Origin of the sequence: Rhizobium anhuiense bv. trifolii (assembly GCF_024346605.1) — a bacterium.
Classification (GTDB): domain Bacteria; phylum Pseudomonadota; class Alphaproteobacteria; order Rhizobiales; family Rhizobiaceae; genus Rhizobium; species Rhizobium anhuiense.
This window is the reverse complement of the sequence record NZ_CP098801.1, coordinates 283,228-339,390: the sequence shown is the minus strand read 5'-3', so window position 1 is coordinate 339,390 and position 56,163 is coordinate 283,228. Positions and strand designations below refer to the sequence as shown.

Sequence of the window (56,163 nt, the reverse complement as noted above, 5' to 3'; positions counted from 1 at the left end):
CGGCCTCGACACCTGGAAGACATTCACCGGCCTCACTGCGCATCTGAAGCAGGGCGGTGCGCTCTGGGACCTCAAGGGCCATGGCGGCAAACTCGGCGAGACCAATGTCACGGTCGGGTTGGGCGATGAATGGGCGTCCCACCATCCGTTCGGAGCCGATGGCAAGGTTACTCTGTTCCGGCCCGAGAAGGTTGAGATCAAGGACAGCTCGGGTCGGGTGCTTGAGGAACTGGAAGCCCCCCGCGCCTCATTCGCCGGCCACACGCTCGAGACGCCGTGGACGGACCCGCAGCTAGCCTACTTTGTCGGGATTGCCATGTGGACTTATCTCAATATGCCGTTCCTTCTGGCCGCTCCTGGCGTCGTTAGCGAACAGCTCTCCGACTGGAGCGAGAACGAGGAGACTTGGCAGCGTCTCAAGGTGACGTTCCCGAAGGGAATCGCAACCCACAGCACCGTCCAGACGCTTTACGTGGATGCGGACGGTCTGCTGAAACGGCACGACTACGACGTGGAAATCGCCGGCAACACGCCGGGTGCCCATTACATCGACGGCTACACGACGGTATCGGGGATCAAATTCCCAACCGAACGGCGCATTTTTCCGCGTCAGGCCGACGGGACATCGCTTCCGGAACCTCTCGTCGTGTCGATCGACCTTTCCGACATAACGCTGCGCTGAACGCCAGTCGGCGATAGCAATGCTGCCCGCCCCTAAGGAAAACGTGATGTATGTTCCTGAAGTCAGTCTGGCCGTCGCCATGGCAGCGATCATGGCCGCAGAGACCAAGGCGACCGAGATCGGCGTCCGGGTGGCCATCGTCGTGCTTGATCGCGGCGGAGAGCAGATCGCCATGGCGCGTATGGACGGCGCCTGGCCGGGGGCGTTCGATCTGGCCTTTGGCAAGGCTGAGACGGCTCGATCGTTTCATGCGTCCTCTGCCGCATTCGTCCCGATGATCCAGCCGGGCGCGGGTCTCTTTACCGTCGGGAATGCCTGCGCCGGCAAATATGTCATCCTTCCCGGCGGCCTTCCGATCGAACTGGAAGGGCACGTCGCAGGAGCGGTCGGTGTGAGTGGCGGCTCCGGGGAACAGGACGCGCTCATTGCTCGAAGCAACTGTCCTCGAGCAAGGAAAAACGTGACCACCAGACACTGGCCGCAATCACAACGGTTGTTTGTCCGCAATGACGAAGGCGACCGGGTTGGGGTTAGCGCATCGAAAAGGATCTCCGTTATGACGACTGAATTGCTGATGCCGAGAACTGCCTCCTTTGTTGACATCGACGGCCTTAAGATCCGATTGGTCCGGTCGCCTTCGGACACAGGTCTGCCGGTACTGATCACAGCGCCATGGCCCGAGAGTATCTATGCCTTCAATCTCGTCTGGCCTCGGATCTGCGCCTTGGGTCCCGTCACGGCGGTCGATCTTCCAGGCTTCGGCATGTCCGAGAGCAGGCCGGATCTGATGTCGCCCGAGACGATGGGTCAGTTCCTCATCCGGACGATGGATGAGCTTGGCATCGAACGCGCGCATGTCGTTGCGCCGGATGTCGGTACGCTGGCGGCGCTCTTCGCTGCGAGCAACAATCCGGAGCGCTTTGAAAGCATCGTCGGCGGCAGCGGTGGCATCAGTCTGGAGCTTCTGGGCGAACCGTTGCGGCAAATTGTAGAATCATCAAGGGACGACTTTGCCGGCTCGGATGGCGGCGAACAGGTCTATCAGCTGGCCAAGACCATGGCGCGGGGCCCCATCCCGGAGGTCATTCTGGAGGATTACCGGGCGTCTTCCAAAGGGCAGCGCTGGAACGAGGTCGCGGATTTTGTGCGCGCCTATCGTCGCGACCTTCCCCGATTGGCGGAGTTGTTGCCGACGATAGCGACACCGACATTGGTGGTTTCAGGAAAGGACGACCCGTACGTTCCGCCATCGAACGGGCAGTTTCTAAATCATCGCATGCCGCATTGCCGCGCCGAAGTGATCGAGGCCGGTCACTTCGTCTGGGAAGATGCAGCTGAGACCTATGGGAAGCTCATCTCTGAGTGGATCACCGGAAGCTATCGGGACATCTGAACCATCCCACAAACAGAGTAACTGTTCACAAGCCGCAGCAGCCTGTCAGGGTCGTCGGCAAGGGCATTGAACGCGATGAAAGCGGCGGACTGCCATAACCGTTTTCGCACTGGGCGGGTTTCAGCTCTTGAGCCATTACGATCCGTCGCCCGTTTAACGCAAACGCCGGCGGCCCGCTTAGGCTGGCCGCCGAGCTTCACATGAATCTCTTCATGATGGACTAAGCCAGTCCTCCGCTCAAGTTCGGAAGGCTATGCGTCGCCCGAATGAGATCAGCCGCCCGCTCTCCGATGACAACGCAAGGTGCCATCGTATTTCCAGTTGTGATCCGCGGCATGATCGAGGAGTCTGCGATGCGCAGGCCATCGATGCCGTAGACCTTGAGCTCGCTGTCGACCACCGACATGCTGTCGCGTCCCATTTTGGCTGTGCAGGATTGATGCCAATAGGTCACGGCCGAACGCCGGATAAAGTCGATCATCCCCGATCGGTCGCGCCCGCCCGGAGCCGCCTCGCCTGTCACCAGTGGCGAGAAGGCATCACTGTTTCCGAGTTCGCGACACAATTCCACCGCAGCCAAGGCAGCCGCCATGTCTTCCGGCGCGCTGAGAGAATTCGGTTCGATCAGGATAGGGTCATTTATATTGGGGCCGGAGAGCCGCAGTCGACCACGGCTTTTTGGCTGGGCGAGACCGCTAAACATCGTCCAGCCATGTTGCGGTGTTTCGAGGCCCGTCTCGATCGGGGACGGCACAGCGAACTCCAACTGGCACTGAAGAATGTCCGGCTGCGCAAGCCGCGAGTCGGTTTTCCAGTAGAGTTTTGCTTCGCAGCCGCTACCACCGACGGCTTCTGGTTTTCGATATGCCCACGTGCACCCGAATGCGAGATGATCCTGATGATTGCGCCCAACGCCAGGTAAGTGTTGAACCACGGGAATGCCGTGGGCTTGCAGCTCACCTTCCGGACCTATGCCGGACTGCATCAACAATTTCGGAGTGTTGATCGCGCCTAGCGACAGTACCGTTTCGCAACGCGCCGTGAATTGATGCCGCTGAGCATCGATGAGAACCTCGACCCCCGTCACGCGCTTGCCATCGAAAATGAGGCGCGTGACCAGTACGTCGGTCAGCACAGTCAGGTTTGGGCGCGACATGAGCGGGCGGACATAGGATCCAAAGACAGACTCCCGCTTGCCATCCCGGATCCGCAGCTCAGCGATAGATGCGCCGCCCGGGCCCTCCATCATTTCACCGTTCGGGCTATCGTAGACGGGAATGCCGATAGTGGATGCCGCACTCAACAAGGCCCCCGCGATCGGTTGGGGCGCCTGCGGCTGCGCTACGTAGGCCGGTCCTCCCACGCCGCGACGCGCTGGGTCCGGAGCGCCCTGCCAATCTTCGATCCGGCGATAGTAGCCGAGGATGGACTGATAGCCCCACGCGTCATCGCCGGCTTCAGCGGCAAAGTAGTCCCAATCTCCCTTGTGTCCTCTGGCCCACACCATGACATTGATGCTCGAACCGCCACCGAGCCCTTTGCCCATGCTGAGAGGAAGACGTCGACCGTCCAGGCCAGGTGCCGGTTGTCCGACAAAACCCCAGTCCCGGACCGAGCCGAGATTGAGCGGCCACTGCGCAGGGTTTGTAACGGTCTCGGCCGCATCGTCCCCGCCTGCCTCCAGCAGCAGGACACTTGCGTTTTCATTCTCTGCCAGTCGTGCGGCAACAACGGAGCCGCTGGACCCGGCGCCGCAGACGATGAAGTCGAAAACAACATCGACCTCGCTCTGAGGAATGGGCGGATTTTCGGGTGCCTTCTTGTCATGACTATTCGGCTTCACGTGGTTACCTCCGTGAATGGATTGAGGAAAATTGCAAAAGTGTTGGGGAATCGGGCAATGGATCCTTGTCCGAGATCGTGCGGCCTTTTATGTGCTCGCTTTGCCCGACCCCGCTCGGTTCGACAGCCCTTGCTCGTCGTCATCGGGACAGTGCGGGCTGTCCCGATGAAACTGCGTCTGTCATTACTTCTTCGCTGAGACAGCCGTGGCTGCCTGAGCAATGGTATCCGCGACCACCGTCGGCTGCGTCATGAACAGGGCGTGGCTCGCTGACACCTTGGTGATCTTCGCCTTGATGCGTTCCGCCATGTGGATCAGCATGGCCTGATCGAATGCCTTATCCTCGGTAGCAATCACAGCCCAGCTGGGCTTGGTGTGCCAGGCAGCATGTTCGAGCTTCGTGCCGAACGCTGACATGTTGATCGGGACTTGCGCATCCCTCATGAACGCAACATCCGCATCGCTGACGTCATGAGCGAAACCAGCCTTGAACTTTTGCGGACTGACATATCCAAAGCCATCCTTCGTGGTCTCGATGACGAATTCCGATGCGGGAGCAAATCCTTGGTATTGTTGAGCCGTTGTCTCGCCTGCATCAGGAGAGAGAGCCGAGACGTAAACGAGGCCTGCAACCTTTGCATCAATTCCAGCTTCCGTGATGACCGTGCCGCCCCAGGAATGACCAACGAGAATGACCGGACCATCCTGCCGTTCCAGCACACGTTTGGTAGCCGCGACATCGTCTTCGAGAGATGTCAGGGGGTTCTGAACAATGCTGACGCGATATCCACGCTTCGTGAGAATGTCGTAAACACCCTTCCAGCCAGAGCCGTCGGCGAAGGCGCCGTGGACGAGCACAACGTTTTTCACGGACTGGTCTTGAGGAATGGTGTCGCCGGCGTTCGCCGGCAATGCGGCTGCGGACAGTGAGGCTGCAGCAGCAATTGCGGCTACGGTGGTCGTGGTCATGCGTGTCATGGCTGTCTCCTCGTTAATTGCGATAACTGTTATCGCGATATACATAAGCTGCCAGACTTTAGATGGCGCGTCAAGATAATTCTTATCGCGATATTTAATTTTGCTGTTGCATAGGTTATATAGAGATCCACAGGAGCTCAGAATGACCGAACGCCATAACGACCCACCCCCCCTGCACGACCAACTGTGCTACGCGATTTACACTGCCGGAATTGCAATCCAGCGCGCCTACAAACCTCTTCTCGACGAGTTGGGCCTGACGTACCCGCAGTACCTCGTGCTCAATGTGTTGTGGAGCGAAGATGGGCAGACGGTGGGTGCCATTGCCAACGCCCTTGCCCTGGAATCCAGCACGCTGACGCCGCTTCTAAAGCGCCTTGAGATATCCGGCCTGTTGCGCAGGACGAGAAACCTGAGCAACGAGCGCCAGGTGTTGATTGCTTTGACCGACGAAGGCCGGGCATTGCAGCACAAGGCTGGCTGTCTCAGCGATACCTTGCTTGCTGCCTCGACCCAGACACCGCAGGACTTGGCCGCTCTGAACCGCGACGTGCGTTATCTGCGCAACGCGATCTACTCCCAGATCGGCGGGTGGGATGCGCCGACCTGATTTGCCGTGCATGTCGGCGCCTAGGCTGTTGGCACTGTCCCTCCATCGATTGTATATTCGGTACCAGTGATCGACGCAGCGCGGTCGGAGGCGAGGAAGGCAATGAGGTTTGCGACCTCTTCCGGCTTTGCCGGCCGCCCCAGCGGAATGCCGCCCAGCCCGTCCATGATCATCTTTTTGCCTCCCTCAAGGTCAGTTCCCGCCTGCTTCGCCAGGCGCTCGGCAAGATGGACCGAAGCTTCCGTTTCGATCCAGCCTGGCGACACCCGAACGACGCGAACACCTTTTGGCGACACTTCCTTCGACATTGCCTTGCTGTAGGTGGAAAGTGCTGCCTTGGCTGCAGCGTAGGCAGTCGTCGATTCCGGAAGCGGCAGAACCCTCTGGATGGATGTCACATGCACCACCACACCGTTTCCCCGAGCGACCATGTCCGGAACCAGTTGCCGATCCAGGCGAACGGCCGGAAAGAGGTTGAGCGACAGCTCCTTATGCCAGTCGTCTTCCGACAATGCAGAAAATCCGCCTCCGGCTGCAGAAGAGCCACCCAGCATATGGACGATGACGTCGACGCCGCCATGGCGCCGCCGCGTGGCCTCTGCGACGATTGCACATCCCTCTTCGGTGGTCAGGTCGGCCTCGACGAACAATTCTTCCGGCAGGTTTTTCGGGCGGGCCCGCGCTGTCGTCAGCACCTGCGCGCCGAGTTCCCGAAACAGTCTGACGGTCGCGGCGCCTGTACCCTTGGTTCCAGCCGTAATGAGGGCACGTTTGCCCCTCAGGTTGAGAAAGTCGGTCATGAACGGATCTCCAGCCTGACGATCCTGTCGTCCTTGATGGTGAAGTCGTGGGTGAGCATCACCGGGCTACCGGGAAAGTGGCCGCTCACCCTCGCCCGGACGAGTGCCTTGTCGCCTTCAACCATGAATTCCACGGGTTCTGCACGGTATTGGGTGGCCTTCTTCGCAGCCACCCACCATCCACGGATTGCAACAATGCCATGATGACGCGCATTTTCGTCCTCGACCACCGCTTCAATTGCAAAGGTGTTCAACAGCGTATCCACGTCGCTGCGGCTGTCTGCGTCAAAGTAATTGTTCACAATATCGGGCATATCCATCCTGTTTCTCCTCATGATCTGACCCGATAGTTAGCGCTCGACCATTGCACGAATAAGTGGGATAAACCGGCATGCGATATTGAACAGATCGGGACAATGGAACAGGCCAGCCTGAAGGAACTCGAAGCGGCCGCCGCGATCGCGCGGCGCGGGACATTCCGCGCAGCCGCCATCGATCTCGGCATGTCCACGACCGCGCTGAGCCACACGATAGGCAGGCTTGAGGCGGGACTGGGTGTGCGATTGTTCAACCGCACTACGCGCAGCGTGTCGCTGACAGATGCCGGCAGGATCTTTGTGCAGCAGGTCGCGCCATCGCTCCAGGACCTCCATGCCGCTCTGGATCTGGTACGCTCGCAACGCGAGACACCTTCCGGAACGATAAGGATCAACGCCGCCCCGTTTGCCGCGCGCGCCATCATCTCACCGCTCGTGCTTGAGTTCCTGCGCCGCTATCCCGACATGAATATCGATATCGTCACCGAAGGAAAAATGGTCGATATCGTCAAGGACGGTTTCGATCTGGGTGTCAGGGTTGCAGGCCTCGTTCCCAGCGACATGATCTGCGTTTCGCTCGGCCGCCCTCAACGACACGCCGTGGTTGGTTCTCCTGAGTATTTCGAGCAGCATCGCAAGCCCGTGGTTCCTCCTGATCTTCTCAATCACAGATGCATTCGTGTTCGGTTGCCGGACGGCTCCTTGTTTAGATGGCGTTTTGAGAAGGACGGCGAGCAAGTGCAGATTGATGTGCGGGGACCGCTTGCGCTTGATGAAGCCAGCCTGACAAGGACTGCGGTGCTTGAAGGTGCCGGCGTCGGCTATATTTTTGAACAAGACATTCTTCCGGAAATCGAGGCGGGGCGCGTCATCCGTATTCTGGAAGATTGGACGCCCCCGTATCCAGGGCTTTGCCTGTATTATCCCGGGCGCCGAAACCTCTCGGCCGGAGTCAGAGCGTTCTTGGAATTAGCTCGTGAACTCTCGCGACCGGCAGCCGGGTGAACCCGTCGTCGACGGCGACGCGGTGAAATGCGATGGGCGGAACATGCGGCTGCTAGGAGAAGGCTGTCCGTTCGGGTATTGATACTGGCCGAGCGCGGCCTGAAAGCGGTGTTCAGCGGCGCGGGGACAACACACCTACGCACTTCAAGCTGTCCGTGTACTTGCTCGGCGTCTCGCTCTCGTCGCTGACCGACGAGCAGTCCAGCGCCGGGACCGAGGGGAGCCCGCAACTCGATCTCAAACTTAACAGGACCAAGGCGCCGAAAACGAAAAAGCCTGCCGCGGGGGAGGTGCGGCGAGCGCCTGGCAGGATTATTTCGGTCGGCAGGGCGTTCCCTCGAACAGGCGATCAAGCGGCTCGCCAAGAAGCAGGCCGCTTGAACGCGCAGTCCGTCAGACACCATAGCGCCGATCGAGTTCTTTCAGCGCGAACTGTACCTCATCGATCGAAATCGGCTCTGGCGTTCCCGGCACCTGCCGCAGGGCCGGCTTCGAGTCGATAGCGTAAAAGTCGGAGGCCCAGGCCGCGAGGATCGCCCGCTTATCATCGACGGAAAGAGCCGGCTCTCTCACCACATCGATTGGCCGCTGAAGCTGCATACCCTGAAGCAAGACCGCGGGTCCCATCGCCATCGCGTTGCTGGCCGCCTGCTGCAACATGTCGTACGTCATCGGACCGCCTCACTGTACGTGTGGATCCCGGTCACGCCGCAAGCGTGAGGCCGCGAACATATTGGTGTCCGGGGCCAGCAGATCGTGTTTCTCGGCGAAGGCCAAAAACAGGCCACGCGCGGTTTCTGCTTCAATCTCGCCACACAGTGCCGCACTGCAGGCTTTGAGGGCAATCGCATGCGCGCTGTCCCTGAGTGACGTCGGCCACTCGGAAAGATGCCGGTAGGCATCCATGACGTTGCGAACCTCCGCTGGGTAGCCAAGGCCAACGAGAATGGAAACAGGCCGTCTAAACATATCGGGTTTCATCGCTCTCTCCTTCCCAACCCGGAATGTTGATGGGGCGCCGACGTGGCGGCGCCCTCGTTCTGCGGTCAATGCGGGTCAAGCTGCCTTCTGCGCCTCGATCTGCGCCGGGGCGGCCGAAGGCACCAGAGCAGGCTCGGTCTGGATGGAGATCTTTCGCGGCTTCAACGCCTCCGGGATCTCGCGAACCAGATCGATCGACAGGAGACCATTGTTCAGATCCGCTCCGTTGACCCTGACATGGTCGGCGAGTTCGAACCGGTGCTCGAACGGCCGGGCGGCAATACCGCGATGCAGGTAGCCCTCGGCAGCCGCCTCCTGCTTCTTGCCGGTCACGGTCAGAAGGTTGGACTGGAAGGTGATGTCGAGATCGTCCCGGGCGAAGCCTGCCACCCCGATCGAAATCCGGTAGGTGTCGTCGCCGGTCTTGACAATGTCATAGGGCGGCCAGTCGCTGATCGACCGGGCGCGCTGGGCGTTTTCCAGAAGATTGAAAACTCGGTCGAAGCCGACGCTCGAACGGTAGAGCGGTGCATAGTCGTAAGATGTTGCCATAGCCATATCCTCCTTGAGCAACATGGATATGGAAGCGCCGAAAGCGGCGCTCCCAGCGAGGCCAGCCCTGATTCAGCAGCTGGCGGCAATCGATTTGGTTTTTGAGAATTTCGGATTCAAGAGTGGCGGCAGAAAAAAATTGCTCGTTTTCGGCTTCTGCCACCAGCTCGATCCAACTCATAAACGACTGCATTATCCTGAACTTCGCGCAAGGTGTTTTAGGATGCGTGACGCATTCGCCGTCGTCGGTCCAGCCCCGGAATTCGATCTCGACAATCAGCATCGGCTGGGCGAAGACGTGGCCGCGACGAAGCCGCAAGCAGCAGCAGCCGATGCCGCCGCGCGGCGAGCAAGACTTGGCACCAGTCGCACGCCTCTTGTCCGGCGAACCCGGATCGGCCGCTCAGTCGTATCCCCCAAGAAGCGCCTTTTCGATCGATCGGGTGTCCATCAAATGCCAAGATCAGCGCCCAGCAACGCCTCCTCGCGAATTGCGTGCGGAATGACTGTCTGCGAACGCCCATTTCATCCCTTTGTTCCTGTGACGCCGTCGGAGCCCGTGAATACAAGCCGAAGAGCTACGAAAAATCTTGAGGGGACCAACTTGACGGGCTCGATTGCCTGGAAGGACGGAAAGCCCCTGCCGCAGCTGCACCCAACCATCAGTTGGCGGTGGAGGTCGGGCGTGGTTCGATGAAGACCCATGTCAGGATCCTACCATCCCGCCTTGAACGCGTCGACGCGATCGGCGCCAACGTCCTGCAACTCGGTCCGGCCGGTTTTGACACGAGGCTGGCTGCGCTGCCTCGTTTAGTCGCTGATAACGCGGCGGGGGATGGACAGTCGAATCGAGAGTCCATCAGGCATCCACTCGCGCGAGATATCGACCCCGACGCTCTTTCCGATTATCTGCTCAAGCCGGCTTCCAAAACCGATCGAACGTGGCTCTGACGTAGGCTGTAGAGGACCACTGCTCTCCAGCCAGACGATCTCGAGGGTCTCGCCCTTCACCGCCGCTGCTATCTCCAGCTTTCCCTCTTCGACGGACAGCGCTCCATATTTCGCGGCGTTAGTCGCGAATTCATGGAACAGCAGCGCGAAGTTTGTAATTTTGGTGCCGCTGATGTCGATGTCATCTCCGATCAGCTGCCAACGATTGGCACCGTCCCGCTCATAGGGCGCGAGAATATTCGACAGAAGCTGAAAGAGGGTGGTCTCCGGAGCGCCGGTCGCCTCTTCACCGTTCAAACTCGGCAATGTCATCTCATGCGCCCGAGAGAGGGCCATCAACCTGTCCTTCATCCCCGCAGCGAGATCGGCAGTCGTCTTTGCCGTCCTTGCAGCAAGGGTGATGATGCTGCCGGTAATGGCAAACAGGTTTTTTACCCGGTGATGCATCTCGCGCATTAGAAGTTCCTGACGCTCGGCGGCGCGCTTACGCTCCGATATATCGCGGGCAATTTTCGATGCGCCGATGATCTTTCCGTTGCCATCCCGAATAGGCGAGATGGTAAGAGAAATATCGATCAGGGTACCGTCTTTACGTCGTCGTATCGTCTCGAAGTGGTCGACGCGCTCGCCGGCTTGGATGCGGGCGAGAATGGCGGGTTCCTCGTCGAGGCGATCGGGTGGAATGACGATCGTGATCGGGCTGCCGACAGCCTCGTCTGCCATATAACCGAAAAGACGCTCAGCGCCCTTGTTCCAAGTCGTGATGACTCCGCTGAGGCTCTTGCTAACGATCGCGTCGTCGGAGGATTCGACGATCGCTGCGAGGAAAGCTGCAGCATTATGTCCGTGCTGCGCAGCTTCTATGTCGGCCTCCAGCTGTCGCAAACGGAGCTGGGCCTGGGCCTCGTGTTGCTGGTGATCGGAAATCGACATTTACGCCCCGTCAATAAAACGCATTTTGAAGAAATCGAGACGGTCGCGACCGCCAATGCACCGCGACCATATTCGCTAAACACCACTAACAACAGTTAGAATAATATAAGGGTCGCAAATCCGTATGACGCCGTCCGAACGCGAGATCGCAGGCAAAATGCCTTCGCGTTGAAAAGTGCCGACCCGTTGATACCCAGCATCGAGAACACAGCCTGGAGCGTTGGCAAAGTGTCTGGCCATTACTGCGCGCCATGGAGGACGCGAAGAATACGAACCGCTGTTTCGGCAATTGCATACGCCGCGACGTACGGCGTGCCAATGACAATGATCGATCGCCACACTTGCTGGCATCAGTACTTCGCGACCGGCGCGCGGCCCTATGGACAAGAGACAAGCGCCTGAGGGCAGCGGCCGAAAAGGCGGGCGCTTGGCTATACATTTTTGTCAACAGGCCCAACTGAATGCCCAAATAGACTGCTCCTGGGGACCGGAGCAGTTTCGATCCCACGCCTGAACCATAACGAACCGGTGCCCCGTTGTATCTTTCATGTGGGATGAAGCAACTCGCTGAGTGCCCCTGCGCATGAAGAATAAAGAGCGGAGTCCGGGCTTGTGTGGGCGGCCGCCATCAAGGTGATCATCGACATCGGCAACCCGGTTGCCTCCGACCTCTCGGGGCTTGTTACCCCCAGCGGCAGTTCTGGCGGGCAGGAGACCGCCAATCGCAAGCGTTCTACCCCGAGACTATCGAACAGAGATCGAAGCCCTTATCAAGGCGTGGCGGCCTGAGATCTGGCCGAAAGCCAAAGCTAGGCAGACGTCGCAGGCAGCTAAGATTACCTCGCCGCCCTCGCGGCCTGCTGCAGCAGTTTGAAGGCCGCGTATCGCCGCCCATGCCACTCGGCATCGTCCTTGCTTGGAAGGTGCACCTCGCCAAGAGTCGACATGCTTTGCATTGCCTCGTAGACCGAAGGAAAGTGGCCGCCGGCGACCGCCGCCAGAATCGCCGTCCCCAACAGAACTGGTTCCGGGGACGTCGAGGAGGTGATGACCGTCCCGGCGGCGTCTGCAAGGACTTGTCGGACTGTAGGATCTTGTCCAGCGCCACCACTTACGACGACGGTGTCGATCGAGATGCCTCTCGCGACCTGGGCGTCCAGAATCTGCCGAAGTCCGTAGCCAAGTCCGCAGACGCCCGCCAGATACAGTCCGACGAGGCTGTCGAGGTCGGACGCCATGCCTAGTCCCGCGATCACTGCGCGAGCGTTTGGATCAGCGAACGGAGCTCGATTGCCCAGGAACTCCGGTACGACATGCAACGATCCGACGAAATGCGGTAGACGGGACGCACCGCCCAATTCGGCCGCTTCGACGGCCAGCCATTGAGTCAGGTTCATCTTGCATTCCGACGCCCGTGCAGCAGCCTCGCAGGCGGCCGGATGGTGGCGGACAAGGTGGTCGATTGCAGCGCCGGCGGCTGACTGTCCTCCTTCATTGAGCCACAGACCGGGCGCCATCGCGGAATAGTAAGGACCCCACACACCATCGACGAATGCGGGCTCGGATGTCGTGGACATCGTGCAAGCCGACGTGCCGAAGACGTATGCCATGCGAGTCTGGATATTACCCGAACCGGTCGCGCCGACCGTCCCGATGCCGCCCGCGTGGGCGTCGATAAGGCCTGCGCCGACCGCGATACCTTCAGGCAAACCCAGTTCCGATGCAGCCTCCGCCGTCAGGCCATTTCCGAGCGGAGTTCCAGCATCGACGATCTCAGTGCCAATCCGGGCGAATCCTTCCTCAGCCAAGGATCCGAGCCCAATGCCTTCGAAGTAGGACGGGTCCCAACGACGCTCATGCGCCAGATAAGTCCATTTGCAGGTGACCGTGCAGACCGACCTTGCGATACTTCCGCTCGATTTCCAGGTCAGGAAGTCAGTAAGGTCCATAAATTGCCATGCGTTGGCAAAGGTATCCAGCATATTCTCTGCAAGCCAGAGAAGCTTGGGGGTTTGCATTTCGGGCGAGATCGTCCCACCCACGTAGCGGAGCACATCTGCTCCTGTCTGATTTATCCGGTTCGCCTGATCGACCGCGCGGTGATCCATCCAGACGATGATGTTGCGCTCGACATTGCCTGACGGGCTCACTGAGATCGGCTGGCCGTCCTGTCCGAGGACGACGAGAGAACACGTCGCGTCGAAGCTTATGCCCGCAACCGCGCTGCGATCAATCCCGGCATTCTCGACTGCTTTGCGAACGCTTCCGCATACGGCCTGCCAGATATCGGCGCTGGATTGCTCGACAATGTCGCCGGGCTCGCGATAAATCTCGATGTCCTGCTTCGCGGACCCGAGCATGTTTCCGCGAGGGTCGAAGACACCCGCTCGCGCGCTCCCGGTCCCGACGTCAACACCGATGAAAACCACGGGCGCGCTCTCTGGCATAGTCAACTTCCCCTATTCACGCGGCCAGATGCCGCTTGATCAACTGGACGCAGCGCCGGGTCTCTTCGATGCAGTCCAGGTGTGGATCGATGTCGGGAATCCATCCCTCGTACTCGATGTTGATGATGTGAGGACGTTCGCTGCTGCGGATCGCCGACATCATTTCAGCGATCGGAAAGTGAGGTTCTTCGCCGCTTTCGTCAAGACGGAGGAGCTTGGCGTGGACCAGTCGAGCGAGCGGCAGGCACTCCTTGAAAAGGGGAAGTTCCGCAGGCATCGGCGAGGCTGTATCCTGCCTCTCGACATCAGTGGGGGGCAGGTCTTTCGTTGCAATGCGCCACGCTTCGAAGTCGGGTACGACGGTCAGTTCCGGCCGGCTGACCTCCCGAACCAGCTTCGCGACAGCCTGCGGCGTGCAAAACGTCCCTTGCGAACGGCCTGACTCAAGCCCTATCGTCAGTTTGTAGGATCGCGCAAGTGGAACCAGCTCTTCCACGATGCGCCTGAACTTCTCCCGGCCCTTCTCGCTCATATACTGGGGCAGGGAATCCACGGGCGTCATCACCACAACCTCGGCGCCCAGGTCCGAGGCGATTTCGAAGCAATTCTCGACCTGATCGACAACCGTGTCGAGTGACGTCGTTTCAGTGGCGCCAAGCAGGTCGGTATAGAACCACATCGACGCCACTCGGAGGTCTGCGTCAAAGATCCTGTTGCGCAGAGTGTGCCGGGATCGCGGCGCTACGTACTGTGGCAGGCGGGAGTAGTCCTCGTTAATCTCGACGGCGTCGATCCCGAAGCTCTGGAGGTTGGCAGGAGGTCCTCAAGGGAGCGCCCTTCGGCTATTGTCAGCTTCTGCAGCGACCATGTGCTGACTGCGATTTCGTGCTGGATCCTGCTCATGCCGCCAACTCCATTTCATTTGTCAGATGTTGATGGAGCGTCGGCCAAAGGCAATCCACCGCCGAGTAGCGATGCGGAGTTGGGAGCGCCGAAGAGCCTCTTCATTCTTAACCCATCGGGTTTCCCGAAGTTCTTTCCGTCCAGTCGTTCGTGCCGTCGTCGACCATCTCGTCTACGAAGCCGTCAGCCTGGATCTCGCGCGCCTGCGCATACTTGGTCCGAAAAGCGGCTTTGTCGTCATCAGCCAGCCAGGCAAGGACGGTGGATTTCGCCGGCTTAGTATCATCCCGGCAGATCGAGCGGAGGCATTCCCCGTCAGCCATACGCTCGCAGATGGTGCCCACCAGGGGTTGTGTGAACCTCGTGGGTCTACCTGTCATGGGACCTGCCTTCTGATCGGCCGGGGTGCCGTAACGTGGCGTGACGTGACTCAAAAATTCGGATGTGCAGAACAATCAGGGCATTGGATCGTTCAGCGTGGGTGTGGCTAACCTGGGGAGGACAAGATGAAGCTGGTGCCATTCCACTACGCAGGCACTAACAACCCGATAGTTTACATCAACCCCGAACATGTGGTCGCCGTCAGGGCGTTCACCAACAGCACTCACATCTATGTCAGTGTGCTGGGGAAAGATGCCTCGCCGAGCTATTATCCTGTGAGAGAGACGGTCGACGATGTCGTTATGCAGCTAACCGGCTAGCATCCCGATCGGCCGGAACTTCTATACTTCCTCGATGTTGTAGTCGGATGAGCAACACAGATAAAAAAGCCACGAACGGCATGATCAAATTTGTGCTTACTATCTTCGTCATCGCGATGATCATAGCACTGGCGTATCTGGCGTTCTTCACGCCCGGACAAGTGTGAGCTGAACTGCGCGGAGTACACCACATCACCAGCAGCGTGCCGCGCTCGATCTTCCCGCTCATGGCGGCCACCATCTTGGTAGAGATCAAACCGAACGTCAGCGCCACCAGAGCTAGATGCACCCCTGCGAGGGCGTTGCGAACAAGACGGGGTATGCGAGTCAGATGGCCTTGAAGATGCCATCTTGATGCCCGGTCAGGTGAAGGTATGTTCCTCCAGTCGCGTGCAGGCCATCACCAATCCGCTGCCATCCCCGTAGATCAACTTCAATCGATCCGCTTTCCGGGACCGGAATACGAAGACGGCCCTTGCAAAAGGGTCTTTGTGCAGCTCATTCTTGATCAGCGCCGCCAAGCCGTCACGGCCCTTGCGGAAGTCGACCACCATGATCCGAACTCAGTTCGAGGGACCGCACAAGCACGTGCGATAGCGGCGATCCGGGCGGCAGACGCGCCTTCTTCTAGGCGGATCGTGACCGTCGACATTGATCTCGGGGCGGCTGGCCTTTTTGATTGAAGGCTCAGAAACAGGTGGATCGACAATGATCGCTGCAAACTCCACCGCATCGTCGGGTGCGGGCAGAACCCGTTTGCCCGGTCGCGCCATCGTTCGCCAAGTCGAGAGGTGGTCCGGCTGCAGGACGTAGTCCGGCTGCAGGACGCTCCGCGACCGCATTGACTATCGCGCCTGGCCGAAGGCTCTCCGAAACGATCTGTGCCTTCACCTCGTCCGGCCAGTGCCGGTGAACCTCACGTCCAGACTTCCTGTTTAATGAACTGATCGCGCCGGTGGCCTTCGACAGTCGCAGGACCTTCGACCATCGACCCATCTCATCTTAGGCTACGCCCTTATACAAGTTCGTACAAAAACTCGCAGATCAGTTCGGCGAGTTTTACCGCGTCGACATCGCTCATGTGGGCAGTATTCTCGATTGCGGTAACCTCGATATCATCACGGTCAACCGCTACGAGATCAAGTATTCTGGCAAACTTGATCTTAAGCTCAATGTCACTTTCGAACTCGTCAAGGGTGACCGCGAGAATGCTGTCATTTGCCTCGACCAACCGGCTTTGAATGCTCTCGGAGGAGGTAGCGAGTGTCCGAACTGCCGAGAAGAAGTGCCCTCGTGCATTGGGATATTTTGCGTCCATGTGGTTCCTTTTTCGCTCTTAGCGCAGGCCTTGGACGTGAGGCCCAACGCGGGTGTACGATCTTGGAGAGGTTTGGTCAACAAATGCTTGTCACCGCCAACTAATGCAGAAGCAGTCGTACGGGCATGGAACAAAAGCCGCAGCGCCGTTGTTCACCAGAATAGCTTCCTCATCGATCTGTCACGCCGCCAGACGGCGGCGCGCGGTCTGAAAGACGAAACATGAACCGGTATGTCGCGCAGTCCCTATCGATTGCACTCGCCCTCTTTTCGGGCAGCATTGCTCACGCCGACGAGGCCCCCTTCCTCAAATCACTGGCTGGAAGCTGGAATGGAAAAGGCACCGTCAAGGTGCGCGTTAATGCGCCAACCATTAACGTGACCTGTCGCTTCAAGTCCGCTACGACTGCCGCATCTCTGTCGCTGGACGGAAAGTGCACCAGCCTTGCCATCTTCTCCCGCGTGATCACCGCGGATCTCAAAGCGACCGGCAACAGGTACTCTGGATCCTATGTCGGCGCGGGCACGGGCACCGCTGGCCTCGGGGGACGACGCGCTGGCGACACTATCAACCTCGGGATCACCTGGGCGCAGGAAGTTAACGGCGACCGGAAAGCACAGATGACGATCGAGAAAGTCGGGACCTCGGGGATGCGTCTTACGACAGTCGATACCGATCCAAAGACTGGCAAGGCAGTGGTCACGAGCCGCATCGATCTGCGCCGGAGCTGATCTGGACCTTCATCGCAAGCTATAATATCATCGAGACCATCGGACCAAAGGCAGAAGCAGTCGAATATTTGGGCCTTAGATGAAGTCGACGAGGTTACGCGAAGATCGTTGATGACGGTGGCGAGGCCCGGCGCTCCAATCAACGGTACGACGCAACTCTGCATGCGCCACGTAAAGATCTCCTTCTCACCACGCGCCTTCGGCGACCGACTCGGGCAAGCGGACCAATCGAAAGAGCTTACTGAAAATTCCGGCTCTTGGTCTTCAGCGTGTCGATATGAAGATCCAGACGGACAGCGATCTTGGCTGTGCAGGGTTGCGTTTGAAGGCCTTGCCTTGATGGAGGCCGAACCGGCGACACGGCGTGGCTTCAACACTGGTTTCAGCAATTTAGAAACGGCTGTAAATGCACTGAGCTCAATGTCGACAAACTACGGTTGGGAGTTCAGCGCGCTGCTGAAATCATTCAGCCCGACCATCCGCATCATGGGATCAGATGGCGAAGGAAGAAAGCCGACCGCCTGATAGAAGGCTCGCGCATCATTGGAAATCGCATGCACAAACACGCCTCGTATGCCGAGGATTTCAGCGGCATTGAGCAAGCGTAAGCCTGCGTCGCGCACCAACGCTCTGCCGATCCCCCGCCCCTGATAGGACTGATCAATGGCGAGACGACCAAGCACGGCAACCGGAATTGGATCGGGCATGTTGCGCCGAAAACGGCCTGGCGCTTCCGGCTGTTTCACGGCCCCGGAAGCGAGTGCGTAATAAGCGATGACGCGATTTTCTTCACACACGACAAAGGTGCGCGATGCGCCACCTACCTGATTGGCGCGGGCGCGGCGACGCAGCCAGTCGTTCAATTCAGGGACACTGGAATTGAATTCTGACAGCTCGTGATGATCGGCCAGTGGGATGGGTGCGCTGAGAGTCACGCCTCATCCCACGGCGCTTTGGTGGACATCGTGCGTCTCAGACGCTCATTGGGCTGCGTGGGTACATCCAGTCGGGCAAGGTATTCGGCATAGATTTCGGGGCTAACCGTGAATATGGTACGGTCAAGCAGCACCTCCTCGGCACGACGCTCTGAAGCCTCCAGCATGAAATCTGTGCGCGTCTTGCCGAGCAATTCAGCGGCGCGGTCGATCAAGTTGCGGGTCGCAGGCTTGATTCGCATATTCAGCGGCACGCTGGCGTCCGGGCTTATACTTGTATGCGAGGTGGTGGGCATAGAAATCTCCGATCTCCACCCCATATAGCGTAACGTTCGCGTCGTGCCGTTTCGCTACCCTATTTCATAGCGGGTCTTGAACCAGTTCGAACTGCCGACGCGCGGTTCAGCGGACCGCACCCGCTGGTTCCTGCCGCACCAGCCATTGGCTTATGCGACGACCGCCGAACCGTTGACGAGCTGACTAACGGCAATCAGGCCAGCAACATTCGTTCCGGTGCCAAACGCTGCAATGACACCGAGTGAGACAGGGCGAAATATCCGCTGCGACCATTCAGGTCGCATAGCCAATCGCGAGATCGGTACATATGCCAAGGCAACTGCAGCGAGACCTCCTTTCGATTCCTCTGAAAAATCGACCTTAGATAGCACCGCCGAGACCGGCTGTTCTCCGATCCGACGCCAGTAGGAACTTTCATGTCGCGGCGGTGTTGTCGTTACGGCGCTGGCAGATCTGCCGCGTAAAGAAACCAAACTATGGGAGCTGACTGATGAGTGATACGGAGCAACCGGACCAACAGACGCCTCCTTCCCCGGGGAGCCCAGCTCCAGCCGCGACACCAACCTCAACCGGGCCGATCTCGTCCACACCAGATGAGCCGACGGTAGAGGCGTCGGTAGACAGCGCGCCGGCATTATCAGCCGACAGCCAGACCCTGCAGGAGCGTCCAAAAACCAAAGGCGTGGCCGATATTGTCTTCCTCGTCGACGTTACCGGCAGCATGGAACCCTGCATCGACGCACTGCGGCGAAATATCGAAGCCTTTATTGACTCCTTGAGCCAAGGCGACCCGAACAACGCCGCCCCTGTCAAAGATTGGCGCGGCAAGGTTGTCGGCTATCGTGACATTGAGGCAGCCGAAGCGGAAGGCCTGCCATGGATCGTCGACAATGAGTTCGTGCGCGATGCCAGCGCGCTCAAGGCGCAGCTTAGCACGTTACAGGCAAATGGGGGTGGGGACGAGCCGGAGTCGCTCCTCGATGCTCTTTATAAAGTTGCCTCTATGGAGGCTGTGCCGAAAGGTTCGCAGACGGAGGATCCGGCGAAATGGCGCTATAGAAGCGATGCGGCGCGTGTTGTCATCGTCTTCACCGATGCTTCATTCAAGGAGACCATGAGTATTGCCGAGGCAAAGGGCGGCTCGTTGCAAGACGTGGCTAACCTTATCATGGCCAATCGAATTATTCTCAGCCTCTTTGCCCCGAATTTCGAGGGCTACGATAGACTGAGTCAGATCGACAAGTCGGAATGGGAGGTGGTGGAATACGAAGGGCTGAACCCGCAGGAGGCGCTTCAGAAATTTACCTCCGACCCGGTTAACTTCCGTAACACCCTGAAGCAGTTGGCCGCCAGTGTATCCCGGTCGGCGGCGACCGTAGCGCTTTAGCGACTGATCCGATAGCCATGGCCAAGAAGCTGAAAATAGGCGACCGGATCCGGCAGTATCGCGTCACGAAAGTCTTCGGACCGGGAATGATGGCTATTTCCTATGGAGCTGAGACTTCGAGCGGCGAGAAAGTTTTTCTCAAGCAGTACAAGTCTCCTGCTCCGACGGTTGTCTGGTATGGGGCCTTCATTGCTTATCAGAACGAGCTCGGAGCACGCGTGCGGAATGGCCGCGCTGCTCAATTTGCGGTGCGCCAGGTCGATGCATTCGAAGAGATCTGGGGCGGGCCTTGCTACTTTCAGGCATTTGAGTTCGTCGAAAATGGTGCAGACCTGCAGCAAATGCTCGATGAGGAGCGGGAGCAGCATCGTCGCACCAAGCAGGCCGCAACTAACGATGCCACGGTTTGGGCACGTCACCTCACATGGTCCAAGGTGTTCATGACCGGTATCGCGGCACTGCACGAATCCAAGGTCGTCCACGCGGATCTCAAACCGGCGAACGCATATTTGATCACTGACCCGTCGATCAGCTCCGGCTACCAGCTTAAGCTGATCGATATGGACTTCTCCTTGTTGGCTGACCGCCGCGCGCCCTGGCACGGGCATCAGGGTTATGTTGGCACTGACAACTATCGATCCCCCGAACATATGACGCGCGGCGCTATTCCGGGACTGGCTTCGGATATTTTCACCTGCGGCCTAATACTTTACGAACTTCTCGCCGGTCATCATCCGTACTGGACCCAGGACCAGGCTGATTATGCAAAGCTTGTGCAGAGCTATACCGCCAAAGCTCCGGCACTTGCCGGGTTGATGCCGGCACCTGCGAGCAATGCCGACGTCAGTTCCGTCCTCCACCGATGCCTGTCTCCAGATCCCGCTGCGAGACCGACGGCTGCGGAAGTTCGGGCTATTTTAAGTGGACGCGGCGCAGGCTCTGCCTTCTCCGGACAGAAAGCTGCTGCATCGACAACAAAAGGCATCGCTCCTCCCGCTTCCGCAGAACTGATCATTTCCGAGAGAATCGAATTGCTTGGTGCGGGCGGACGTTCGCTTCAGATCGGGGTGATGACGGAACTTGGAAAACCTCTGTTGCGGCAGTTCGGGCCGGAAAGCGAGTTCTGGGATGATCGCCAATGTGTCCTTGACCGAAATCCCACACGGCAATGGGTGGTATCTCCCGTGGTTGGTGCGACCAACGAAACACTGGTGAACGGCCTGACCCTGACAGCTCCTCATCCGCTCAGGCAAGGTGATTGCATTGCGGTCGGCCGCCAGGCCAAAGGCATCGCCAAGATGCCCCTTACGGTCCGGGCGCTCAACAAATGAACTCGGCCGGCGGACGTGAGAAGTCCGATCCTCCCTGCGAGCAGTCGGCGATAGCAGAGGCTCATCCGGTGATGACAGATGTACCCAAAGACGAACCAGGGGCGCCGGGTCCTTCCAGTCCCCTCGGCGCGCTTGCCGCAGATGTTCCAGCTTTGGGCCCCGAACCTCCACCGGCGGTTGGTTCGCCGTTGGACGGAGAGCCGGCGTCCAGGACGGAAGGCCTGCCGTCTGACCAGGATCTTTTGAAGGTGACGGCCTTTGCTCCGTTAGAAATCGTCGATGTGAATGACCTTGATTGGAAAGCTGTCCTCAACCGGGCCAGCCCGTCTTCCATCCGCTCCGATATTCGGTCGACGGTGGAAAGAATGGAGGGTCTGCTTGACCGGGCCGACGGCCCAGGCATGTTGTTCGACAAATTCCGCGCCGATCCCACCGACAAAGTCATCAAGATTTCGGACTTCGATGCCGAAATCCCGTTGTGGATCATCGGCGACTTGCATGGTGATCTTCTGGCGCTCGAAGCTGCACTCGTGGCAATGAAACCCCCGGACCTGCAGCCCGGAGACGGCCCACCAAGGACCCTGTTTCTCGGCGATCTCTTCGATGACGAGGGTTTTAGCCTCGAAGTCCTTCTCCGCGTATTTGAACTGATCGTAGACGCGCCCGACCGCGTGTGCGTCATCGCCGGCAATCACGATGAAGCACTGTCTTACGATGGCGTACGATTTTCCTCGAGCGTGACGCCATCGGACTTTGCCGACTTCCTCAACGCTAACCTCACCCACGAATGGATCGAGCGGGCCGGTAAGCTTGCCGTGCGCCTGTTTACGAACGCTCCGCGCGCACTCTTCTTTCCCGACGGATTGCTTGCCGCCCATGGAGGCTTTCCGCTGGTTGACTTGCATCCCGACCTCGCTGAGTCGGGGGAATGGAACAACCCGATGTGCCTGTCTGATTTTGTATGGACAAGGGCCCATCCGAAAGCCCGCAGGAAGCTGCCAAACCGTTTCTCCCGCGGGAGCCAGTTCGGCTACGAGGACTTCGCTGCTTTTTGCTCTTTGAGTGCTGGTCTCGGACGGCCCGTCACACATATGGTACGCGGCCACGATCACGTGGAAGACAGGTATGCGAGCTTCCCCGACTATCGAGCTAATCCGCTGCTCACGACCGTCGCACTTTCGCGTCGGTTGAGCCGCGAGGCTTTCGGGCCCTACGAGCGGGTTCCCACCATGGCGCGATATGTCGAAGGAGCCATGCCGAGCGTGTATCGGTTGCACATTCCCGCGGAAATGATCCGTGCCTATTATCCGCAGCCGGCCGCCGATAGCATCGACAATCACCCGAGCCAGGAGCCTCAACCATGACAGGCGTCATCTTGCGTTGTCCAAACTGCGGCACCGCCACAGCGACTGCCGGTGAGTGCGAGGCCTGTCACGAGGCACAAGTCCGCTTCTACTGTAAGAACCATACGCCGGGGCACTGGTTAGATGCACCCGCATGTCCGCAATGCGGCGCAAAGTTTGGCGATGCGCTGCGTCCGACGGCACCGTCGGTCCGCCCTCCCGTTCGCCCACGTCCCCCGGCCCCTTCTCCCAAAGCAGCGTCTCGCCCGGCACCACCACCGCTGGATGCGAGCCCCGGGCCATGGGGTCGGAAGGAGCGACGGAGGTCTGTCCGTCCCGACGTCGAGGCCGATGGCGCCTCAGCTGGCGACATCCGCACGGCAAGAATGCTGGAGATGCTTCGAGCTCTCTCCCGCGCCGGTCGTATCAGTCGGCGGTCGACCTATCCCGTTCCGGAAGCGCCACCTGCAAGCGCAGCAGCGGGGGGGTGCCTGATGCGCTTTATGCTCCTCGTGATGTTCTTGTTCATCATCCTACCGCTGATATTTTCCCTGATAGGAGGCTCTCTACTTGGCGTACTCGACGGCTATTACTTCTGAGGATCGACGACTAGGCCAAGCGCCAGGCGACTGAGGCCGGATCGACGCGCCATCCGATCTGTTTGTACCTTATACGTGCCGCTCCACAAGCTATCCTGCCGCGGCCGTGCGGAGCACAGGGTGTCCGCGACTCGAATCGAAACCTCCCGGATGTGCTGACGGAAAACCTGTCGGAACTCCCTGAAGTTATTCGAACCCGAGAGCAGTTGCGACTCGCAAACGGTCGCGTCTTCTGCCACATCGACAACGGCATTCCGGACGGCATCCGCACCGATGTGAGCGGAAATCTCTGGTCGCGCGCAGCCGATGGGATCCACTGCGTCGACACGACGGGGAACTGATCGGCAAGATCCGTGTCCCCAGACCGTTGCAAACCTCCCCCTTCGGCGGGCCCAAGCGCAACCGCCCCTTCATCGCCGCTACCCGCTCACTCTATTCGGTCTACGTCGCAGCAACCGGCGCCCAGACGCCGTAGGCTGGCGAACTGGCGCCTATATCGGGGCCGTCCGGCGGACACGGCACGTTCCGACTTCCTGTTGACGGGATTCTCATCGAGGCCCGCCCGCGGCGGCGGTCGCAATATCTGGCTATTGGCAGGGCACAGAAACCATTCGAGCGCCGGGTCGGAGCGCGATAGTTTAATAAGACTCAGCTAACTTACGCTTAAGTTTTAGTTAAAATGCGATTCACTGTGTTTGCAGATGATGGGCGACGTTCTCGGCAGCTGACGCGTTAAGACGCCATGCAACAGATTTACCGCCAATGGCAGCTCTCCTCCCAGAACGCGACGAGCTACCGCGCCAAATACATCCTGGCGACCGAGATCCTGAAATCCGATATGTCTTCTCGTGAAATCCGCCGAGCTGCCCGCCGTGTCGTTCGTGCGCTCGAAGCCGTCATCGATCTTCCTATTGCCGCCGCTGATGTACTGAGGACGGCGCGGGAGCACTTTGGAGCATTGACGGAACTCCTTGCAGCAATCGAACCCCTGCCAGCCGGTGATTATGCGCATTGTCCCGAGCCGCAAGGGCCGCGACAGGAAGCTGATGCAACCCTTGGCCATGGGAACCGGGAGGGCTCGGCTCCTGACATGGTGCCGAGCGGGTTTGAGCTGACCCAGCAGGATCGCCACGTCGGTAAGCAAAGCGTGGACGGGCTAACCCTACGACCGAACTGACCTCTCGAAATCCTCACCAGCCGTTGCGCGAATTTTGAGGGATCTTGTGGCCGTTCGCCGTCGAGATTGCGCGCTTGGTCGAGCAACAGCAACGTTGCGTCCTCTTGATAAAATGCATCGCCCTCGACGGCCGCGATGGCTTTAATCACGGGATGTGCCAGGTTGATTTCGAGGATCGGCTTGGCGGCTGCCTGGAGACGACCTGCGTTTTGCAGGATCTTTTCCATCTGCCTGTCATAGCCGTCTTCCGGCGCAACCAGGCAGACCGCGCTCTCCGTCAAGCGGTCGGATGCCCGAACATCGGCGACTTGACCGGCCAGTTTTTCTCTAGCGAAGCCAATAAATGTCGCCAAACCGGCGCTGTCCGTGCCAACGGGAGCCACATGGACGCTTGTTTGATCGCCGCGGTTCGGAAAGTGCCAGTACGACCCTCAGTTTGTTTTTCGGGACTGTGAAATGCTTTAGCGCGATTCCGGCTGTGGAGAACGATGGTTCTGCTCGGAAACTAAAGCCTGGGCGGCCGGTCGGCGGAAATCGAAAGCGTAAATGCAGGAGTCAATGGCGTATTCAGGAATCACTTACGCAAGCATCCTTCCAAGGCCCTGCGGCGGATGACTGGTGCCGCCAACGGAAGATCCTCGATACGAGACCCGTGCTTGGAACCTTACCATTCTATTTGGTGGCAACGTTCCTTGCCATCCCGACCGAACGCGGCGTGGTTTCGACGAAACCGAACTGCCGGTAAAGGTAATTTGCCGGGCCGTCGGCGATCAGACTGACATAGGCGGTCTTCGGCAACTGGTTCTCGATATAGTCCGTCAGTGCAGCCATGATCATCTTGCCGAGCCCCCTGCCCTGGTGTTCGGGCATGATCGCGATGTCGGTGACCTGAGAAGCAGCCTCCGTCGCCGATGATGCGGCCCATGCCGATGATCGTGTCACCGCTCATCAGGCAGACGCCAAAGATCGAATTGGGCAGCCCCTTTTCGGCAGCCTCTCTCGAAAAAGGGCTGAGGCCAGAGGCTTGGCGCAGGCGCAAATAATCGTCAATACCTGGGACGTGGGACTCGATGCGGTAGTCGCCATGCTGGGTCAATTGGATGCCTTTCAATACACGTCTCCTAAAATGTCCTACAGCACTATCGCGTCTCCAGCGGCCGATAGGCAAGCATTGGCGCTGTAAAACCGGCCACGGAGTAAAAGGGTTCTGAGAATTCAAGAGGAACCGTCATGGCTACCGGTACCGGACGACGACATGGAAGAGGCCTCCGGGATGTGTACCCAGCGAACTCGTACTGACGCGAGAGGACGTGGTCCCTCCGTGTTCTTGATGCTGGCGACCACAAACGAGTGATGGCTGGGCCGGCGGGCTCAGCGGCGGACGCGGTAGCGGATGTGCGTGGCCTCGGGTGTATCGATCACCCGAACGATCTCCAACTCGACGCGCGATGGTAAGACTTCGAACATTCGGCGGCCACCTCCGAACAAGACTGGAACCTGGTGTATTTGCAGTTCGTCGAGCACGCCAGCTTCCAGCGCCCGTTGCGCCGTATACGCGCCAAGCATCAACACGTCCCGGTCCCCGGCGGCGGCCTTCGCCTGCGCCATTGCGCTCGCGATCCCGTCGCTCACGTATTTGACCAAGGGATAATTCGCGACGGATGGCCCGGGCGGCCTGTGACTGGGTACGAAAATCGCGACACCGTGATTGTCACCACCCCAGTGATCGACCTGCTCCACGGTTCGCCGACCCGCCAAAATCGCACCTGGCGCGTTCCATTCGTCCCACAATTGTCCGACCGGTCCGGTCGGTCGGGAAAAATCCCCGTACCACTCGTGCAACCGCATAAAGTCGTCGCCGCCGGGATTGCCCACTTCATCGTTGGGCCCCGCGATATACCCGTCCAGTGACATGGACATGAAGAGCACTGATTTAGACACTGTTATCTCCTATGGTCTTTTTCCAAACTGGACGGTGGGAATTCGCTCCGTGGGTGGGCTATTGATGCCAAAGCTCGTTCAGCCAAGCCGAGTGCGCGTGCGGACTGTCTTGATGTTCCCAAGGACGCTCGAGCGACACCGACGCCGACATCCCGAATACGGATTTTGGGTACTGCCCGCACTTAAGCTGCGCGCGAATGATAGGAGGCTCTCTACTTGGCATACTCGACGGCTATTACCTCTGAGGATCGACGACTACGCCAACCGCCAAGCGACTGAGGCCGGATCTACGCGCCATCGCGGGCCGCTCTTGCTGCGCTGCAGTTCACGCCCGGCCTGCAGCCGGCGACGATCGACAGCACGTCGTCCAAACGCTTGTTCTCGACGACTTCGGGTCTGTGTATCGAGCGCAACTTGTCGAAGGTCCTGTAGGGCAGGGCAAAGCTCTCGTGCATGATCTCCAGGCGGCCGTCCGTTTAGTCGCAAACGACGACCTTCTTACCCGCCAACGGCCTGGAAAGATCAGTTGGATCAAGGATGAACAGCACCTTGTCTTAGCGCAGGGTCAGGGCCTGCGACAGAGTACGGACTTCCTTCCGGCACATGGCGCCATCGAGGTTCTCGTGGTCGGCCAGCGGCCGGTGCATGTCCTTCGGATTGCGTGGCGGCTTGCCAAAACGAGCATTGAAATCCTCGATAAACGCCGGTGCATAGAGGTTTGCCGCTTCGATCGTATTGATATTGCTCAGCCGCAGTTCCTTCACCAGCCGATCCTGCAGCGTCTGGTTGGCGCGTTCTACGCGGCCTTTGGCCTGCGGGGTGTTGGCGCAGATAATGTCGATGTTCAGCTCATAAAGCGCCCGACCGAACTGTGTCAGGCCGCTCGTCCGGTCTTTCTCAGAAGCATGCGTACTGCGGAAAACGCCATGCTTGTCGCTGTAGAACGCCAGCGGCTTGCCCCATTGCTGCAGATAGGCCTTGGTCGCGTGCAGATAGTCGAATGTATTCTCCGATCCGGCAAACCGTAGATGTAGCAGCTTGCCGGTGGCGTCATCGATATAGACGAGTAGGGCGCATTTGGGGCCGCGGTTCTCGAACATGGAGTAATCGCGGCGCGATCGTCTGCGGCTTTTGGTCTGGCGAGGGTGGTTGCCCCCGATAAGATGGAAAAACGGGCTCTCGATTGGAACCGGGCCCAAACATCGGATGGAGGCAACCATGAACCAATATATTGGCCTTGATGTTTCATTGAAAGATACGGCAATTTCGATCCGCGAAGACGGGAAGCGGATCTGGCGGGGGAAATGTCCTTCGGATCCAAAACTTCTGGCGGAGATGATCCGCAAGCATGCCCCTTACGCTCGGCGCGTCGTATTCGAGACGGGACCGTTGTCGACGTGGTTCTATCACGTGCTGACGAGCGAGGGAGTGCCGGCGATCTGTATAGAAGCGCGGCACGCGCAAAAGGTATTGAACGAGACGCTCAACAAAACCGATGCCAATGATGCGGATGGTTTAGCTCAACTCGCTGAAGCCGGTTTTTACAAAGCGGTTCGCGTCAAGTCGTTTGACGCTATGATGACCCGCTCATTGGTGGCTGCCCGCGAACAACTCCTGTACATCTCAACGCAACTCGGCAATCAAATCCGCGGCCTGATGAAGACCTTCGGTCTGATCATCCCGAAAGCGAAGGGTCGAGTGTTTGATGGCGATGTGCGGAAGCTTTTGGACGGGAACAACGAGCTTGCGAAGATCATCTTGCCTCTTTTGGACGCGTGGCACGATATCCGCAAGCGCGCCGCCGATCTTGGTCGCCAGTTGCTTATAGTGGCCCGTCAAAGCGAAGCCACGAAGCTATTGATGACAATCCCGGGAATCGGCGCAGTCACAGCGGTGTCCTACGTTACGGCAATTGAAAATCCAGAAAACTTTCGAACGTCACGCTCGGTCGGCGCCTGGCTTGGGCTGACAACGCGACGTTATCAGTCAGGTGAGGTCGACTATGACGCCCATATCTCGCGAAGGGGGGACAATCGTTTACGTGGGCTGCTTTATGAAGCGGCGACAGTGCTTTTGACGAGAACCAGCGCCAGGGCCGAGAGCAGTCTCAAGAGCTGGGGACTTAAGCTGCGCGAGCGACTTGGCTTCAAGCGCGCCGCCGTGGCGGTTGCCCGAAAGCTTGCGGTCATCATGCACAGCATGCTCAGAACAGGAGAAGTGTTCAACGCATCGGCTGGTGCCGCTGTATAGGCGATGCGCTCAGCCTTCATCCCTCAGCGCGTCATCTAACTAGAGGCGCTGAGCGTCCCTGCTGCGGACGTGGGCAGGATCATTCCGCTTCTAGTGGCTGCAGCTCGTTGAGACTGCGCCTCGAACATTAGGAAGATCCCACCTGCGAAGACCATTGTGCGGCGACATCTGTCGACCGCGGAGACAACCCTGCGCCCAGCAATGGACAGCTCTGCCGGTACGGCCGATGAGGGCAGATCCATCCAAACAGTCTAGCCGTCTTTCCCATCCCGCAAGACGGCAACGTCGAGGAATGCTCAAATCAGCTTGACGGATGGAATGCGATTAGACAACCACCAGTGATGCGAGCCATCGATCTGCACGAGCTCACCAAAGCAATCGCGCCGGCCACGCGGCTGGAAAACCCGCTTCTTACGCTCGCGTCGCGAGACCCATATGCCGGCCTCTGTCATCCATTGTCGTAACGTCTCCTTGGCGAGCGAGATGTGATGCAGTTCGATCAACTTCTCGCGCGCCAGCGTCGGGCCAAAATCGAGATAGCGTTCGCGGATCAGGTCTAGCGCCGCATTGCGAAACTCCTCGCTGTGGCGCCGATTGCTTGGCCGTGATCGCTTCTTCGAAACCAACCCGGCTGCACCGGACGCCACTCCTACGCGAACTTATCCTGGCGTTCCTGGAGATACCTCGCGCGGACGCCGGCAGTGCCCATGCCGAAAGACTTATCCCGGTCATTCTCGGCCAGCTCCAGGCGAGTCCGATCGCGCCGCTGTCCCTTCCCTCGCCGGCATCCGAGCGCCTCCGTAGCATCGCTTCAGACATCAGGGACGAACCGGGTGCCGATTGGCCACTCGATGCGCTTGCATCACGTGCGGCCATGTCCCCCGCAGCTTCAAGCGCCATTTCCAATCTGAGACAGGCATGAGTTTCCGCGCCTGGCGTCAGCAGGCGAAACTTCTCAAAGTAGTGGAGTGGCTCGCTGCCGGCCGAAGCGTCGGCGATATCGCCTTTTGCTTGGCTACTCAGGCCCCAGCGCCTTCATTGCGGTGTTCAGGACGGCTTTTGGCGCTTCTGCCGGACAGTATTTCGCGAATGAAATGAGAGCGCCCAGTCGCACCGAACCCGCGCATGGGCCGAATGCCCCGCTGATGCCGGGCACAAGGTGGCGGATGGGAGGATCTCGCGAGGAAACTTACTCTGGCGCGCCAAATAAGCAATCATTTGATGATCGACAGCGTCTTGCGATCAAGCGTGAGGGCGACAGAGGCAATCAATGCGACGCCAAAGGCAATCTGCAGAAACCTTGAATCAAAGCCGATGACAAGGCATCCAATCGGAATCAAGGTGAAGATTAAGGCGCCGAAGACGGCGTGGAGAGGGTTGCCAACGCCGCCATTGATTGAGTCACCACCAGGGATCGAAGCTGCGATCGGGCCCCCAGCCTGTCTCCTCAAACGCTGAACACTCTGCCTTCATTGTCGGCCACCTATTTGTGGTACCGCTACTGCTCTGCCAAAGCAACGCCATTGCCTTGTGCATGGCGAACGACATTTTCCGAAAATCCTTGTTGACGAGCCTCTTCGACGAATTCGCGCACCAACAGACCCGCAGCCGGATGGGAACAACTGACAGCGATCGTTTGCCTTATAATGAGGAAAGGTTCCACCAAAACGCGGAAGCCTTTATGGGTGCCCGCAAAACGCTCAAGCGCTTGCCGCACACCCGCCGCGGCGTGATGTTTACCTTCGACAAGCATTTCAAGCGCCTCCCCCGGGGTAGACGAATGAACGATTCTGGCACGCGCGAGACGCCGGGACAAATAGAGGTCATAGGCAGCGTTGCGGGTGACGCAAATTTCCACGCCCTCTGCGTCGACGTCCTGAAAGGTGCGATACGGTGTTGCCTCTCGAACCACCAGCGTACCCTCGATCATCGCATAGGCAGGCGAAAACAGCAGCCTGTCTTCACGTGCCGGATCGGCGGCCAGGAAGGCGATGTCCCACTCGTCGTGATCGACCCGCTCCAGAATCTTGGCTGCTGATGGGTATGCGACGAATTCGACGCGACAACCGAGGCGCTCCGCAAGCTCTTTGGCGAGTTGTGGGCTGACCCCTTCAACGGATCCTGTCTCTGGGTCGTGCTGCACCAAAGCGATGTTTGCAAGGTTTACCGCCGCCCGAAGATAGCCTTTTGGGATCAGTGCGCTGAGAGAAGCTGTGACATCGCCGGTCATGTTCGATCTCCTGCCCGACAACGCAATGTTGCGGTCACGATTCCCTGAATTTCGTTGCCAACGCCTCGGTTCCGCGTGCGAGAAGGCCGACATCGATGCCGACTGCGGTAAAAGTCGTTCCGAGTTCAATGCAGCGGGCGGCAAAAGCGGTGTCCGGCGTCAGGATGCCGGCCGGTTTGCCGAGAGCTGCAAGGCGGCTGATCGCATGCTCGACGGCAGCCACGACCTCGGGATGACCGGGCTCCCCCGGATATCCAAGGCTGGCGGCAAGATCCGCCGGGCCGATGAAGACGCCATCGACACCATCAACCTGTGCAATGGCTTCCAATGCCTCGAGTGCGGCGCGAGTTTCCAGCTGCACCAGCAGACACAACTCCTCTTCCGCCCGCCTGGCATAGCCCGAGACACGCCCAAAACGCGTCGCCCGCGTCAGTCCCGATACACCGCGGATACCGGCAGGAGGATAGCGCATGGCGGAGACCGCAGCTTCCGCTTCCGCACGGTTCTGCACATAAGGAATGAGGAGTGTCTGCGCGCCGATATCGAGGTAGCGCTTGATCAGAACCACATCATTGCTTGCGGGCCGCACGATCGCCGAGACATCGTACGCCGCGACCGCCTGCAACTGTGGCAAGACAGTCAGTACGTCGCCTGGCGAGTGTTCGGTGTCGAACAGCAGCCAATCGAACCCGGAGGGCGCGACGACCTCCGCCGCATAGCTGCCCGGCAGACTGCACCAGAGGCCAATCTGCTGCCTCTTTTCGAACAGCGCCCGCTTGAAGCGATTTTCCGGAAGGTTCATGTTTTAACCTATACAAAAGCGACGCCGATTGCGCCGATCGGGCCATAATCCACGTGGATGACGTCGCCAGCAGCGATGTCAACCGGGCGGGTAAAGGAGCCCGCCAGCACGATCTGCCCCTTTTGCAGTTTGCCGCCAACCGCATGGAGCTTGTTGACGAGCCAGGCGATCCCCGCCGCGGGATGTCCCATGACGGCCGCCGATACGCCGGACTCCTCGATGATCCCATTCTTGGAGAGCGTCGCCCCGATCCACCGGATGTCGACATCCATCGGACGGATCACGCGACCGCCGACGACGATGGCGCCGAAGGCCGCGTTATCCGCTATGGTATCTGTGATCGCGCGCGGAACCTCGGTCCTGTAGTCGATGATTTCGAGCGCCGGCACGATGAATTCCGTGGCGCGCATAACGTCGTAGATGCGGGTACTCGGGCCTTCGAGATCCTCGCCCATGACGAAGGCAAGTTCCACTTCGAGGCGCGGTTTGATGAAGAGGTCGGCCCTGATCTGAGCGCCATCGTTGAACAGAGCATCATCAAGGATGCGCCCATAATCCGGCTCGGTCATCTTCGATGCCATCTGCATGGCGCGCGACGTCAGGCCGATCTTGTGGCCCGCGACGCGCGCGCCCTTGGCAATCCTGCCTTCCGCCCAAAGATCCTGGATGCGATACGCATCCTCGATTTCGATGTGTGGATAGGTCTTGCTGAGCTGCGGGATGGGCACCCGGCTTTCCTCGGCGCCCAGCAATGCCTGCGCCGCGCGGCGGTGTTCTTCTTCCGTCAACATGGGTATGGTTCTTCCGTTTGTTTATTTGATTGGCGCACGCGGCAGAACCGCTTCGCCGGGCTCCATCACGTATGTGTACTCCAGGGAAAACCAGGGAACGTTCACACTCGGATCTTCCGAATGCGGTTCGTCATGCTGCACGAAATCGCCGGTCAGCGCGGACGTCACCCCGAATTGCACGTCGGAATCGATATTCGGATCGCTCGGGTCGAAAACCTGCGAAATAAGTGTCTTGAAACCTTGCTTGAAGATCAGCGCATGTAGATGCGCCGGACGATAGGGGTGACGCCCCTGGGCCTTCAAAAGCCGACCGACGACACCGTCCACCGGGATCGGATATCCGATCATCTTCACCGTGCTGAACCAGAAGCGGCCCTCCGCGTTCGTCGTGAATTTGCCCCGCAAGTTCATCTCGGCCTGATCAGGATCCTGGTTCTCGTAGAGACCGACGGGCGACGCGTGCCAGACATCCACTTCGGCGCCCGCAATGGGTTTACCGTGTGCATCCACCACCCGCGCGTGAACGAAAAGTGGAGAACCCGGCGTATCCGACCGGACGATGGTACCGCCATTTTCAACGCGCGGTGAGTTGAGGCGCCAGAAGGGTCCAAGCAGCGACTGGGACGTTTCCGTTTGTCCCTGGTCGCCATTGTTGAGCAAGCAGACCAGTGTCGAAACGCCCAGCGAGCCCGACATCAAGACGAACTCGTTATGACTGTCCGTCTGCAATTGGCCGATTTCGTTGAGGACCGCAGTGGCATCGCGAAACTCCGGCTCCGTCAGGCGAACTTCGCGAACAAAGGCGTGCAGATGCTTCACCAGCGCCGTCAGGATCTCGCGAAGCCGGCTATCGGCAGTCTGCGCCATCACCTTCTGAACAGCCGCCGTCACATCCTCGTGCGTCCGTATCACCATCTCACACCTCCCTTGGGCGTGCTTGTTTTGAAAAATCATCGATTATTTGTCAAGCCAAACCTCCACGAAATGCGGGATATTTTAAGGGGATGAGCGTAGGCCGCTTAAAATTCAGTAAAATGTACTTGATATTATTCAATAAAATCCGGATGTGACCGTGTGCGATCCGAAGATCGACGCCAACCCTCATCAAGCTGTTGACAGGAATAATCGTTTATTATACGGATCGTCGATAATGAGTTCCGCGATCTGAAAAGGCGGCGGAACCACCTGGGAGGATGTCAATTGCAATCAGGACCTGGCAGCCCCATTTTGGAAAGCGGCGCGGAGGCGGCAACGTCGTCCTTTCTAGATGACGGCAAAAATACCATCGCCAGCCAGTTGGTGTCGCGATTGCGCGAGGCGATTATTTCCGGCCAGCTCGAGGCTGGCAGCAAGATCAATCTCGACCGGGCAAAACAGAGCTTTAACGTCAGCCTCAGCCCTTTGCGAGAGGCATTGGCGCGTCTCATTTCGGATGGACTTGTCGAGTTCGAAGACAATCGCGGCTACCGCGTGTCGCCCGTTTCGCTGTCGAACCTCGAAGAGATCACCAGTTTGCGCGAGGAATTCGAAACATATGCGTTGCGGGAATCTATGCGCGTCGGCGATGTCGATTGGGAAGGCAATGTCATGCGTGCGCTGCACCGCCTGAACCGCACGGAACGGGATGCGGCAAGACCCGAAACGCTTGAACAGTGGGAAGCCGTCCACCGGGAGTTTCATCTCACCCTGATATCGGGCTGCCGGAAGCCGCTGCTTCTCAGTTTCTGCAAGACCATGCTGAACTTGAACGACCGCTATCGGCGCACATTTCTCACCCGCACATCCGGCGACCGCAATGTCAGCGTTGAACATAGCGAAATCGCGCAAGGAACAGTGGCGCGGGATATGGACTATGCCTGCGACCGGCTGCGCGAGCACATCCATCGTACCGGCACAAATCTGCGACGGCATCTCGCTGAAAAGGGAATTGCCTGAATGGAGACGCGGCGGGAAACAATACCAGCCAAGATTTCAGCGCCGTCGCTGGGGATCGCGCATTTTTCAGCGATTGATGTCGAGCCGGCGAAATTTGTGTCGCTTGCCGCCGCAGCCGGCTTTTCGTCGGTTGGCCTGCGCCTTCATCCGGCATTTCCCGGCGCTCCCTATTATGAGCTGCCGACCGGAAGCGACGCAACTCGTGACGTTAAAGCCCGTCTGGATGGTGAAGGGATCTCGCTCTACGACATCGAATTCGTAGTCATCGGACCGGACTTCCATGCCGCTGCTCTGACGTCAGTGCTGGAAGCAGCAAGCGCGCTTGGTGCGCGACGTCTCAGTGTCTGCGGCGACGACCCGGATCGGGAGCGCCTTGTCGCCAATTTCGCGGCGCTTTGCGACCTTGCGGCCACCTTCGGCATGGGCGTCGATCTGGAGAACATGGGCTGGCGCCCTGTTGCCAGCTTTGACGACACCCTGTCGATCGTGCAGGGATCGTGCAGGGACAATGCCGGTGTGCTGGTCGATGCGCTGCACTTCTTCCGCAATGGCGGCCAAGCCGAGGATGTCTCTTCTGCCCCTCAAGGCATGATCAGGAGCATTCAGCTCTGCGACGCCCGTGGACCCGCGCCGACGACGGCGGATCAAATGGTCAGCGAGGCCAGAACGGGACGTTTCGCCCCAGGGTTGGGCGAGCTTCCCATTGCCAGCCTGATAAAAGTGTTGCCGGCAGTCGCTGCCGTCTCGGTGGAGGTTCCTATCCATTCCAGCCAGACACCCGAGGAGCATTTGCGTCACCTTTACGATGCCACCCGTGCGTTGACCGGCTAAACACGAGCAACAGCGCAACAGCTAATACGACACGGAGACAGGCAGAGGAGCCCGTCGACGGGAGAGAGATATTGTCATGAACTACGTGCTGGATTTCAGCGTTGTCTTCGAAAAGATGCCCGACCTGCTGATGGGGGCTCTGGCCACAATCGGCCTTGCGCTGGCCGGCATGTCGCTGGCGCTGGTGGTAGGCGTGATCGGCGTTGCCGCCCGGACATCGAATATCCGTCCCTTGCGCTCGGCCGTCATCGCCTTCGTCGAAGTGGTCCGCAATACTCCTTTCCTGGTGCAGATCTTCTTTATCTTCTTCGCCTTGCCGATGATGGGTATTCGCCTCAATCCCACCGCCACGGCGATCATCGCGCTCGCCGTCAATGGCGGCGCCTATGCCATCGAAATTATTCGTGGCGGTGTCGACAGCATCCACAAGGGTCAGGTTGAAGCCGGGCTCGCGCTCGGCCTGCACAAGGCGCAGGTGTTTCGCCTCATCGTCCTGAAGCCGGCGCTCAGGGCTATCTATCCCTCGCTGACCAGCCAGTTCATCATGCTGACGCTGACCACATCGGTCTGCACATCCATTGCGGCTTACGAGCTGACTTCCGTCGCACAGATCATCGAGTCCGATACGTTCCGCAGCTTCGAGGTCTATTTCACGATCACGCTCATGTACCTCGTCATCTCCTGGATGATGATGGGGCTGTTTGCGCTGATCTCGCGGCATTTCTTCAGCTATCCGGTGCGGTGAGGAGCAGGACAATGAGTGTTATCGGCCAAAACGAAATGCTTTTCCTCCTGCAGGGCCTGAAGTGGACGCTACTTCTATCTGCGATCGGTTTCATCGGTGGCGGCATATTCGGACTGATCATCGCGCTTGCCAGGACGTCTGCACATTCCGCGCTCCGCAAGACGGCGGCGGGCTATATCTCCGTCTTTCAGGGTACACCCCTGCTGATGCAGCTGTTCGTGGTCTATTACGGGATCGCACTTGTCGGCATCAGCGTCGAGGCATGGGCGGCTGTCGCCATCGCCTTCACGCTGCATGCCAGCGCTTTTCTCGGCGAGGTCTGGCGCGGCGGCATCCAGGCAATCCCGAAGGGCCAGACTGAAGCCGCAAATGCGCTGGGCCTCCATTATATCTCGCGGATGAAGGACGTGATCCTTCCGCAGGCCTTCAAGGTTTCCCTGCCGGCAACCGTCGGATTCCTCGTCCAGCTCATCAAGGGGACATCGCTTGCCGCCATCGTCGGCTTCATCGAACTCGCGCGCGCCGGACAGATCGTCTCCAATCAGACCTACAGGCCGCTGCTGATCTTCGGCATCGTCGGCGCGATCTACTTCATCATTTGCTGGCCCCTGTCTCTCTATGGGACCCGGCTCGAAAATCGGATGGCAAAGGCCGCCCGGTAAGTTGGCAATCCAAAAAACACAAAAGCTCTATCAACCAAGGAGGAGAAGGTAATGATCAGCATTAATACCGGCCTGAAGCGCCGTAGAATTCTGTTCGCAGCGGCAGTTCTGGTAGTCGCCCCATGGCTATCGCCGATGTCTGCCCAGGCCGCGACAGTGGAGGAGGTCAAAGCCAAGGGCAAGATCGTCGTCGGCATTCAGGGCGACAACGCACCCTGGGGCTTCGTCAATTCGAGCGGCGTTCAGGACGGTTTCGACGCCGATATCGCCAAGCTTTTCGCCAAGGAACTGGGCGTTGAGGTCGAGTTCTCACCACTCGCGGTCGCCAATCGCATCCCGGCACTTGTCACCGGCAAGGTCGATATCCTGTTTGCCACCATGGCGATGACCGAGGAACGAGCCAAGTCCATCCAGTACAGCAAGCCGTATGCGGGCAACACGATTTCGCTCTATGGTCCGAAGGACAAGAAGATGGCCGAAGTCGGCGATCTCGCAGGCTTGGAGATCGGCGTTCCAAAGTCAAGCTCGCAGGATAAGGCGGTGACCACCGCTGTCGGCGATACGGCGACCGTCCGGCGCTTCGACGATGATGCCGCCTCCATCCAGGCGCTGCTTTCCGGCCAGGTGCAAGCGGTCGGTGGCAATCAGTTCTACCTCGACCGTCTGGAAGCAGCCAGCGCCGGTACATATGAACGCAAGATCGATTTCCTCACGACATTCAATGGCGTCGGAACACGACTCGGCGAGAAGGACTGGAATGAAGCCGTCAACGCCTTCCTCGACAAGATCATGGCGAACGGCGAGCACGCCAAAGTCTATGCGAAGTGGATGAAAGTGGACGTTCCGAAGTTCCCCGAATCCATTCCGAACATCCCCTTCACCATCAACTGATGCATGTTCTACGCAGGAGATCGCCGTGCCAAACGCCGCTGACACTCAAGGCCCGTTTCTCTCGATGGAAAGCGTGGATAAATGGTACGGCGCATTCCATGCGTTGAAGAACATCAGTCTTACGGTCCGCAAAGGCGAGAAAATCGTCCTTTGCGGACCGTCCGGATCCGGCAAATCCACGCTGATCCGTTCGATCAATGCGCTCGAGAAAATCGAGAAAGGCACGATCACGGTCGAGGGGACAAAGCTGAATGACAGCAGCAAGTCGATCGACGCCGTCAGGCGCGAAGTCGGCATGGTGTTTCAGAGCTTCAACCTGTTTCCGCACATGACCATTCTAGAAAACTGTACACTCGCCCCCATGCGGGTTCGGGGCACCAGCAAGGTGGATGCCGAGAAAATCGCCCGCGAATATCTCGAACGTGTCCGCATTCTCGATCAGGCCGACAAGTACCCCGCCCAACTTTCCGGCGGACAGCAGCAGCGCGTTGCGATTGCACGGGCGCTCTGCATGGAGCCGAAGGCCATGCTGTTCGACGAGCCGACCAGTGCGCTCGATCCTGAGATGGTCAAGGAAGTGCTCGACACGATGATCGGTCTGGCCAGGGACGGCATGACGATGATCTGCGTCACCCATGAAATGGGCTTTGCCCGGCAGGTGGCCGACCGCGTGATCTTCATGGCCTCTGGCGAAATCGTCGAAGAAGCGCCGCCGGAAACCTTCTTTCGCAATCCGTCGCATCCGCGCACCCAAGCCTTCCTCGGCGAAATCCTGGCCCATCATTAAGGCGATCCGCACATGACTGTTTCAAACGAAACGATGAAGCGCGCTGTGTTGGTGGGACTGATCGGCGCGGATATCCAGATGTCGAAATCCCCTGCTCTGCACGAGCGCGAAGGCCTGCTTCAGGGCCTCGACTATCGCTATGAACTCCTCGACCTTGCGGAGCGCGGCGTTCCGGCCACCGCCCTGCCTGATCTCCTTGCGGAAGAGGAAGCGCGCGGCTTTGCCGGCAGCAACATCACCCACCCCTGCAAGCAGACGGTGATTCCACATCTGACGGATATGTCCGAGGACGCGCTCATGCTGGGCGCCGTCAACACGGTCGTATTCAAGGATGGAAGACGGACCGGTCACAACACGGACTGGTACGGTTTCTATGAAAACTTTCGGCGCGGTCTTCCTGATGTTCCGCGGCATCGGGCTGTCCTTCTGGGCGCCGGCGGCGCTGGCGTCGCGGTGGCACATGCCGCGATGAAACTCGGCATCAAGCGTCTCGCGATTTTCGATCAGGATAGTGCACGCGCCAGCAAGCTGGCGGGGGATCTGAACAGCCGCTTTTCCGCAGAACGCGCCTTCGCGATCACCGATGTCGGCGAAGCGCTGCGGACCGCCGATGGGCTCATCCATGCGACACCAACGGGTATGAAGAACCATCCGGGCCTGCCGATCGAGGAAAGTTGGCTGGAGCCCCATCATTGGGTCGCCGACATCGTCTACATGCCGCTCATGACCGAGCTTCTGGCGCTTGCAACCCGCCTTGGCTGCCGCACCCTGCCCGGTGGCGGAATGACGGTGTTTCAGGCGGCCGCGGCGTTCAAGCTCTTCAGCGGTATCGAACCGGACGCCGAACGCATGAGCACGCATTTCAACGAACTGTGCCGAGCCTCCTGATCCAGGCTGGCGAAGGAAGAAAACGATGCCCCATATCGTAATCGAATATAGCGAGGGAGCCGGCAGACGTATGGACGTGCCGGCGCTGGTGAAGGCCGTTCATCGCAGCGTGCGTGAAAGCGGCGCGGTCAAGCCAAATGCCGTGCGCACTTTTGCCCGCGAGGCCACCCATTCGCTGGTTGCCGACGAGCATCCCGACAATCAGTTCGTGCAGATCATCTTGCGGATCGCGCCCGGCCGTACGCGCGACGAAAAACGGGCAATATTGCAGACGGTCTATGACGCAGCCGATGGCGTCGTACGTCCGGCACTTGACGAGGGGCGCTGCGCCCTGCGTGCCGATCTCATCCAGTCCGATCCCGATTTTGCAATCCACGAGACAACACTGCCGTGACCATTCCGGCAATTTGAAAGGAACAAGTATGAGCCTCATCTACGTCCTAAATGGCCCAAACCTCAATCTGCTCGGCAAGCGCCAGCCACATATCTATGGCCACGAGACGCTCACCGATGTCGAGGCCGATTGCCGCCGGCTCGCCTCTGAACTCGGTCACGACATCCGCTTTCACCAGAGTAACCGCGAATACGAGATCATCGACTGGATCCACGAAGCGCGTGAGGACGGCGCCGGCATCGTCATCAACCCGGCCGCCTTCACCCACACCTCCGTTGCGATTCTCGATGCACTCAATACCTTCGAACAGCCGGTCATCGAGGTGCATATCTCTAATGTCCACAAGCGCGAAGCCTTCCGCCATCACTCCTTCGTCTCGCACCGCGCCGATGGCGTGATCGCCGGTCTTGGCACCGAAGGCTATCAGCTAGCGATCCGCCGGGTGGCAAGCCTGATCATGTCGGCCGAGAAGAAGTGACGCGAAAGGGGCCGGCATGGAACGGAAAGTAAGGCTTGCGGTGCTCGGCGCAGGCCTGATCGGCAAGCGACATATCGAGCACGTACTTGCCGAGCCGCAGGCGGAACTCCTGGCCGTCGTCGATCCGATGCCGTTAGGGCAGCAGATCGCGCGGGAATCCGGCGCTAAATGGTTTCCGAGCTTCGCGGCAATGATCGAGACGGATCGTCCCGACGGCATCATCGTCGCGACGCCCAACCAAATCCATGTCACCAACGGTCTCGAAGCCGTTGCCGCCGGGGTGCCGGCGCTGATCGAAAAGCCGATTGCCGACGATGTCGCGGCCGGTGAAAAGCTGATCGGTGCGGCGGAAGCCGCCGGCGTTCCGCTTCTGGTCGGCCACCATCGCCGCCACAATCCGATGATCCAGAAGGCGAAAGAGATCATCGACAGCGGCGAGCTTGGCCACATCCTCGTCGCCAACGCGATGTTCTGGCTGTTCAAGCCGGATGACTATTTCGACATCGAATGGCGGCGCCAGGCCGGGGCCGGCCCGGTCTTCCTCAACCTGATCCACGACGTCGACAACCTGCGCTACCTCTTTGGCGACATCGTTGCCGTCCAGGCGCGCGAATCCAGTGCCGTCCGCGGCAACGCCGTCGAAGAGACCTCGGTGATCCTGATGGAATTCGCAAGCGGTCTTCTTGCCACAGCGTCCGTTTCGGACTCCGTCGTCGCACCCTGGAGCTGGGAGATGACGACGGGTGAAAACCCAGTCTACCCGAAAACGGAAGAGTCATGTTACTTGATCGGAGGGACCCGCGGGTCCCTGACTATCCCTGCGCTCGACGTGTGGAAGAACGGCATAAAACGTAGCTGGTGGGAGCCGTTCGAAAAGCGCCGCGTCGCCGTCCAGTACGAAGACCCGCTGGTGCTACAGATTCGGCAGTTCTGCAAGGTGATCCGCGATGAAGAAGCGCCGTTGGTCAGCGGGCGCGAAGGGCTGAACACACTAAAGGTCATTTTGGCCGTCAAACAATCCGCGGCAAGTGGCGAGCGCGTCGTTCTAGGATAGAGACAACCCAACGCGCCGGGTTGTTGAAGCACTATGAAGACGATCGGCGGGTTGGTGTCGGATCCGCGGAACTGCTGAGAAGGACCCTCCGGGTTGTAACTGATCGGCAGGGAAATGCTCGCCTTGAAAAGATATGAACTGAAGACCTTCCGGCAATCATGCTTAAGCTATGGATTTGAAATGGCGGCATGGACCTTGCTGTAATTACCTTAGAATTTTACGGAAGTTACGAAAACAAAGGTGCTTACAACTTGGGCTCAAGACCGTTGCACCGGGTCCGTTTAATTGTACTCGCTGAGCGGCGCAGTTGATGATATATAGAAGCGCATCATCAGACTTAGTTATGCATAATACTATATCAAACCAGACGATAAGGCTTGATGACCGTACCGGATTCCATGCCCATCGCACGGGGAAATGTCTTGCCCGTCACGATTTTCATCTGACCGGCGCAACCTTCCAATCAATCGGATTGATGGCAGCGATCTTAACCTTGACGGCCACTTCGCCCTTGCCCGGTAGGGTCGGTTCGAAATTCTCGAGCCGCATGAGATCAGGGCCACAATAGCATAAGTAACCCGCCGTACGTCCCCGAGGCAAATCACCAAGGGGCTATCTGTGTCGTGCGATAAGAACCCATAGTGCTGAGCCGAATACGAAAAGCCCGAAAAGCAGGGCCTATCGTAGTCGAAATCTCTGGAGGCATTATGTTGCTGCCTAGCCGTTTTGCTTGCTCAACGCTTCAACAACGCGCCCTCTGGCGACGGGACGCCGACACGAATGGCCTGCGAAAACATCGGCGAAAGACCGTCGTTGTGCGCCTTTGCAGCGATGTGTGCGGCCGACCGAAGTTGCAACAAGGGAACCGAGGTGTCCAGCGCGCCACGGTCATAGGCGTATTCCGGCAGGTATCCGTTGACCACGAGGCGCCAGTCCATCGGCACGGCGTCGCCTGCGACACGCATCATCTTGATGATGGTCGTCGTGCAGTTCGTCGTCAGCGAATTGTAGAAGGCGGGCTTGACCGCGAGCGCGTTTGCGTCGGAGACGTACTCGCGCAGAAGAAGCCTCGCAGCTGCCGGCGACGCCTTCAGGCGGTAGATCTGCACGTCCTCACCGCGAAAATTGGAGCGGAGGCCGATCACATCTCTTTCGTCTGCGGCGAGGATGACCAGAGGACTGTTTTTGAAGAGGTCTGCCAGCGGTGAGAACGAACCTCCTGAAATGCGACGCACTTCGATGGACCACGCCAGATAGCGGCCGTCGTCGAAGCCGAAGCTCATGATGACATGCGCGATGGCCGGACCTGACCAGTAAGACATGAACATGTCGACGCTCTTCAGTTTGTTCAGGACGTAACTGCGCGTCGTCCATCGTTCCGTGAAGTCGGTGGTGCTGCGCCACTCGAAATCGCGGACATTTGTCAGTGTCAACATATCACCGTCGAATTCGCCGGTGACCTGACGTGCGACGTCCGGAGCCCACGCTCCATTTGCCGGCGGTTCGATCGTGCTCCACCAGACGAGAACCAGGACGAACGCGGCCGCAAACGCGAGGACCGCACGAAAGCGCCGTCTGCCAAAGAGCGCCACGACGACGGAGGCGCCAAAAAGCCCGAACAAGATGGCGCTGGCTTGCCTGCCGACATCGGGCAACGGCAAACGGTACCAAAGCGCGAGCGACGACCAGGCCGATGCAAAGGCAACAAGCAACACGAGCACTGCAATGACGATCGCACGGGCCGGTCGAACCATTTTGCTTTTCCAAACGAGTTTGAAGCGTCCGTCTTGATCATGGGACCCTATCGGTTTCCGGGCTCGAAGCCCAGAACCTATCCGAAGCGACAGGCCGTCGGATCCTCCATCTTGGTGTGGCTTGAATTCCGCTGGCGTGACCGACGGTGCCAACTGGCACCCCGTTGACGAGGTTACGACGACATTCGAAGTTCCCAATGCCCGGCGGAAAGGAGCCAGACGGAGCGCTGAGCCATGTGGCCTCAACTAGCTGATAACCAGGGCGGATTTCTCAAATAGATACAGTTCGCCATCAAAATTTGCGACTTTTGAGAACGGATGTGCAAGACCTTCACGAGTTGGGACTCGACAACCTCCTTGTAAGGTGGCTTTCACGCAGGGCTATCGAGATTGTAACCTTCGTGCTACATATTCGGCCGATCTGTTCTACTACACGATGGTGAACGCGCCCTATTTCCTGGTCAGCATGTTGGTAACGAGCGCCGTGCTGTTCCTGCTGCGGTAGGCCCATTACGTGCACGAGCTCAGATGATGCGCGAAGCCTCTCGTGAAACCGCATCATCGGGTTGAGCCCTCGGCGGATTGTCAGCCTATCGCCTATCGCCGTTGCCTATGAAATTTCGACATTGGGTCGCGCACTGGAAGCACCACTCCGTGCGCTGCACGCCTGGACCCTGCAACACCGGGCCGAGGTAACGCACGCTCGTGAACGCTACAGAGACAACTAGGGCTGCGGATCTGCTGATCGGACACTCGCCGGAGGAATCCCGAACTGAGCTTTGAACGCTCGTCTGAAGGCTGCTTCAGATTCGTAACCGATCCTTCTGGCAACGTCGCTGACACGCGCATTGGCATGCCGCATGAGCCCATGTGCAAGAGTGAGCCGCCACCGGTTCTGGTACGACAAGGGCGCTTCCTTCACCAACGAAGTGAACCGTTCGGCAAAGCTGGACCGAGACATTCCCACCGCGCGCGCAAGATCGGCGACGCTCCATTTGCGATACGGGTCGTCGTGAATGGCCTTGAGGGCACGGCTGATACGGGGGTCCGCCAACGCCCCCAGCCATCCGGTATCACCCGCGTTTTTGCTCTGTGCCCAGGTTCGAATGACCCGGATGATCAACACGTCGATGAGCCGGGAGATCATCACGAAGCCATCCGCCGGTCTGGCCGTCCGACTTTTCAATGTGGATCACGGCCGGCAGTGCGGAGGAGCCGGGATGCACGGTCTGAGCTTCCATCATCATAAAATAAGCCAGTCCCTTCGTCGCATGCCGCAGAAGTCGCCGCAGTCATCGAGGCTGCAGCAGGAGCCAAGTAATCGCGTGCCTCGCCGCCGGCTCTTCTGGCAACGTCGTCATGTGAATATCGTGCCCCTGACCTTCTCTAAAAGGCGGGGGTACACGACGTTTCCGTGCACCATTCATTTATTCAAGGACCACTTGATATCGCCAGTTGACGCCGACCTTTCGGCCGGCGTTCCATCCCGGACGGCCCAATGCGCTAGGATCGTATTAGGCAATACCCATTTCAGTTCTCCTTTGGCCACTATTGGCAGCTAGGAAAACGCGTGAGCTCGGTGATTGACCCGCTCCCCGCCGGCTCATGCGACCGATATGCAACACCAAACATGCGAGGCGGCAAGAATGCTCCCGCGCTACGTCGCCACGATTCGTTGAACAAAATCCAGAAAAGCCCGCACCTTGGCCGGCGGCATGTGGCGTGACGGATGATAGGCGTACAGCGGAAACTGCTCGTAGGACCATTCCGTCAGGATCGTCGTGAGCGCCCCGTTCTCAAGCCACTCGTCGAGACCGATGGCAAAGCTCTGGAATATGCCTTGCCCCGCCAGACAGGCCGCGACGGCAGCGGAGGGATCGTCCATGACCAACCGCCCCGCCGCCCTGATCTCGAAGGCGCCGTTATCCCCCTGGAATTCCCAGGTGAACGGTCGCCCGGTCTGCGGGTCGCGAAAGAGGATGCAATCGTGGTGCATCAGGTCATGGGGCGTGGCTGGAACTCCGTGACGGTCAAGATAGCCTGGGGCGGCACACGTCAGCACCGGTACGTCTAGCAGTTTGCGCGCGATCAGCGACGATTCGTCCGGAGGACCAAACCGCACGGCGACATCCGCGCCGCTCATCATCTCTTCGCGATAGTTGCTGGTGGTTAGATCGAGCGTCAGAGCGGGATAGCGCGCCAGAAATTCACCGATCCTCGGCGCCAGCACCATGCGCGCGAACCAGGGATCGATCGAAACCCTTAGCCGCCCGCCGACGAATACCGCCGAACCGGCGGCTTCGGAGGCCGCCTCCTCCAGCCCGGCCAGCAACGGCATTATCCTTGCATGGAAGCGGGCGCCCTCTTCCGTCAGCGTAACCTCACGCGGATTGCGGTCAAACAATCTGACGCCGACGCGTTGTTCGAGCCGCGCTACCGCACGACTGACCCCCGATGGCGTGAGGCCGAGAACATCCGCGGCCCGCACAAAATTGCCCGCCTCGATCACTGCCCCGAAAACGCCGACCCCGGTCAGCAGCCGCGTGTCGAAACTCATGCACCCTCTCCGCCGCAAGGTCAGACTTCGCCGACCGTCTCGCCATGATGATTTGAAATCATCTTACCTTTGATTTTAATGCGCGTGAATCATCTTTGTTCGTCCCATAAATACTTCCTCAGCGCCCGGACGGCGCCAGCGGCATGCCGGAACCGCGGAAATCTCCGGTCTTGCAAAGAAGAACTTCATCCATGAATGCGATCTCACGCAGAAGCCTGTTGGCACGCGGCGGCCTCTTGCTCGCAGCCGGTACAGTCGCTGCGAATACGCCTGTTCATGGGCTGGCAGCCAAACCGCAAGCGCGGTCCGGAAATTTCAAACAGATCGACGTAGCGATGGAGCAGGCCGTTCGCGACGGGACCGTGGCAGGAGTCGTTGCCACAGCCGCGGGACCGGACGGCATGATCTACGAAGGGACCTTCGGAAAGGCCAATACAGTTACCGGAGCGACGATGCGGGCCGATACGGTGTTCTGGCTGTTGTCCATGACGAAGGCCTTCACCGCCACGGCCTGCATGCAACTCGTCGAGCAGGGCAGGATCGATCCCGAGGACGATGCGGGGAAATATCTGCCGGAACTCGCCAATCCGATGGTGTTGGAGGGTTTCGACGGCGGCGGCCAGCCACGCCTGCGTCCGGCCAAGCGGGCCATCAAGGTGCGGCACTTGCTCACCCATTCAATCTGGAGCGATGCGCTGATCCGCTACGAGCAGGTTACAGGAATACCGGACATCGCGACCAGCCAGAACGGCGCTTTCCTGGCACCGCTCGAATTCGATCCCGGCGATCGCTGGCAATACGGCATCAGCATGGACTGGGTCGGAAAGCTGGTGGAGGCGGTCAGCGACCAGTCGCTGGAGGTCTATTTCCGCGAGAACATCTTCGCCCCGCTCGACATGACAGATTCAGGCTTCCTGATCGGCAGCAAGCAGAAGGCCAGGGTCGCCACCTTCCATAACAGGAACGCCGACGGCGGACTGACACCCGCGCCATTCGAAATGCCCCAGCGGCCGGAATTCTTCATGGGCGGCGGAGGCGCCTTCAGCACGCCGCGCAACTACATGGCCTTCCTGCGCATGCTACTGAACGGAGGCACCCATAGGCGTGCGCGGGTGCTGAAGCCTGAAACGGTCGCCGCGATGATGCGCAACCAGATCGGCGACCTCGACGTGCACGCCATGACGACGGCCCAGCCCGGTTACTCCCGCAGCTTCGACCAGTTTCCCGGTGAGCCCCACAAGTGGGGATATTCGTTCGACATCAACACCCTGCCCGGTTCGAACGGTCCGTCGGCAGGCAGCATTTCCTGGGCCGGCCTGCTCAACTGCTACTTCTGGCTTGATCCGGTCCGGAAGGTGACCGGCGCCGTCTTCACCCAGGTTCTGCCGTTCTACGACGAAAAGGTCGTGAAGCTCTACGGCACATTCGAGCGCGGCCTATACGACGGCCTCGCCTGATGCATTCCCGACCTCAACACCAGGAGACATCTCATGTATGCGATTACAGGAATTACCGGCAAGGTCGGCGGCGCGCTGGCGAAAACCCTGATCGAAGCCGGAGAACCGGTCCGCGCGGTGCTACGCGACCCCGCCAAGGCGGAAATCTGGCGCCAGCGCGGTTGCGAAATCGCCTTTGCCGAGATGGACGCCGCCGCGCAGCTTGCCGCCGCGTTCAAGGGCGCCAAGGGCGTCTTCATCCTGCCGCCGTCGGAATTCGATCCGGCGCCCGGCTATCCGGAAGCGGCGAAGCAGAATGAGGTGCTGACGACCGCTCTCCTTGCTGCCAGCCCGGAAAGGGTCGTCTGCCTCTCCACCATCGGTGCCGACGCGGAAGTGGACAATTTGTTGAGCCAGCGGACGATGCTGGAAGAAGCCCTCGGCGAGCTCGATCTTCCCGTCACCTTCCTGCGGCCCGGCTGGTTCATGGAAAATGCGGCCTGGGACGTCGCCTCGGCCCGCGACGATGGCGTGCTGCACACCTTCCTCCAGCCTGCCGACAAGACCTTCGCTATGGTGGCGACGCAGGACATCGGCCGGTTTGCCGCAGATCTTATCCGCCAGCAATGGATCGGCAAGCGGGTGGTGGAACTTGAAGGCCCTGCACGGGTCTCGCCCAACGATCTCGCCAATGCCTTCGCGTCGGTGCTCGGGCATCCGGTGCGGGTGGAGATCGTCCAGCGGGACAGCTGGGAGGGCCTGTTCCGTGCCCAGGGTACGCGAAACCCACAACCGCGCATGCGTATGCTCGACGGCTTCAACGAAGACTGGATTGCCTTCAAGGCCCACGGCGGAAACCGTGCCAGGGGCACGACATCACTTGAGCAGGTGATCGAAGTGCTGGTCCGGCAGGCGGCCGCGAGCGAGACCACCTGAGCCCGCCGGGAGAACGGGCGGCGGACGGCTTCTACCTCTGCTGCCGAGTCCCTCGCAGCTTGAAACGACGATCATGGCAACGATTGAAACTCACAGCGTCGCTATCCCCCGGTTAGGAATGGGGACTTTCCGGATGCCGGGCGATACCGCCCGACCGGTGGTCGAAAGCGGGCTTGCCCTCGGCTTCCGCCACATCGATACCGCCGCCATGTACGACAATGAAGCCGCCATCGGCGCGGCGCTCGCGGCCTCCGGCATACACCGCGCGGACCTCTTTGTCACCACTAAGGTCTGGCACGACAAGCTCTCCCCCGATGCCCTGCGCCGGTCCTTCGACACGAGCCTCAGCAAGCTTCGCATCGACCATATCGATCTCTTCCTCGTCCATTGGCCGTCGACGAACATGAACATGAGCACCATGTTGGACGCGATCACCGTGACCGCCTACGCGCCACTTGCGCAAGGCCGTGCCGCAAAAGATCCCGTGCTCGCCAGGATCGGTGAAAAGCACGGCGCCACCGCCGCCCAGATCGCCATAGCCTGGCTTCTGGATCAGGCTTGCGACCCGTGATTTAGTCACGTAGCAGGCAGGGGATCAGTGCCTTCGCTTAGGATTGCGAGATACCTACGGTAGCTGAAAACACGGCCACGCTTGCGACCTGTCACCTCGTCGGCAATCCCCAACCGCTCCAAGTCAGCGAGCGCTGCATTGACAGTCGGCGCGGAAAGGCCTGTCATTTGAACGATCTGATTTGCCGTATGGAAGGGGTTTTGCTGAAAGAGTTCGTGAATACGAAGGGCCGATCCGGCTCTGTCGCTCTCGGTTGTGATTTTCTCCCTGTCCTCCTTGAAAAGATCGACAATCCGAGTGGCAGCTTCAAATGCTTGGTTGGCGGTGTCGGCTACACCTGTCAGGAAGAAGTCTAGCCAAGCTTCCCAGTTTCCATATTCACGGACCTCTTGCAGTAATCGATAATATTCCCTTCCGGAAGAGCAGCGTAGCGTGCTGCTGCTGGTATCGGTCGAAGACCTTAGTTGCGCCCAGGTCGCCGAAGTCCTGGCGATCCCGATCGGAACCGTGATGTCGCGACTGTCGCGCGCACGTGAGCGCCTGCCGCAGATCTTGGAAAGTCCCGCCAGGGGCGCTAGAGCTGGCTCGCATCTGCGGAGAGTGAAATGACAGACAGGCCAATCACCGAAGACGATCTGCACGCCTTATTGACGGCCGCCTCGAAGCTGCACGCAGGGACGAAGTGTCCGCTTATCTCGAAAAGCACCCGGAGGTCGCCATCCGATTTTCCGCCTACAACTCCCAACGCACAATTCTGCATCGCGCCTTCATCCCATCGTCGACGAACCGATCCCCACCCGGCTCAATCTCAATCACATGATCGCCACCAGACGGCAAAACAGGGTCTCCACCTGGCGGCTTGCCGCTGCAGCCGAAGCGTGCAACATTGAGGATTAAGTCGCGAGTGACATCGGCTCCCCTGAAAGACGATTTACCCGGGCTCGTGCCCCGCAGAATATCGTGATCTTCTCCACCGGGGCCTTCGCGGTCGATGCAGACACTCAGACTCAGAAGGACCGCGGATCTATCGCAACCCCGGTGACCTGGCCCTTTGTTCTCGCTCCGGACATCAGGTCAGAGACGATGCCCACAAAGGTTGGAAAGGCAGCGCAGGCTTTGACAACAGTGATTTGGCGTGCTTTTCTGTCCTTGGTCCTAGGACAGAGGACGCCAGTCAGGACGATTTATGAAAAGCCAGGACATCGTCATACTGCTCAAACTCATCAGCCTCCAGGAGCAGGAACAAGAGCAAGGGGGCGAACGCGAGCGCCTAAAGGCGCAAGGCGATGACCCATATTCCGTCCGAAATTTGGAGGCATCCCTCGGTATAAGCAAGACCGAGGTCAATGAGTCGATCAAGAGGAGCCTAGCGTCTGGCATTGCCAGCAAAGATCGCGACCTTGGCCGACCCAAGCCGAGCCGGAGGAACCTATTCAATTTCATCGTGCACGGCCTGAAATTCACCTTTCCGGCAAAACCCGGATCAATGCAGCGAGGCATTCCAACCGCTTTTGCGGCACCTATGCTCGAGGGCCTTCTGGTCAGCGCTGGCAACTATATTTACGTCTGGCCCCACCCAAGCGCCCGCGAAATGGGCCAGTCTGTCGAACCGCTATTCAAGAGTGTACCGGAAGCAGTCCAAAAGGACGTGCGGCTCTACGAATATCTGGCACTCTGCGACGCGATCCGCCTTGGAAACCAACGAGAAGTGGGTTTGGCAAGCGATCGGCTCTCGAAAAGGATACTCGGTAAATGACGACTGTCCGCGGCCAGCTGCTCGAAATGTTGAAAGTCGTAGCAACGGCGCTGGAGCAGGATTTGCGTGATCGCCTTGTGTTCGTCGGAGGATTTAAGGGCAGCCCGGCCGCGTGGCTATCGTGCGCGAGCGCTACGTTGCCATAAGTCATTGCGCAGACGGTGGCGCCCATGCGCATTGAAGCAAGCTGGTATAGCCCGCAAAGGCACCATGACCACAGACAATCGCGACCATGCAGGGATTGGAACAAATACCACCGGCGTGATGGCCATCATTGCCGATAGCTCTACCGCAGGCGAGAACAGTGGAGAATATGTCGAAGCGATTGTGCGGGGAGTGATCGACTGGTTCAGCGGTCTACAAGGTGCGCTTGATGTCGATAACTTTTCGAAACAGCTGCGCGCAATCCATATCGATTTGCGCGCGCGTTATCCTCGGGGCTCAGCCAGTTTTGCTATTATGCACGTTAGCCCAAGAACACGAATGACAGTTATCCATGCCGGCGACTGTCTTCTAGGCCAAATTGATCGAGGCGACAGAATTCAATGGCAAACTCAGCCTCACACGCTTGCCAATGCGCTTGGATATGTCGCAGTCGACGAGCTATCGAAGACACCGGCCAGACATCTTCTCACCAGGAGCTTTCGTTCACGTGAGTATATGACACCAGAAATCCTGGAAACGGACGGTTTGCCTGGCGTCCATTTACTCACCACGGATGGCTTTTGGGCCGAGCTGTCAGCACACGAGCAACTTGCCGTAATCCATGGCCGTGAAGTCGAGGCGAATGGAGAGCACGACGACTGCAGCGTTCTAAAGCTCACAATCATGGACAATGCCGACCCGCAGCTTATCATTGACGTGGGCGGGGCTTCCCCCAACTTTTGCAGCGCGCAGATATAGCGGCTGCGAGATTTTCATCGTTTTAGGGTTAGACAGAAACGGAGGTCTCTGCTCTTGAAGGGATACGATCCCGCGGCCTGTCAATTTCCGGCGCTGAATCCATGATGTCCTTTGTCATGGATAAAGGCTTGGAGGTCTGGGCACGCTGGCCGCTAGAAGCCCTGCGGCACTCCACGCGAGTGCCGCAGGGCATTTGTTAATCCCCCATGGACAGATCAAGAAAAGCGCCCACTCAAGCCATAAGGCAGTGAGATGCTCGGTTAGATCCGGCGGCCCCCTCTCCGATAACGAAGCAAAGCGCCATCGTGTTGCCGGTGGTTATCCGGGGCATAGTCGAATAGTCGCCGACACGAAGGCCGTCAGTGCCGGAGACCTTGAGAGCATTATCCACCATCGACATGCGATCCGGCAACGTGAGTTCAAATCATTCAGTGGAGAACCTACAGACGAGCGCCATAGCCGCCGCCGGTCGGGGTGACGATGGTGATCGCCTCGCCTTCATCAAGCCGCGTCTGCGCACAGCCTGGCAGCACTTCGATTTTCTGGTTAAGGCGGCGCACGAGGTTTTTCCCGGTTTCGCCAGCTTCGCCGCCGGCGAGGCCAAACGGCCTGACGGTGCGGTGCCCGGAGAGAATCGCGCAATCCATCGAGCGCCGGAAACGGATCGTGCGGCTAGTGCCGTCGCCACCGTTCCAGTGCCCTTTGCCGCCCGAACCTTCGCGTATGTGGAAATCCTCGAGTACGACGGGAAAGCGCAGTTCGAGGATCTCCGGATCGGTCAGGCGCGAATTCGTCATGTGGGACTGAACACCGGCAACGCCTGAAAACCCCTCACCTGCCGGAGCGCCCGAGCATAGCGTTTCGTAATATTGGTGTGTTTCATTTCCGAAGGTCAGATTGTTCATCGTCCCTTGCGACGACGACAGCTTACCGAGCGCCCCAAAGAGACAATTGGTGACGGCCTGGCTCACCTCGACGTTTCCAGCGACGACTGCCGCCGGGCGGCGGGGTGCAAGCATCGATCCTCCCGGGACGATGATTCTGATCGGCCGCAGGCAGCCGGCATTCATCGGGATATGGTCTTCGACGAGGACACGGAAGACATAAAGAACTGCCGCGCGGGTAATCGGTTCCGGAGCATTGAAGTTGTCCGGCTGCTGTGGCGATGTTCCGGTAAAGTCGACCGTCGCCTCGCGTTTCGTGCGGTCGATGCTGATGTGCACCTTAATCTCGCATCCCTGGTCCATCGGATAGGTGAATTCGGCATCGTCAAGGCGGGCAATAAGGCGGCGGACACTTTCTGCCGCATTGTCCTGCACATGCGCCATATAGGCTTCGACGACGTCGAGCCCGAACTGATCGACCATCTTTCTGAGTTCGTCGGCGCCCTTCTGGTTAGCGGCGATCTGCGCCTTGATGTCCGCGATGTTCTGGCCGAGATTGCGGACCGGGTGGAGTGCTCCCGTCAGCAGTTCAGCAAGTTCAACCTCCCGAAAACGGCCCCGGTCCAAGAGCTTGAAGTTATCGATATAAACGCCCTCTTCGTCGATGGTGCGGGCATTCGGCGTCATCGACCCCGGAGCGATGCCGCCGATGTCGGCATGATGGCCGCGGGATGCCACCCAGAACAATATTTCGTTGTCTTCGGCGTCGAAAATCGGGGTGCAGACCGTGATGTCAGGCAAATGTGTGCCGCCGTTATAGGGTGCGTTGATGGCGAAGACATCGCCTGCATGGATGACCGGATTGCCGGCGATGATCGCCTCCACCGAGCGGTCCATCGACCCTAGATGCACCGGGACATGCGGGGCATTGGCGACAAGCGCGCCATGACGATCGAAGATCGCGCAGGAAAAGTCGAGCCGCTCCTTGATGTTGACCGACGATGCCGTGTTTTGCAGCGTGAAGCCCATCTGCTCGGCGATGGACATGAAGAGGTTGTTGAATATTTCGAGCATGACTGGATCGGCCGCGGTGCCGAGCGCCAGCGACCGCGATCTGGCGGTTTTGCGTTCGAGGACGACGTGATCCCTGGCAGTCAGCGTGCCTGTCCAGCCATCTTCGATCACGATAGTCTGGTTGGGCTCGATCAGCAGGGCCGGACCCTCGAGAACATTTCCGGAGGAAAGTTGCTCGCGGCGATAGACCGGCGCCTCGTGCCACTGCCCCGCGGAAAAGAAGCGCGTTCGGGCGGCGGCATCGAGACTGACATCAATGGTGACTGCGTTTACGGCCGGCTCAACCCGCCGCCCTCCTCCGACCGCCTCGACGGCCAGCGTCTCGACGATCAGCGGTTTGTCATGGTCGACAAAACCGAAGCGGGATTTGTGCGCGGCTTCGAAGCTCTGTTTCAGCGCATCGACGTCAAAATGGCCTGGCGCAATGCTGGCTTCCGTCGCGGTGATCCGGGTAGCGGTGGCTTCCAGTGCGGTGTCCGCGCCAGCATAGCGGATATGCAGTCGCAGATGAACGGTGATCTTTGCGGTCTCGATGCCCTGTTCGCTGACCTCGCGGAACGCCTCTTCGGACAAGGGCTGCGCTGCCCTGACGATTGCCGGAATGCTATCGGCAGCGAGAGGCAAATCGAGCGATGCCTGGCGCATGGCGTGGATGTCAGCAAGCCCCATGCCATAGGCGGACAGCAGGCCTGAGAATGGATGGACGAGGACTTTCGTCATCCCGAGCGCATCTGCCACCATGCAGGCGTGCTGGCCACTCGCCCCGCCAAACGCGTTCAAGGCATAGGTGCTGACATCGTATCCCCGTGCGATCGAGATCTTCTTCACGGCTTCCGCCATATTGGCGACGGCGATCTTGAGAAAGCCGTCGGCCACCTCTTCACCGCTCCGCCCGTCACCAATCTCCTCGGCGAGCGCGTCGAAGGCGGCCTTGACCGCGAAATAGTCGAGAGGCTGGTCCTGGCTTTCGCCGAAGATCGGTGGGAACATGTCGGGTATCAGCTTGCCGACCATGATATTGGCATCGGTAACGGCGAGTGGCCCATCCCTGCGATAACCCTTGGGACCGGGATTGGCACCGGCGGATTCCGGGCCGACGCGGAAACGCGCGCCGTCATAGCGCAGGAGCGATCCACCGCCGGCCGCGACCGTATGGATCTGCATCATCGGCGCGCGCATGCGGACGCCGGCGACCTGGGTTTCGAATGTCCGCTCATATTCTCCGTCGAAATGTGCAACATCCGTCGAGGTGCCGCCCATGTCGAAGCCGATCACTTTTGCAAAACCGGCTTCTGCGCCGGTCTGCGCAAGAGCGACCACACCGCCCGCGGGCCCAGACAAAATGGCATCCTTTCCCTGGAACAGGCTGGCGGCAGTCAATCCGCCCGATGAGGTCATGAAGGTCAACCGGGCTCCGGTCCGTTCGATATCCAGTTCTTCCTTCACCTGCGCCACATAGCGGCGCAGGATCGGCGAAAGATAGGCATCCACGACCGTCGTGTCGCCGCGACCGACGAACTTCACGAGCGGCGACACTTCGTGGCTGACGGAAACCTGCGGAAAGCCCATCCCGCGAGCGATCGCGGCAATCGCCTGTTCATGGCTTGGATAGCGGTAAGCATGCATCAGCACGATGGCGATGGACTTGAAGCCGCGCGCGCTGATCTCCTCCAAGGCTTTGCGGACTTCCGCTTCGTTCAATTCCTTCTCGACTTCGCCATCGGCCAAAACGCGCTCGTCGATCTCGGCGACGAAGCCATAGAGCAACTCCGGTTTGACGACGTGCTTGGCGAAAATATCGGGCCGCGCCTGGTAGCCGATCTCCAAGGCATCGCGGAAGCCGCGCGTGGTGATCAGGGCAGTCGGCTCGCCTTTGCGCTCCAGGAGAGCGTTGGTCGCAACCGTGGTTCCCATGCGTACCTCGCCGATGGCGCCGGCGGGTATCGGCTCGCTCGCATCAAGGCCCATCAATGCCCTTATGCCGGCAACGGCCGCATCCCGATAGGCGCTGGGATTTTCGGACAGCATTTTGCGGGCATGCAGGTGGCCTTCGGGGTCGCGTCCAATGACATCGGTGAACGTACCGCCGCGATCGATCCAGAAATTCCAATGTGATTCACTCATGACTTGTCCATCCGCGCGGAAAAGCACGGTCCTTGTTTCGTCGATTTGGAAAAGAGGCGGATTGCAGCGCGTCACCGCAATCCGGGGAGTGTCAGTCGGCTGCCAATTCCTTGCCCTTTGTCTCGGGCAGGATGAAAGCGGCGACGATGACCAGCAGGTAGGCGATGACGGCGAATATGGCGATTGCCTTACCAAGCGGCATGGCGGCCGTTGCAATGCCCACCAGCGTCGGGTTAAGGGCAGCGACACCGCGGCCGAAATTATAGGTGAAGCCCTGGCCTGCCGCACGCGTGCGGGTCGGGAAATTCTCGGTCAGAAAGGCGCCCATTCCCGCGAAGATGCCGGAAGCGAAGAAGCCCAAGGGGAAGCCGAGAAACAGCATCAGCGTGTTGTTGATCGGCAGGTAGGTATAGATCACGACGGTCACCATCGCACCGATCGCAAACAGCATGAACTTCTTGCGGCGGCCGATGATGTCGGACAGATAAGCGCCGGTGACATAGCCGAAGAACGAGCCGATGATGATGACGGCGAGGTAGCCGCCGCTGCCGATAACGCTCAAATGCTTTTCCGTCTTGAGAAAGCTGGGCAGCCAGGTGGCGATTGCATAATAGCCACCTTGCGCACCGGTGGTCATCAACGACAACAGCATGGTGCGGCCGAGCATTGAGGGTGCGAATATCTCGGTGATGCGGACGACCTCGCCGGAGGCTTTCAGCTTCTTCTGCGAAGCGGTGTAGACCTCAGGCTCCCGGATGAACCGGCGCACGATGATGGCGAGAATGGCGGGCGCGAGCCCAGCCCAGAAGAGCCCGCGCCACGCCTCTTCCTGCGGCATCAGGCTGAACAGGATGGTGGACAGCAAAACGGCTGCACCCCAGCCGACAGACCAGGCACTCTGCACCATGCCGACCGCTTTTCCACGGTGCTTGGCTGCAATAACCTCGGCCATCAGTACCGCGCCGGCCGACCATTCGCCACCGAAACCAAGCCCCATCAACGCACGGCATACGAGAAGTTGTTCGAAATTTTGGGCAAAGCCGCTGAGGAAGGTGAATACGGCGAACCAGATAACCGTGATCTGCAAGGTGCGAACGCGCCCGAAGCGGTCGGCGAGGATGCCGGCAAACCAGCCGCCGAGTGCGGAGGCGAGAAGCGTCACCGTGGCGATGATCCCGACATCGGTGTTGGAAATGGCAAGCGTGGCAATGATCGCCGGTATCGCGAGGCTGTAGATCTGGACATCGAACGCATCCAGCGCGTATCCGGAAAAAC

At 59.2% G+C, this 56,163-nt stretch carries 50 protein-coding genes and 13 pseudogenes (2 of these 63 cut by a window edge); 31 read left to right on the top strand and 32 right to left on the bottom strand.

What is annotated here, in order from left to right; translation table 11 throughout:
- Window positions 1–682: the 3' portion of a hypothetical protein gene (locus tag NE851_RS01685; protein ID WP_254955887.1), read on the top strand. 38 nt of this gene lie to the left of the window's left edge; only the last 682 of its 720 coding nucleotides appear in the window; its start codon lies beyond the left edge, outside the window; the stop codon is at window positions 680–682.
- Between the two features lie 46 nt (window positions 683–728).
- A complete protein-coding gene (locus NE851_RS01680) occupies window positions 729–2,075 on the top strand; it encodes an alpha/beta fold hydrolase (RefSeq protein ID WP_245445212.1) in 1,347 nt (448 codons plus the stop codon).
- A 220-nt stretch (window positions 2,076–2,295) separates the two neighbouring features.
- Here NE851_RS01680 and NE851_RS01675 read toward each other — a convergent pair whose 3' ends face one another.
- Together NE851_RS01675 and NE851_RS01670 are read right to left on the bottom strand one after the other, a co-directional pair.
- Window positions 2,296–3,918: a GMC family oxidoreductase gene (locus NE851_RS01675; RefSeq protein ID WP_254955883.1), complete on the bottom strand. Its 1,623-nt coding sequence runs from the start codon at window positions 3,916–3,918 to the stop codon at window positions 2,296–2,298.
- 183 nt (window positions 3,919–4,101) lie between these two features.
- Window positions 4,102–4,896, bottom strand: coding sequence for an alpha/beta fold hydrolase (locus NE851_RS01670; RefSeq protein WP_127429979.1), 795 nt, complete (start codon window positions 4,894–4,896; stop codon window positions 4,102–4,104).
- A gap of 142 nt (window positions 4,897–5,038) precedes the next feature.
- Between NE851_RS01670 and NE851_RS01665 the strand changes: the two genes are divergently transcribed.
- Complete coding sequence (locus tag NE851_RS01665) at window positions 5,039–5,506, top strand: MarR family winged helix-turn-helix transcriptional regulator (RefSeq protein WP_097623340.1); 468 nt, start codon at window positions 5,039–5,041, stop codon at window positions 5,504–5,506.
- Between the two features lie 20 nt (window positions 5,507–5,526).
- On the opposite strand, the gene NE851_RS01660 is transcribed toward NE851_RS01665, so the two are convergent.
- Window positions 5,527–6,306 carry an SDR family oxidoreductase gene (locus tag NE851_RS01660; RefSeq protein ID WP_097623339.1) on the bottom strand — a complete coding sequence of 260 codons (780 nt, stop codon included), beginning with the start codon at window positions 6,304–6,306 and terminating at the stop codon, window positions 5,527–5,529.
- Complete coding sequence (locus NE851_RS01655) at window positions 6,303–6,626, bottom strand: nuclear transport factor 2 family protein (RefSeq protein ID WP_127429978.1); 324 nt, start codon at window positions 6,624–6,626, stop codon at window positions 6,303–6,305. The genes NE851_RS01660 and NE851_RS01655 overlap by 4 nt, the downstream gene beginning before the upstream one ends.
- A gap of 96 nt (window positions 6,627–6,722) precedes the next feature.
- On the opposite strand from NE851_RS01655, the gene NE851_RS01650 reads away from it, so the two are divergent.
- Window positions 6,723–7,628 carry a LysR family transcriptional regulator gene (locus NE851_RS01650; protein WP_254955881.1) on the top strand — a complete coding sequence of 302 codons (906 nt, stop codon included), beginning with the start codon at window positions 6,723–6,725 and terminating at the stop codon, window positions 7,626–7,628.
- A gap of 393 nt (window positions 7,629–8,021) precedes the next feature.
- Here NE851_RS01650 and NE851_RS01645 read toward each other — a convergent pair whose 3' ends face one another.
- The 3 genes from NE851_RS01645 to NE851_RS01635 all read right to left on the bottom strand — a co-directional run bounded on the left by NE851_RS01645 (window position 8,022) and on the right by NE851_RS01635 (window position 9,161).
- Window positions 8,022–8,300: a hypothetical protein gene (locus NE851_RS01645; RefSeq protein ID WP_097623337.1), complete on the bottom strand. Its 279-nt coding sequence runs from the start codon at window positions 8,298–8,300 to the stop codon at window positions 8,022–8,024.
- Window positions 8,301–8,309: 9 nt separating this feature from the next.
- Complete coding sequence (locus tag NE851_RS01640) at window positions 8,310–8,609, bottom strand: DUF982 domain-containing protein (RefSeq protein WP_097623336.1); 300 nt, start codon at window positions 8,607–8,609, stop codon at window positions 8,310–8,312.
- 75 nt (window positions 8,610–8,684) lie between these two features.
- On the bottom strand, window positions 8,685–9,161 hold the full coding sequence (locus tag NE851_RS01635; RefSeq protein ID WP_254955878.1) for an Hsp20 family protein: 477 nt from the start codon (window positions 9,159–9,161) through the stop codon (window positions 8,685–8,687).
- Window positions 9,162–9,174: 13 nt separating this feature from the next.
- On the opposite strand from NE851_RS01635, the gene NE851_RS35415 reads away from it, so the two are divergent.
- A complete protein-coding gene (locus NE851_RS35415) occupies window positions 9,175–9,858 on the top strand; it encodes a hypothetical protein (protein ID WP_184389470.1) in 684 nt (227 codons plus the stop codon).
- Window positions 9,859–9,971: 113 nt separating this feature from the next.
- Here NE851_RS35415 and NE851_RS01625 read toward each other — a convergent pair whose 3' ends face one another.
- Window positions 9,972–11,045, bottom strand: coding sequence for a PAS domain S-box protein (locus NE851_RS01625; RefSeq protein WP_127429976.1), 1,074 nt, complete (start codon window positions 11,043–11,045; stop codon window positions 9,972–9,974).
- Window positions 11,046–11,383: 338 nt separating this feature from the next.
- Between NE851_RS01625 and NE851_RS01615 the strand changes: the two are divergent.
- Window positions 11,384–11,506, top strand: a pseudogene (locus NE851_RS01615) (type II toxin-antitoxin system VapC family toxin); the annotation flags it as partial.
- 375 nt (window positions 11,507–11,881) lie between these two features.
- Here the strand turns inward: NE851_RS01615 and NE851_RS01610 are convergent.
- From NE851_RS01610 to NE851_RS01600, 3 genes and pseudogenes are all read right to left on the bottom strand, one after another.
- Complete coding sequence (locus NE851_RS01610) at window positions 11,882–13,492, bottom strand: FGGY-family carbohydrate kinase (protein WP_254955876.1); 1,611 nt, start codon at window positions 13,490–13,492, stop codon at window positions 11,882–11,884.
- A gap of 16 nt (window positions 13,493–13,508) precedes the next feature.
- Window positions 13,509–14,249, bottom strand: coding sequence for a sugar phosphate isomerase/epimerase family protein (locus tag NE851_RS01605; protein WP_245445217.1), 741 nt, complete (start codon window positions 14,247–14,249; stop codon window positions 13,509–13,511).
- A gap of 195 nt (window positions 14,250–14,444) precedes the next feature.
- Window positions 14,445–14,775, bottom strand: a pseudogene (locus tag NE851_RS01600) (terminase small subunit-like protein); the annotation flags it as partial.
- Between the two features lie 126 nt (window positions 14,776–14,901).
- Between NE851_RS01600 and NE851_RS01595 the strand changes: the two are divergent.
- Window positions 14,902–15,096: a hypothetical protein gene (locus NE851_RS01595; protein WP_097623331.1), complete on the top strand. Its 195-nt coding sequence runs from the start codon at window positions 14,902–14,904 to the stop codon at window positions 15,094–15,096.
- A 362-nt stretch (window positions 15,097–15,458) separates the two neighbouring features.
- On the opposite strand, the gene tnpB is transcribed toward NE851_RS01595, so the two are convergent.
- Both tnpB and NE851_RS01585 read right to left on the bottom strand, forming a co-directional pair.
- The gene (gene tnpB / locus NE851_RS01590) at window positions 15,459–15,650 is read right to left on the bottom strand and encodes an IS66 family insertion sequence element accessory protein TnpB (protein ID WP_143541139.1); all 192 of its coding nucleotides are present in this window, start codon (window positions 15,648–15,650) and stop codon (window positions 15,459–15,461) included.
- A 461-nt stretch (window positions 15,651–16,111) separates the two neighbouring features.
- Entirely contained in the window at window positions 16,112–16,414 is a 303-nt protein-coding gene (locus NE851_RS01585; RefSeq protein WP_097623330.1) for a hypothetical protein, read from the bottom strand.
- 221 nt (window positions 16,415–16,635) lie between these two features.
- On the opposite strand from NE851_RS01585, the gene NE851_RS01580 reads away from it, so the two are divergent.
- A complete protein-coding gene (locus NE851_RS01580; RefSeq protein WP_097623329.1) occupies window positions 16,636–17,145 on the top strand; it encodes a hypothetical protein in 510 nt (169 codons plus the stop codon).
- A 431-nt stretch (window positions 17,146–17,576) separates the two neighbouring features.
- Here the strand turns inward: NE851_RS01580 and NE851_RS01575 are convergent, their stop codons facing one another.
- Window positions 17,577–18,080 (bottom strand): GNAT family N-acetyltransferase, encoded by a 504-nt coding sequence (locus tag NE851_RS01575; protein ID WP_254955871.1) that lies wholly within the window; start codon window positions 18,078–18,080, stop codon window positions 17,577–17,579.
- Window positions 18,077–18,376, bottom strand: coding sequence for a type II toxin-antitoxin system TacA family antitoxin (locus NE851_RS01570; protein ID WP_097623327.1), 300 nt, complete (start codon window positions 18,374–18,376; stop codon window positions 18,077–18,079). The genes NE851_RS01575 and NE851_RS01570 overlap by 4 nt, the downstream gene beginning before the upstream one ends.
- Window positions 18,377–18,867: 491 nt before the next feature.
- Between NE851_RS01570 and NE851_RS01565 the strand changes: the two genes are divergently transcribed.
- The 5 genes and pseudogenes from NE851_RS01565 (at window position 18,868) to NE851_RS01545 (ending at window position 24,214) form a co-directional block, all read left to right on the top strand.
- Window positions 18,868–19,764, top strand: coding sequence for a vWA domain-containing protein (locus NE851_RS01565; protein WP_097623326.1), 897 nt, complete (start codon window positions 18,868–18,870; stop codon window positions 19,762–19,764).
- Window positions 19,765–19,781: 17 nt separating this feature from the next.
- Window positions 19,782–21,095 carry a protein kinase domain-containing protein gene (locus NE851_RS01560; protein WP_097623325.1) on the top strand — a complete coding sequence of 438 codons (1,314 nt, stop codon included), beginning with the start codon at window positions 19,782–19,784 and terminating at the stop codon, window positions 21,093–21,095.
- Window positions 21,092–22,459 (top strand): metallophosphoesterase, encoded by a 1,368-nt coding sequence (locus tag NE851_RS01555; RefSeq protein ID WP_097623324.1) that lies wholly within the window; start codon window positions 21,092–21,094, stop codon window positions 22,457–22,459. The genes NE851_RS01560 and NE851_RS01555 overlap by 4 nt, the downstream gene beginning before the upstream one ends.
- Before the next feature lie 784 nt (window positions 22,460–23,243).
- Window positions 23,244–23,512 (top strand): annotated as a pseudogene (locus tag NE851_RS01550) (SMP-30/gluconolactonase/LRE family protein); the annotation flags it as partial.
- Window positions 23,513–23,779: 267 nt separating this feature from the next.
- Window positions 23,780–24,214, top strand: coding sequence for a hypothetical protein (locus tag NE851_RS01545; RefSeq protein ID WP_245445218.1), 435 nt, complete (start codon window positions 23,780–23,782; stop codon window positions 24,212–24,214).
- A 62-nt stretch (window positions 24,215–24,276) separates the two neighbouring features.
- Here the strand turns inward: NE851_RS01545 and NE851_RS01540 are convergent.
- The 4 genes and pseudogenes from NE851_RS01540 to NE851_RS01525 form a co-directional block, all read right to left on the bottom strand.
- Window positions 24,277–24,597, bottom strand: a pseudogene (locus NE851_RS01540) (molecular chaperone HtpG); the annotation flags it as partial.
- 289 nt (window positions 24,598–24,886) lie between these two features.
- Window positions 24,887–25,310 (bottom strand): annotated as a pseudogene (locus NE851_RS01535) (GNAT family N-acetyltransferase).
- 275 nt (window positions 25,311–25,585) lie between these two features.
- Window positions 25,586–26,134, bottom strand: a complete 549-nt coding sequence (locus NE851_RS01530) for a dihydrofolate reductase family protein (protein ID WP_206114755.1) — start codon at window positions 26,132–26,134, stop codon at window positions 25,586–25,588.
- Window positions 26,135–26,452: 318 nt separating this feature from the next.
- Window positions 26,453–27,252 (bottom strand): annotated as a pseudogene (locus NE851_RS01525) (ISNCY family transposase); the annotation flags it as partial.
- Between the two features lie 121 nt (window positions 27,253–27,373).
- Between NE851_RS01525 and NE851_RS01520 the strand changes: the two are divergent.
- Complete coding sequence (locus NE851_RS01520; RefSeq protein ID WP_097596471.1) at window positions 27,374–28,405, top strand: IS110 family RNA-guided transposase; 1,032 nt, start codon at window positions 27,374–27,376, stop codon at window positions 28,403–28,405.
- A 299-nt stretch (window positions 28,406–28,704) separates the two neighbouring features.
- Here the strand turns inward: NE851_RS01520 and NE851_RS01515 are convergent.
- Window positions 28,705–29,043, bottom strand: a pseudogene (locus tag NE851_RS01515) (ISNCY family transposase); the annotation flags it as partial.
- Window positions 29,044–29,045: 2 nt separating this feature from the next.
- Here NE851_RS01515 and NE851_RS35235 point away from each other — a divergent pair.
- Window positions 29,046–29,490: pseudogene (locus NE851_RS35235) on the top strand (helix-turn-helix transcriptional regulator); the annotation flags it as partial.
- A gap of 413 nt (window positions 29,491–29,903) precedes the next feature.
- On the opposite strand, the gene NE851_RS01510 reads toward NE851_RS35235, so the two are convergent.
- From NE851_RS01510 to NE851_RS01495, 4 genes are read right to left on the bottom strand one after another with little or no spacing between them, the layout of a single operon-like run.
- Window positions 29,904–30,635, bottom strand: coding sequence for a transporter substrate-binding domain-containing protein (locus tag NE851_RS01510; RefSeq protein ID WP_254955863.1), 732 nt, complete (start codon window positions 30,633–30,635; stop codon window positions 29,904–29,906).
- Window positions 30,636–30,669: 34 nt separating this feature from the next.
- A complete protein-coding gene (gene hpaI, locus NE851_RS01505) occupies window positions 30,670–31,437 on the bottom strand; it encodes a 4-hydroxy-2-oxoheptanedioate aldolase (RefSeq protein ID WP_097596135.1) in 768 nt (255 codons plus the stop codon).
- 8 nt (window positions 31,438–31,445) lie between these two features.
- Window positions 31,446–32,228 (bottom strand): 2-oxo-hept-4-ene-1,7-dioate hydratase, encoded by a 783-nt coding sequence (gene hpaH, locus NE851_RS01500; RefSeq protein WP_097596136.1) that lies wholly within the window; start codon window positions 32,226–32,228, stop codon window positions 31,446–31,448.
- Between the two features lie 21 nt (window positions 32,229–32,249).
- The gene (locus NE851_RS01495; RefSeq protein WP_097596137.1) at window positions 32,250–33,143 is read right to left on the bottom strand and encodes a dioxygenase family protein; all 894 of its coding nucleotides are present in this window, start codon (window positions 33,141–33,143) and stop codon (window positions 32,250–32,252) included.
- Window positions 33,144–33,428: 285 nt separating this feature from the next.
- On the opposite strand from NE851_RS01495, the gene NE851_RS01490 reads away from it, so the two are divergent.
- The 10 genes from NE851_RS01490 (at window position 33,429) to NE851_RS01445 (ending at window position 40,893) form a co-directional block, all read left to right on the top strand.
- On the top strand, window positions 33,429–34,163 hold the full coding sequence (locus NE851_RS01490; RefSeq protein WP_097596138.1) for a GntR family transcriptional regulator: 735 nt from the start codon (window positions 33,429–33,431) through the stop codon (window positions 34,161–34,163).
- A complete protein-coding gene (locus NE851_RS01485; RefSeq protein ID WP_097596139.1) occupies window positions 34,164–34,994 on the top strand; it encodes a sugar phosphate isomerase/epimerase family protein in 831 nt (276 codons plus the stop codon).
- A gap of 76 nt (window positions 34,995–35,070) precedes the next feature.
- Window positions 35,071–35,739: an amino acid ABC transporter permease gene (locus tag NE851_RS01480; RefSeq protein ID WP_097596140.1), complete on the top strand. Its 669-nt coding sequence runs from the start codon at window positions 35,071–35,073 to the stop codon at window positions 35,737–35,739.
- A gap of 11 nt (window positions 35,740–35,750) precedes the next feature.
- A complete protein-coding gene (locus tag NE851_RS01475) occupies window positions 35,751–36,401 on the top strand; it encodes an amino acid ABC transporter permease (protein ID WP_097596141.1) in 651 nt (216 codons plus the stop codon).
- 51 nt (window positions 36,402–36,452) lie between these two features.
- Window positions 36,453–37,292, top strand: a complete 840-nt coding sequence (locus tag NE851_RS01470; protein WP_097596142.1) for a transporter substrate-binding domain-containing protein — start codon at window positions 36,453–36,455, stop codon at window positions 37,290–37,292.
- A 64-nt stretch (window positions 37,293–37,356) separates the two neighbouring features.
- Window positions 37,357–38,079: an amino acid ABC transporter ATP-binding protein gene (locus NE851_RS01465; RefSeq protein ID WP_097596143.1), complete on the top strand. Its 723-nt coding sequence runs from the start codon at window positions 37,357–37,359 to the stop codon at window positions 38,077–38,079.
- A gap of 12 nt (window positions 38,080–38,091) precedes the next feature.
- The gene (locus NE851_RS01460; RefSeq protein ID WP_165932291.1) at window positions 38,092–38,967 is read left to right on the top strand and encodes a shikimate dehydrogenase; all 876 of its coding nucleotides are present in this window, start codon (window positions 38,092–38,094) and stop codon (window positions 38,965–38,967) included.
- Window positions 38,968–38,992: 25 nt separating this feature from the next.
- Entirely contained in the window at window positions 38,993–39,361 is a 369-nt protein-coding gene (locus tag NE851_RS01455; RefSeq protein WP_097622647.1) for a 5-carboxymethyl-2-hydroxymuconate Delta-isomerase, read from the top strand.
- Window positions 39,362–39,389: 28 nt separating this feature from the next.
- Window positions 39,390–39,839 carry a type II 3-dehydroquinate dehydratase gene (aroQ, locus tag NE851_RS01450; RefSeq protein WP_097596145.1) on the top strand — a complete coding sequence of 150 codons (450 nt, stop codon included), beginning with the start codon at window positions 39,390–39,392 and terminating at the stop codon, window positions 39,837–39,839.
- A 16-nt stretch (window positions 39,840–39,855) separates the two neighbouring features.
- Window positions 39,856–40,893, top strand: a complete 1,038-nt coding sequence (locus NE851_RS01445; protein ID WP_097622646.1) for a Gfo/Idh/MocA family protein — start codon at window positions 39,856–39,858, stop codon at window positions 40,891–40,893.
- A 379-nt stretch (window positions 40,894–41,272) separates the two neighbouring features.
- Here NE851_RS01445 and NE851_RS01440 read toward each other — a convergent pair.
- The 4 genes and pseudogenes from NE851_RS01440 to NE851_RS01425 all read right to left on the bottom strand — a co-directional run.
- Window positions 41,273–41,442: pseudogene (locus NE851_RS01440) on the bottom strand (alcohol dehydrogenase catalytic domain-containing protein); the annotation flags it as partial.
- 185 nt (window positions 41,443–41,627) lie between these two features.
- Window positions 41,628–42,647 (bottom strand): Lnb N-terminal periplasmic domain-containing protein, encoded by a 1,020-nt coding sequence (locus NE851_RS01435; RefSeq protein WP_097596147.1) that lies wholly within the window; start codon window positions 42,645–42,647, stop codon window positions 41,628–41,630.
- A gap of 724 nt (window positions 42,648–43,371) precedes the next feature.
- Window positions 43,372–43,794: a helix-turn-helix transcriptional regulator gene (locus NE851_RS01430; protein ID WP_409527201.1), complete on the bottom strand. Its 423-nt coding sequence runs from the start codon at window positions 43,792–43,794 to the stop codon at window positions 43,372–43,374.
- A 510-nt stretch (window positions 43,795–44,304) separates the two neighbouring features.
- Window positions 44,305–45,204, bottom strand: a complete 900-nt coding sequence (locus NE851_RS01425) for a LysR family transcriptional regulator (RefSeq protein WP_254955852.1) — start codon at window positions 45,202–45,204, stop codon at window positions 44,305–44,307.
- 191 nt (window positions 45,205–45,395) lie between these two features.
- Between NE851_RS01425 and NE851_RS01420 the strand changes: the two genes are divergently transcribed.
- The 3 genes and pseudogenes from NE851_RS01420 to NE851_RS01410 form a co-directional block, all read left to right on the top strand.
- Window positions 45,396–46,661: a serine hydrolase domain-containing protein gene (locus tag NE851_RS01420; protein WP_254955851.1), complete on the top strand. Its 1,266-nt coding sequence runs from the start codon at window positions 45,396–45,398 to the stop codon at window positions 46,659–46,661.
- A gap of 33 nt (window positions 46,662–46,694) precedes the next feature.
- A complete protein-coding gene (locus NE851_RS01415; protein WP_254955849.1) occupies window positions 46,695–47,576 on the top strand; it encodes an NmrA family NAD(P)-binding protein in 882 nt (293 codons plus the stop codon).
- Between the two features lie 73 nt (window positions 47,577–47,649).
- Window positions 47,650–48,132, top strand: a pseudogene (locus NE851_RS01410) (aldo/keto reductase); the annotation flags it as partial.
- A gap of 20 nt (window positions 48,133–48,152) precedes the next feature.
- Here NE851_RS01410 and NE851_RS01405 read toward each other — a convergent pair.
- A pseudogene (locus NE851_RS01405) lies at window positions 48,153–48,569 on the bottom strand (winged helix-turn-helix transcriptional regulator); the annotation flags it as partial.
- Between NE851_RS01405 and NE851_RS01400 the strand changes: the two are divergent.
- The 3 genes and pseudogenes from NE851_RS01400 to NE851_RS01390 form a co-directional block, all read left to right on the top strand.
- Window positions 48,559–48,756 (top strand): annotated as a pseudogene (locus tag NE851_RS01400) (sigma factor-like helix-turn-helix DNA-binding protein); the annotation flags it as partial. The pseudogenes NE851_RS01405 and NE851_RS01400 overlap by 11 nt on opposite strands.
- A 577-nt stretch (window positions 48,757–49,333) precedes the next feature.
- Window positions 49,334–49,903 (top strand): hypothetical protein, encoded by a 570-nt coding sequence (locus NE851_RS01395; protein WP_254955847.1) that lies wholly within the window; start codon window positions 49,334–49,336, stop codon window positions 49,901–49,903.
- Between the two features lie 210 nt (window positions 49,904–50,113).
- The gene (locus NE851_RS01390; protein WP_254955845.1) at window positions 50,114–50,806 is read left to right on the top strand and encodes a hypothetical protein; all 693 of its coding nucleotides are present in this window, start codon (window positions 50,114–50,116) and stop codon (window positions 50,804–50,806) included.
- Window positions 50,807–51,038: 232 nt separating this feature from the next.
- On the opposite strand, the pseudogene NE851_RS01385 reads toward NE851_RS01390, so the two are convergent.
- The 3 genes and pseudogenes from NE851_RS01385 to NE851_RS01375 form a co-directional block, all read right to left on the bottom strand.
- Window positions 51,039–51,212: pseudogene (locus NE851_RS01385) on the bottom strand (GMC oxidoreductase); the annotation flags it as partial.
- Between the two features lie 34 nt (window positions 51,213–51,246).
- Complete coding sequence (locus tag NE851_RS01380) at window positions 51,247–54,888, bottom strand: hydantoinase B/oxoprolinase family protein (RefSeq protein WP_254955843.1); 3,642 nt, start codon at window positions 54,886–54,888, stop codon at window positions 51,247–51,249.
- Window positions 54,889–54,979: 91 nt separating this feature from the next.
- Window positions 54,980–56,163: the 3' portion of an MFS transporter gene (locus NE851_RS01375; RefSeq protein ID WP_097596197.1), read on the bottom strand. It continues 91 nt past the right edge of the window; only the last 1,184 of its 1,275 coding nucleotides appear in the window; the start codon falls outside the window, past its right edge; its stop codon occupies window positions 54,980–54,982.

Excerpts from the sequence above, each read along its gene's own strand:
- NE851_RS01680 (WP_245445212.1), top strand. The coding sequence starts at position 729 with ATGTATGTTCCTGAAGTCAGTCTGGCCGTCGCCATGGCAGCGATCATG.
- NE851_RS01670 (WP_127429979.1), bottom strand. The coding sequence starts at position 4,896 with ATGACACGCATGACCACGACCACCGTAGCCGCAATTGCTGCTGCAGCC.
- NE851_RS01665 (WP_097623340.1), top strand. The coding sequence starts at position 5,039 with ATGACCGAACGCCATAACGACCCACCCCCCCTGCACGACCAACTGTGC.
- NE851_RS01660 (WP_097623339.1), bottom strand. The coding sequence starts at position 6,306 with ATGACCGACTTTCTCAACCTGAGGGGCAAACGTGCCCTCATTACGGCT.
- NE851_RS01655 (WP_127429978.1), bottom strand. The coding sequence starts at position 6,626 with ATGGATATGCCCGATATTGTGAACAATTACTTTGACGCAGACAGCCGC.
- NE851_RS01650 (WP_254955881.1), top strand. The coding sequence starts at position 6,723 with ATGGAACAGGCCAGCCTGAAGGAACTCGAAGCGGCCGCCGCGATCGCG.
- NE851_RS01645 (WP_097623337.1), bottom strand. The coding sequence starts at position 8,300 with ATGACGTACGACATGTTGCAGCAGGCGGCCAGCAACGCGATGGCGATG.
- NE851_RS01640 (WP_097623336.1), bottom strand. The coding sequence starts at position 8,609 with ATGAAACCCGATATGTTTAGACGGCCTGTTTCCATTCTCGTTGGCCTT.
- NE851_RS01635 (WP_254955878.1), bottom strand. The coding sequence starts at position 9,161 with ATGGCAACATCTTACGACTATGCACCGCTCTACCGTTCGAGCGTCGGC.
- NE851_RS01625 (WP_127429976.1), bottom strand. The coding sequence starts at position 11,045 with ATGTCGATTTCCGATCACCAGCAACACGAGGCCCAGGCCCAGCTCCGT.
- NE851_RS01610 (WP_254955876.1), bottom strand. The coding sequence starts at position 13,492 with ATGCCAGAGAGCGCGCCCGTGGTTTTCATCGGTGTTGACGTCGGGACC.
- NE851_RS01595 (WP_097623331.1), top strand. The coding sequence starts at position 14,902 with ATGAAGCTGGTGCCATTCCACTACGCAGGCACTAACAACCCGATAGTT.
- tnpB (WP_143541139.1), bottom strand. The coding sequence starts at position 15,650 with ATGGTGGTCGACTTCCGCAAGGGCCGTGACGGCTTGGCGGCGCTGATC.
- NE851_RS01585 (WP_097623330.1), bottom strand. The coding sequence starts at position 16,414 with ATGGACGCAAAATATCCCAATGCACGAGGGCACTTCTTCTCGGCAGTT.
- NE851_RS01580 (WP_097623329.1), top strand. The coding sequence starts at position 16,636 with ATGAACCGGTATGTCGCGCAGTCCCTATCGATTGCACTCGCCCTCTTT.
- NE851_RS01570 (WP_097623327.1), bottom strand. The coding sequence starts at position 18,376 with ATGCCCACCACCTCGCATACAAGTATAAGCCCGGACGCCAGCGTGCCG.
- NE851_RS01565 (WP_097623326.1), top strand. The coding sequence starts at position 18,868 with ATGAGTGATACGGAGCAACCGGACCAACAGACGCCTCCTTCCCCGGGG.
- NE851_RS01560 (WP_097623325.1), top strand. The coding sequence starts at position 19,782 with ATGGCCAAGAAGCTGAAAATAGGCGACCGGATCCGGCAGTATCGCGTC.
- NE851_RS01555 (WP_097623324.1), top strand. The coding sequence starts at position 21,092 with ATGAACTCGGCCGGCGGACGTGAGAAGTCCGATCCTCCCTGCGAGCAG.
- NE851_RS01545 (WP_245445218.1), top strand. The coding sequence starts at position 23,780 with ATGCAACAGATTTACCGCCAATGGCAGCTCTCCTCCCAGAACGCGACG.
- NE851_RS01530 (WP_206114755.1), bottom strand. The coding sequence starts at position 26,134 with ATGTCCATGTCACTGGACGGGTATATCGCGGGGCCCAACGATGAAGTG.
- NE851_RS01520 (WP_097596471.1), top strand. The coding sequence starts at position 27,374 with ATGAACCAATATATTGGCCTTGATGTTTCATTGAAAGATACGGCAATT.
- NE851_RS01510 (WP_254955863.1), bottom strand. The coding sequence starts at position 30,635 with ATGACCGGCGATGTCACAGCTTCTCTCAGCGCACTGATCCCAAAAGGC.
- hpaI (WP_097596135.1), bottom strand. The coding sequence starts at position 31,437 with ATGAACCTTCCGGAAAATCGCTTCAAGCGGGCGCTGTTCGAAAAGAGG.
- hpaH (WP_097596136.1), bottom strand. The coding sequence starts at position 32,228 with ATGTTGACGGAAGAAGAACACCGCCGCGCGGCGCAGGCATTGCTGGGC.
- NE851_RS01495 (WP_097596137.1), bottom strand. The coding sequence starts at position 33,143 with ATGGTGATACGGACGCACGAGGATGTGACGGCGGCTGTTCAGAAGGTG.
- NE851_RS01485 (WP_097596139.1), top strand. The coding sequence starts at position 34,164 with ATGGAGACGCGGCGGGAAACAATACCAGCCAAGATTTCAGCGCCGTCG.
- NE851_RS01480 (WP_097596140.1), top strand. The coding sequence starts at position 35,071 with ATGAACTACGTGCTGGATTTCAGCGTTGTCTTCGAAAAGATGCCCGAC.
- NE851_RS01475 (WP_097596141.1), top strand. The coding sequence starts at position 35,751 with ATGAGTGTTATCGGCCAAAACGAAATGCTTTTCCTCCTGCAGGGCCTG.
- NE851_RS01470 (WP_097596142.1), top strand. The coding sequence starts at position 36,453 with ATGATCAGCATTAATACCGGCCTGAAGCGCCGTAGAATTCTGTTCGCA.
- NE851_RS01465 (WP_097596143.1), top strand. The coding sequence starts at position 37,357 with ATGGAAAGCGTGGATAAATGGTACGGCGCATTCCATGCGTTGAAGAAC.
- NE851_RS01460 (WP_165932291.1), top strand. The coding sequence starts at position 38,092 with ATGACTGTTTCAAACGAAACGATGAAGCGCGCTGTGTTGGTGGGACTG.
- NE851_RS01455 (WP_097622647.1), top strand. The coding sequence starts at position 38,993 with ATGCCCCATATCGTAATCGAATATAGCGAGGGAGCCGGCAGACGTATG.
- aroQ (WP_097596145.1), top strand. The coding sequence starts at position 39,390 with ATGAGCCTCATCTACGTCCTAAATGGCCCAAACCTCAATCTGCTCGGC.
- NE851_RS01445 (WP_097622646.1), top strand. The coding sequence starts at position 39,856 with ATGGAACGGAAAGTAAGGCTTGCGGTGCTCGGCGCAGGCCTGATCGGC.
- NE851_RS01435 (WP_097596147.1), bottom strand. The coding sequence starts at position 42,647 with ATGGTTCGACCGGCCCGTGCGATCGTCATTGCAGTGCTCGTGTTGCTT.
- NE851_RS01430 (WP_409527201.1), bottom strand. The coding sequence starts at position 43,794 with ATGATCTCCCGGCTCATCGACGTGTTGATCATCCGGGTCATTCGAACC.
- NE851_RS01425 (WP_254955852.1), bottom strand. The coding sequence starts at position 45,204 with ATGAGTTTCGACACGCGGCTGCTGACCGGGGTCGGCGTTTTCGGGGCA.
- NE851_RS01420 (WP_254955851.1), top strand. The coding sequence starts at position 45,396 with ATGAATGCGATCTCACGCAGAAGCCTGTTGGCACGCGGCGGCCTCTTG.
- NE851_RS01415 (WP_254955849.1), top strand. The coding sequence starts at position 46,695 with ATGTATGCGATTACAGGAATTACCGGCAAGGTCGGCGGCGCGCTGGCG.
- NE851_RS01395 (WP_254955847.1), top strand. The coding sequence starts at position 49,334 with ATGAAAAGCCAGGACATCGTCATACTGCTCAAACTCATCAGCCTCCAG.
- NE851_RS01390 (WP_254955845.1), top strand. The coding sequence starts at position 50,114 with ATGACCACAGACAATCGCGACCATGCAGGGATTGGAACAAATACCACC.
- NE851_RS01380 (WP_254955843.1), bottom strand. The coding sequence starts at position 54,888 with ATGAGTGAATCACATTGGAATTTCTGGATCGATCGCGGCGGTACGTTC.